Source organism: Poseidonocella pacifica, from assembly GCF_900111875.1.
GTDB classification, from domain to species: Bacteria; Pseudomonadota; Alphaproteobacteria; order Rhodobacterales; family Rhodobacteraceae; genus Poseidonocella; species Poseidonocella pacifica.
Genome location: NZ_FOJU01000005.1, coordinates 339,823 through 395,957 on the forward strand (window position 1 = coordinate 339,823; position 56,135 = coordinate 395,957).

Here is a 56,135-nt window from a genome sequence, read left to right on the forward strand (position 1 = left end):
CTTTGGCGTTCTTCCCCCGATCGCGCGGCTGAGCCCGGCGCAGGCGATGTATCACTTCCTCTCCGGCTTTACCGCCAAGGTCGCTGGCACCGAGCGGGGCCTGACGGAGCCTACGCCGACCTTCTCGACCTGCTTCGGTGCGCCGTTCATGCCACGTCGCCCGGAGGAGTACGGCGAGTTGCTGCGCGCCAAGATCGCGAAACATGGGGCGACCTGTTGGCTGGTAAACACAGGCTGGACGGGCGGAGCCCACGGTACGGGCTCGCGCATGCCGATCCACGCGACGCGAACATTGCTCACGGCGGCACTTGATGGCTCCCTCGCCGACGTGGAATTCCGCAAGGATCCCAATTTCGGGTTTGAAGTGCCTGTCGCAGTACCCGGAGTGGACTCATCCTTGCTCAATCCGCGTGAAACATGGGGCGATCCGTCCGCCTATGATGCGGCTGCCAAGAACCTCGTTCAGATGTTCGCCGACAACTTTGAGCAATACGTCCCTTACATCGACGACGACGTCAAAGCCGCCGCCATAGGCTGATCCCCTCGGTCAGATCTTTCAAAGCAAATACGATTGTTGCGCCCGCCCTTTGGCGGGCGTTTCGTTATTGCTCAACCGGTCCGTGTATGCCCGCTGACGCGACGTAGGGGCATCTTTTGACTGGAGCGCCCCGCGATTATCCGCCAATTTCCTGCAATCACCGTGTCTTCGCGCTTTTGTGCATTAGGTTGGCGCGTGTGAAAGTCAGCGCAGAAATCCGAACAATCCCATGGGAGGGACTATAATGAACCGGATCACGAAACCTCTTGTTGCTGCTCTGCTCGCCACTAGCGGCCTTACGAGCGCCGCGCTCGCGCAGCAGACCCATCCAGAAACAGGCGAAGCGCTCGCCGAGGATCAGACCTTCACCTACCGTGTGCTCGATGAGCACAGCAGCGTTGACCCGCAGGTGGTGGAAGATGTCACCGGCTCCGAACTGGTGCGCGACCTCTTCGAAGGTTTGATGAACCAGGACGAAGAAGGTAACCTCGTTCCCGGCGTCGCCACGGGGTATGAAACCAACGACGACAATACCGTCTACACCTTCACATTGCGTGAGGATGCCAAGTGGTCGAACGGCGAGCCCGTGACCGCAGCCGATTTTGTCTTTGCATGGCAACGTGCCGTGAACCCCGAGCTTTCGAGCCCCTATGCGTGGTTCATGGAATTGATGAGCATCGAAAACGCGGCGGCAATCATCGCCGGTGAGCGCCCCATCGAAGACCTTGGCGTCAAGGCGGTGGATGATCGGACCCTGGAGGTGACACTAAGCGAACCCCTTCCGTATTTCCCGCAGATGACCACCCACTCAACGACATTTCCCGCCCCCCAGAAGGTCGTGGAAGAGTTTGGCGATGAGTGGACACGCCCTGAAAACATCGTCTCGAACGGCGCCTATATCCTGACGGAGCACCTGCCGCAGGAGCGCTCGGTTCGAGAACGAAACGAGATGTACTGGGACAACGAGAACACGATCATCGACCGGACCATCGCGCTGGTGATCAACGATGAGAATGTGGCCCTGACCCGTTATCTTGCCGGTGAACTCGATCGTACCGAGATCCCCGCCGGGCAATACCCGCGCCTCAAGGAAGAACACCCCGAAGAGGCGGTCTCCTTCCCACGTCTTTGCAATTATTACTACACGTTCAACCTGTCCGAGAGCGGCCCCGAGGCGTTCAAGGATCCCAATGTCCGCAAGGCCCTCTCGCTTGCCGTAGATCGCAAGATCATCACCGAGAACATCATGGCGGGCGGGCAGCCCGAAGCCTATACCTTTACCCCGGCTGCGACCGCAGGGTTCGAGGTGCCGCAGGTTGATATCGCGTCCATGACGCAGCCCGAGCGAGACGAAAAGGCACGGGAACTGCTTGCCGAAGCTGGCTATGGTCCGGACAATCCGCTTGAATTCAGCATGATGTACAACACCTCCGACGACCATAAGAAGGTTGCGGTGGCGCTGAGCCAGATGTGGAAGCAGAAACTGGGCGTGCAGGCCGAGCTTGGCAACATGGAATGGAAGGTCTTCCTTGAAGAGCGCGGGAACCAGAATTTCGATCTGGCGCGGGGCGCATGGTGCGGCGACTACAACGAAGCTTCGACGTTCCTCGATCTGCTGACGACTATGTCGGGATACAACGACGGCAAGTATTCCAATGAGCGTGTCGATGAACTCATGGCACAGGCGAAGACGGCCGATGATACCGGCCCGCTTTATACCGAGGTCGAAGAGATCCTCGCCGACGAAACACCGGTAATTCCAATCTATCACTACGCCGGCGTCTACATGCTTGACAGCGATGTCGGCAATTGGCCGGTCAATAACGTTGAGCAGAACTGGTACTCCAAGAACCTCTACAAGATCGCAGAGTAACCGCATTCATTGACCAGTGCCGCGCCGCCTCCTTCACGGGGGCGGCGCGGGCTTTTCGCGGAGGCATAACATGCTGTCATATGTGCTGCGGCGCATCCTCGTCGCCATCCCCACGATCCTGCTTCTGATCGTGGCGTCCTTCTTCCTGATGCATCTGGCGCCCGGCGGCCCATTCACCTCAGAGCGCAAGTTGCCGCCCGAAGTGCTTGCCAATCTGGAGGCCGCCTACGGTCTCGATCAGCCACTTTGGAAGCAGCTGTGGGATTACCTGACCAACATCGTGCTGCATTTCGATTTCGGCCCGTCGTTCCGCTACAAGGACCGGGATGTGAATGACATCATCGCGCAGGGTTTCCCGATCTCGCTGACCTATGGGTCCCTGTCGTTTCTGGTTGCCTCTGTCGTCGGGATCTCACTGGGGATCACGGCGGCCATTCGGCACAATTCGTGGTGGGACTATTCGGCCGTTTCGCTGGGTATTGCTGCGCAGGCGCTTCCGAACTTCATCATGGGGCCGATCCTCATTCTGACCTTCACGCTCTGGCTTGGCTGGCTACCCGGGGGCGGCTGGAACGGGGGGCAGTGGGAATACCTCGTCATGCCGGTTATCGCGCTCTCTACATCCTACATCGGGTCCGTCGCGCGAATAACGCGCTCTTCGATGCTCGAGACGCTCAACTCCAACTTCATCCGCACGGCACGGGCCAAGGGGTTACCCGACCGGACTGTGATCTGGCGCCACGCGCTCAAACCTTCGCTTTTGCCGGTGATTTCCTATCTCGGACCGGTCTTCGTCTACGTGCTTACCGGATCGGTCTTTGTCGATCTTTACTTCTCCACCGGGGGCTTGGGGCAGTCCTACGTGAGTTCTGCACTGTCGCGCGACTACGCCGTTCTTCTTGGGGTCACGATCCTCTACGGGGGCCTTACGGTCATCGTGAACCTTATCACCGACCTCGCCTATGCGTGGTTCGATCCAAAAATTCGCTACTAAGGAGGCAGGCATGTTCGGAAGATCCCAAAAACGCATCGCGCTTGCCGAAGAGGTCAACGCCGTTGCCGCAGTTCGCGGGCGTTCGCTCTGGCGCGATGCCCGCGAGCGGTTCGTGCGTAACAAGGCGGCCATGGGCTGTGTCATCGTGCTCGGACTTGTCGTGCTGTTCTGCGCCATTGGTCCGTTCTTCGCGCAATGGAACAACGAAGATATCGACTGGACCGCGATGGGCGACGTTCGCGGGCTCGGCATGCCCTCGTTGGAGTCGGGCCACTACTTTGGCGTGGATGAGCTTGGGCGTGATCTCTATTCGCGCGTCATTCAGGCGACAACGACCTCGCTTCTCGTGGGGTTGATCGGGGCTGCGATGGCTCTGATCGTAGGCACGCTCTATGGGGTTGTCTCGGGCTATCTGGGGGGCAAGGTCGATACGATCATGATGCGGATCGTCGACATTCTCCTCGCGATCCCGCTCACGCTCGTGATCATCCTCATCCTAGTGATCGCAGGCCGTTCCTTTCTGATGCTCTTCATTGCTCTCGGCGCGGTCAGTTGGCTGTCGATGGCCCGGATTGTCAGGGGACAGACTCTCTCGCTCAAGACTCGTGAATACATCGAGGCAGCGCGGGCAGCAGGTGTGGGTGAATTCACCATCATGTATCGCCACATCTTGCCCAACCTCGCGGGGGTGGTGATCGTCTATGCGTCGCTCCTCGTCCCAGAAATGATCCTTGCGGAAAGTTTCATATCTTTCCTCGGCCTCGGCATATCCGAACCGAACACCTCGCTGGGCAGTCTCATCGCCGAGGGTGCGGGCACCATGGCCTATGGCACCATCTGGCAGTTGCTCGTTCCGCTTTTCTTTTATGTCACGATCATCATCACGATGTTCTTCATCGGCGATGGCCTGCGTGACGCGCTTGATCCGAAGGACCGCTGACATGTCTCTACTGAAAGTCCGTGACCTGAAAGTTCAATTCGAGACCTCCGACGGGATGGTCGACGCGGTGAAGGGCGTTTCCTTTGACATCGCGCCGGGTGAGTGTCTCGGGATCGTTGGAGAAAGTGGCTCGGGCAAGAGCCAGACATTCCTCGCCGCGATGGGCCTCCTGCCGCCAAACGGACGTGCGAGCGGTTCGGTCGAACTCGAAGGGCGGGAGATGCTCAACATCCCCGTGAAGGAAATAAACCGCATTCGGGGCAGCGATATCGGCATGATCTTTCAGGATCCGCTGACGGCGCTTACGCCGCATCTGCGGATCGGCGAGCAGATGCGCGAGGTTTTGCAGGTGCATCGTGGTTTGCGTGGGGCGCGCGCCCGCGCGATCTGTCTCGAATGGCTGGAAAAGGTCCGCATCCCCGAGGCGCGCCGGCGTCTCGACCAGTATCCCCATGAATTGTCAGGAGGCATGCGCCAGCGCGTGATGATCGCGATGGCCATGCTCTGCAATCCAAAGCTGCTGATTGCGGATGAGCCGACCACCGCGCTTGATGTGACGGTACAGGCTGACATTCTCGACCTCATGCACGGGCTTCAGACCGAAGAAGGCACGGCGATCGCGCTCATTACCCACGACATGGGGGTTGTGGCCCGTATGTGTGACCGGATGCAGGTGATGAAGCATGGCGAATACGTGGAGGCGGGGCCCGCGTCGCAGATCTTCAACGCGCCGAAGTCGGACTACACCCAGAGCCTTCTTGATGCGATGCCGCGGCTGAATGGCGCGGATATTCGCGACGATGTCGCCTCGGACGCCAAGACGCTCTTGGACGTGGACGACATCAAGGTGCATTTCCCGATCTCGCTCTCGGGCGGGTTGTTCGGGCGAACAGCGGATCTGCGCGCCGTGGATGGTGTGAGTTTTTCCGTACGGCAGGGGGAAACGCTCGGCGTCGTCGGCGAATCCGGGTGCGGCAAGAGCACGCTGGCCCGGGCGGTCCTGCAACTGATCGAACCTACCGATGGGCGCGTGACATGGCTTGGTGACAGTCTGGTAGGCCGGGACCGAGCCGACATGAAGCGGTTCCGCAAAGACCTCCAGATCGTGTTTCAGGATCCGCTCGCCAGCCTCGATCCGCGCATGACCATCGAAGCGTCAATCGCGGAGCCGCTCAAGACCTTCCGCCCCGATCTCTCGGCGCAGGAACGCCGCCGGGAAGTGGCATGGATGATGGAGCGGGTCGGGCTCGAACCCTCGATGGTCAATCGCTATCCGCATGAGTTGTCCGGGGGGCAGAACCAGCGCGTCGGGATCGCACGCGCGATGATCAACCGCCCCAAGCTCATCATCGCGGATGAGGCTGTCTCGGCGCTCGATGTGTCGATCCAGGCGCAGATCCTCAAGTTGCTGCGAGAGTTGCAGGACGAATTCGGGATCGCGATGATCTTCATCAGTCACGATCTTTCGGTGGTCCGGGCGGTCTCCAACCGGATCATGGTGCTCTATCTCGGGCGCGTGGTGGAAATGGCCGATCGCGACGCGATCTTCGATTCACCCAAGCATCCCTATACGCGGTCCCTCATCTCCGCCGTGCCGATCCCGGACCCGGAGCTTGAGCGAAACCGTCAACGCCTCAAGCTTCCCGGAGAGCTTCCGTCGCCGCTCGATCGCAGCGCGGCATTGAGGTTCCTGCCCTCGCGTCTGGAGCAAGGCGACATCGACTATGTGCCCCGTCTGCGTGAGGAGACGCCCGGCCATCTTGTCGCCGAACACGACCCGCTGGAGTTGATTCTGGGCCGGAGCAGGGCACAAGTCGCGGTGGAATGACACGGGTCCGGCGCTTTTCTTTGGCGGGTGGGCAAAGTCCCTTCAGATAGGGGTTGAACCCCCGCCAATCCCGCCGTAAATAGCGGCCCACCGTTGGGGTGTAGCCAAGTGGTAAGGCATCGGTTTTTGGTACCGTGTATCGTAGGTTCGAATCCTACCACCCCAGCCAATGACTTCAAAAATTCCATACTTCCCTATGGGATAGCCGTTGATCAAGCGGCCAGCCTCCCGTCTCCACGCGGTCGTGGTTCACAAACTGGTTCACATCGGCAGAAATCTCGCCGGTCCAACCAAGGCCGAAGATGGGGTCTTCACCTCGTCCGGAGGAATCATATTTTCTACTTCCGGCGCCGTTGGCCTCAACCCTTGCATGACGTTGGGGCACCTGAATTTCTCTCCGTCTCACTTCGAACCGAGATCCTTTCCGAAGCGGTGAAACAGTCGGCAGACCTGCTCACCCAGATCGAAACGGGAGAGCGGAAATTGACGGCTGAACTGACAAGAGCGCCCGGAAGCGAATGGCGCACGAAGGTTATGATCCGGGAAATGGTGCGCGAGAGCGTCGCGACGATGCTCGCCCGGCTCGAGGCCCCGTTCGATGCTGACGAAAGCCGCGCCTACGTGGCTGGCTGCGAGCAGAAAAGGCAGAGTGTAGATAACGCGCTTCGGACGCGGGACTGGCCGGTGGCAGCGGACCTGGGGTCCTCTGCCGCTGCACTTGCCGGGCTGGATGAAGACACCTTGGCGCTTCCGGCCATCGCGCGTGAAATCCTGATCAAGACACGCTCCCTGCTGGATGTCGCCCTTCGGGTCGAAGACAGCTGTGACGATCCACTGACACTGGGCGGGGCCGTTGCTTGAAAATGTCGGCCTTGCGCCCGAGCGGAAATCCCTTCTGCCGCCGATGACGCTGACACAAGCGATCGAGAAGGCCTCCGAGGAAGCCCCACCGGACGTCGAAACCAAGATCCGGGCCGTTGGAACGCTGGCCCTCTCGTTCTTCGGCGACGTGCCGGTTTCGATTCTGTCCCACGACCAATGCGTCGACTTCCTGGAGTTCGTCTGGGGCATGCCCAAGAACTGGGGACAGCTCCACGGGAAGAACCGCTTTGAAAGCGTTGGCAACGGATGCGATCCGCAACAGATCAAGCATGACGCCGACGAGAGCGACAAGGCCATCGTCGCCGACGTCGTGGCGGACATGACCCTTACCATTCCGGAAAAGAGGTTCCGGCTGGTTCAGGAACTGCGGCCCCGCCTGACCGATGGCTATCTTTTCGTCCAACGGGATATGTTCAATCGCATCGTCCGATCAGCATTGGGAGGTGCCGTCGCCGGCCGAGATGTCGATGACGAGAATCGGGTCGTCCCCTCTCACAAGCAGCTTCGCCGCAAGCTCAACAAGTGGCACAAGGAAGCGAAGACAGAATGCGGGCTTCCCACGCGCATTTCTCGCCCGAAACGCCGCCGGTCCTGGGCACTCGAGCACTTGGTGAAGCTGTTCCTGTCTCCCATCTACACAGGCACCAGCTCCCCCAAACAGCGGTGGCGCAAGGCCAAAGCTCAGAGGCGCCAGATTTTCCGAGACGCGCTCTATTGGGTGCCCCTATTCATGGTCAGTCTGGGCGTTCGTCCAGAGGAAATTCTTCAGCTTAAACTGAAGAACGTCAGGTTCCGCGACAAGGTGCTCTGCATTTTCCTTGGGGAGGATGAGGATGAACATATGAAAACAGAGCAATCCCGCCGTATTCTCCCTATTCCGCAACTCATTCTCGATTTGGGCTTTCGCGAATGGGTGGTCGGCAAGATCAAGTCAGGTGAAACTTGGGCATTTCCCGACGTAGATCCGAGCGAAGCGGATGGGCGGCGTTCGCACAATTTCGGCAAGCGCATGCGCACGCTCCTTGGGCATCTGGAACTGCGGTTCAACGACGAGGATGTGTATGCAATGCGCCGCACGCTGTCGTCCAAACTGCTGGCGCTGAAGGTCGAGACGGGCGTCCGTCAACGTATTCTTGGGCACCTCGAGGGCACGACAGTTGATCGCCACTACTCGGACGACGGGCTCCAGGATCTGAAGGACCTTCTTGATGCGGTGGATTACGGGCTGAAGGTTGGGCGGGTCCGGTTATTTGGCTTCCCGATTATTGTTGGGTGCTCCACCCCCGTCCTGCCGTCGATCGACGTCTTGATCTCTCTGACAGCTCATGGCGAAGTTTCAGCCCTTCGCCTGAACGATCCCGAAACCGACGAGAACATATTCGGTGCGCGCGTCGAGGGGAAACCGTTGCCAAAAGAACTGGAAGCCAAGCAGCTTCCAATCATGTCCGCCCAAGAAATCGCAACGCGTGTCCTGGCCCTCCAGATGGACTATTCCTTCACGCTTCCGACTTGCGAGGCATCGACAGCCAGCTTTGAACACCTGCTTATTCATGGAGACATGCCGGCGCACCGGCCGACCGAGAATGAGACCGCAGATTCAGAAGAAACAGATGGCAAAAAGACCGATGCGGAGGCCGAAGGTCATTCGCAACCGACTTGGGCGCGGATCGATCTGAACGAGACGATCGGTATTGATGGCAAATTTCGAATCGGCGACACGGCAATCTGCGCCTTCCCCCTCAAGCGTCGGAGTCAGGAGCTTACGAGCCCTCGCCCCGGACTCGTGGTCAGTGTTCGCCTGTTATCAGGACGTCGTTATCTGGACATTGCCCATGGGGCGCCTGCGGGCGACGGCCGACCAGCGCCTCACAAGTTCACCCTCACACAATCGGAGCAGCTCAACGCTGCGTTGCTGCGGCGCCCCACAGTCTTCGATCTGAAGCGCCGCATTCTGATAGCTGAGGATGATGCGAGGTTCTTGCACCGAAGGCTGGGCTCCCTCGCAGCTTCGGCTCGCAAACGCCTCGGGGAATCCATGCACTTTGTTGGCGACGTATCGCCGCAACCAGTCGCCGAGCAGAAAGCTGGACGCACGACGACGCAGGTTGTGCAGCGTGCCGGAAAAGTCATACGAAAGCCAACGCCCCTGTGACCTTCCCCCCGGTATCCGGGCCATTGCGAACTGGAATTTTCCACCTTTGAATGGACGAAGGAGGAAGACCCATGAAGCGGAAGCGTTTCACAGAGTTGGAATGGGACCGTGGCCCCAGCGGGGCCGCGTAAGCCCATGTAAACGAGATCATCGGCGTGCTGAAGGAGAGCGAGGCTGGCGCGAAGACGGACGACATCTGTCGGCGTCACGGCTTAAGCTCAGCGACGTTCTATAGCTGGCGCAAGAAGTACGGCGGTATGGAAGCTGGCGATGCCAAGCGTCTGAGAGCCTTGGAAGCGGAAAACGCCAAGCTGAAGCGGATCGTCGCGGACCAGATGCTCGACATGTCCGCGATGAAGGATCTGCTGCAAAAACATTGGTAAGCCCATGGCGAAGCGACGAGCTGTGGGCTTTCTGATGGCCGAGCGTGGGTTCAGCGAGCGGCGCGCCTGCCGGATCGTTGACCTGGCGCGGTCGGTGCAGCAATACCGACCGCAGCCGAAAGGCGACGAGGCCGCAATCAAACGCATGAAGGAGCTGGCGTCGGAGCACCGGCGCTATGGCTATCTGCGCCTGCACGCGATGCTGCGTCGGGAAGGTCTCGTTGTGAACCACAAGCGCACATATCGGCCTTACACCGAGCATGGCTTGCAGGTTCGCACCAAGAAGCACCGTAAACTGCCCAGGCGGGATCGCGTAGCACCGCAGGTGCCGGAGAGGCCCATGCAACGATGGTCCTTGGACTTTGTCAGCGATCAGTTGGCTGACTGCCGCCGGTTTCGTGTGTTGAACATCGTGGACGATCACAGCCGGTTCTGTTCCGGCCAGATCGTCGATGTGTCGATCCCCGGGGCTCGCGTTGCCCGGTTCCTCGATGACCTGGCTTTGCGCGTTGGGCTGACCATGCCGGTCGCTGCGAACCGGGCTACGCGTGTGCCGAAGAATGCTGTGCAAGGCGTGGCCCCGAGCAGGCTCAGGTTTAGCACTTGGTCGACATAGCGCCCGGCGCGCGCCCAGGCTGTCTTCGACTCGGCGCGCGCTCTGGGTCTTGCTGCATTCCGATCGGCGCCGGGACCGCCGGGTCAGGTTGTTCGTGGACTACCTATATGACGCAATGGTCGAGCGCCGATCCGACTTCATCGGGGCATAGAGCGAGATCGACGGCAGGCGATGCAACGCGTCGAACTTGGCCGTTCACGATTCGCAGAATAAGCTGATGGACATGGGTTACGTAACGTCGCTCTTTGCGCGCAAGATGGTGGCCGCGGCTGGAAACGGCGTCGATGCGGACGAGATGCTGACCTCGGTCGGGATCGATCCCGCGGGACCTTGGGAAACTGGACAGATGATCCCGGCAGAGCGCTACTATGACATGCTCGAACGCATGGCCGAACGGATCGACGTCACCGAACTTCCTGTGCGCACCGGCGCGTCGATGCGGCTCGACGAGTATGGCGCGCTCGGGCTGGCCTTCAAGGCGGCGACGACGCTTGGCATGTCCTATGCGCGGGTTGAACGCTACGCCCGGCTCTGGACCAGCGTCGTCGAATACGAGCTGCGGCCGGCCGAGGGAGGCACGCTCTTCATCCTGCATCGGGCGGGCGAACGGCGCCTCGGGATGCGGCTGTCGAACGAGGCGACTCTTGCGAGCGCCGTGTCGATTGCCCGGCAGGCCAGTTCGGTGCCGGTCAGGCCCGAGATGGTGCTGGTCCGACATGCCGCACCGCCGTCTATCGCGGCGCATGAGGACTGGTTCGGCTGCCCCGTCCGCTTCGACGCGGATCTCGACGCGCTTCTTTTCGCAAACGAGACGCTCGCCCGGCCGAACATCCTCGGCGACGAGGGAATTTCTCGCTACCTTACCTCACATCTCGACGTGGAGCTGTCGCGAGTCTCGGACGCCCCAGCGGTCGTGAGCCAGACGAAGGATGCCATCGCGCAGGCGCTCAGCGAGGGGACTCCGAAGATGGCGGAGATCGCACGCAGCCTGGGGTTCAGCGCGCGATCGTTCCACAGGCGCCTCTCCGAACACGGGATGAGCTTTCACGCCCTCACCGAGGAGACGCGCCGCGATCTCGCCGAGGGGCTTTTGCGCGACGACCGGCATTCCCTGGCCGAGATCGCCTTCCTGACCGGCTTTTCCGAGCAGAGCGCCTTTACTCGGGCCTTCAAGCGTTGGGTGGGAGTGACACCGGCGACATATCGTAAGGAGCGCGCGTTTCACTGAAGCCTGGCTTGGCAACCTCGGTCAAAACCATGGCAAGCGCGGTCAAGACGGGGCCGGGTTCGACCGGCTATCCCATTGGCTCTTACACCAAAGCCAAGGAGATCCCCCCATGCAGGACCGACCCATTCTTGTCATCGGCGCAACCGGCAAGACCGGCCGCCGCGTTGCCAGCCGCCTCGAGGCCCGAGGAATCGCCGTCCGTCGCGGCTCGCGCAATTCCACCATCCCGTTCGACTGGGAGGCGCCCGAAACCTGGGCGCCGGCCCTGACCGGCGTGCGCGCCGCCTACGTCACCTATTTCCCCGACCTCGCCTTTCCCGGCGCGGTGGAAAAGCTCGAGGCGCTTTGCGAGACGGCCCGCGATGTCGGACTGGAGCATCTCGTGCTCCTGTCCGGCCGGGGTGAATACCATGCCCGGCTGGGCGAGGACGTCGTCCGCGCCTCCGGCGTTGATTTCACCATCGTTCGCTCTGCCTGGTTCGCGCAGAATTTCTCGGAAGGCTACCTGCGCGATCCGATTCTCGCGGGCGTCCTGCCGATGCCGGGAGGTGACATTTTGGAGCCGATCATCGACATCGAAGACGTCGCCGACGTCGTTGTCGCCGCGCTGACCGGGGACGGCCACAAGGACGAGGTTTACGAGGTCACGGGCCCGCGCTTGATGACGTTCGCCGAGATGGCGGCAACGCTGTCGCAGGCCATGGGCCGCGAGATACAGCACCTACCGATCAGCTTCGAGGAGTTCCACGCGAACATCGCTCAGGCCGGTGGCGATTTCGTCGCCGATGTCTTCACTGCCATCGCGCGGGAGACGCTCGATGGACGAAACGCGCACACGACTGATGGCGTGATGCGGGCGCTCGGACACCCGCCCCGCGACTTCGCCGATTTCGCGCTGCGAGCGGTTCAGTCTGGCGCCTGGACCAGCGCCGCCTAACCGCCGCCCTTAGAAAGGATCACGACATGTCCACTACCCCCTTCGAGAAGATCGCACTCGGGGTATCCGGCCTCACCGCGCTCGCCATCGGCGGCTTCATCGTCAGCGCGCCGCACGCGTTCTACGCGAGCTACGGCATCGCGCTGGGACAGGATGCCTCTCTGCTCAGCGAGCTTCGCGCGCCCGGCGCGGCACTCGCCGGCTTCGGCATCCTCATGCCGCTCGGTATCTGGCGACGCGCGATCCTGCCGGCCTCGGTCGCAGTGGCCCTGACGGTCTTCCTTGCCTTCCCGATCGGGCGACTGGTCGGTCTGGTTCTCGACGGCCTGCCCTCCGGCAGCGTGATCGCCGCCCTCGTGGTCGAGATCGCCATCGCCGCGCTTCTGGTCGCCGCGTTCCGACGCCGGCTCAAGGGGCCAGCCCTCCAAGCCCACGCAGCACACCCCGTGCGCTGACCATGTATGCGGCGCGGCTCTTCTCGTCGCGCCGCCCCATCAGGCGAAGGAGTCCAGACCGATGTCGCCCCTCGTCTTCTACCTCGCTCACTTCGCCGTTCTCGCCTACGCACTGGTCGGTGGCGTCTTCCTCGCTTTTTCCGATTTCATCATGCGTTCCCTGTCGCTCACCAGCGGCCACGGCGGCGCCGAGGCCATGCAGGTGATCAATCGCGAGGTCTTCCGCTGGGTCTTCATGGCCCTCTTCCTCGGGCTGGCGGCGGTGTCGCTGGTGCTGTTCGCCCATGCCGCGCTTCGGCTTGACGGCCCTCCGGCAATGCTGATCGCCACGGCCGGTCTCGTTTATCTGCTCGGCTGCTTCGCCGTCACGGTGGTCTTTAACGTGCCGATGAACGAGGCGCTGGCCGGGATGGACCTGTCGCAGGCGTCCACCATAAGCTACTGGACCGGCACCTACCTGCCGCGCTGGACTTTCTGGAACACGGTCCGGACAATCGCCTGCGGACTGTCGGCGGCGCTTCTGCTTTTCGGATTGATGACGCTGTCCCAGACGCAGCCTGCGTAACACAAAGGGGATGATACATGACCGAGCAAACGACCCTTCACCTGCTCTGCGGTCGGATCGCTTCAGGCAAGTCCACGCTCGCGACCGAGCTCGGCCGCCGCCCCGGGACCGTGGTGATCCGCGAGGACCACTGGCTCTCGGGCCTTTACGGCAAGGAACTGAGGTCGATCGACGATTACGTCCGCTGCGCAGGTCTGTTGCGCGGCATCGTTGGCCCGCATGTCACGGACCTCCTGAACACGGGAGTCTCGGTGGTCCTCGACTTCCAAGCGAACACCACCGGGGCGCGGTCCTGGATGCGCGGTCTTTTGAACGGAACGGAGGCCGCGCATGTGCTCCATCTACTTGACGTGCCCGAAGAGGTCTGCCTCGCGCGGCTGCGGGCCCGGAACGACGCGGGCCTGCATCCCTTCGCCGTGACCGAGGCGCAGTTCCGGCAGGTCTCACGCCATTTCGTGCCACCTTCGCAGGAAGAGGGCCTCGCAGTTCAGGTCCACCCGGTATCGACCTGATGACCAGCCTGCCATTTCACAGGAAAGGCGTGTCCCCCGGCTCGGCAAAGGCCGGAGATACGGCCGAAGGCGAAGGTCAGGGTCCGAAGCGATGTCATGCGCTGGTCCCCTTACCAAACGTCGCTTGGCTGCCCCGCAAAAGCACGATTCCTACGGCAACGAACCATATGATGGCGCCAAGGCCGAAGACGGCGCCTGCGATATCTCCGAGCGGCGGCAGGATGGTCACGAGCCCGGCGAAGCCACTGATTGCGCCCATCCCGGCTGTGACGCGGCCGAGGAGGCCGCTCGCAAGCCCTGCGAGGCTGACCGCCAAGATCCATGCGCCGCCGGCGATCTCGTTGCCCCCGCCAAGGCCCAGTTCGACCGCGTGGAGCGTCTGCCAGAGGGATGCTGCGGCCTCCGGGTTCGCAGCGAGCGCATGTGTCCGTTCGACGGCGACATTCGCGATCATGCCGGCGCCGAGGACGAGGGTGGTCCAGACCAGGCCGATCGCCCCGGTCAGGGCGGCGGCGTCGGGCCGCGAATTGGCGATCTGGCGGCGGAGCGCAACGACGAGAACCGCGAGCGCCAGCGCGTTCACGACGTAGATCAGGCTGTTCCAGGCGATCAGCACGCCCGGGCGGTCAGCGATGAAGGCCACGACGGCGGCGACGTCGATCTCGTTCGTCCCGAAGCCCAGAGGGGCGAGTACGGTGACAAGCAGAGCGAAGCCCACGAGGTAGGTCGCGGCGCAGGTCAGGGCGGCGAAGCCGCCGGCTTTGCGCAGGGTCATGAGCGGAGTCCTTTCGGTTGGCAGGCCTTTTCTGCGGCGAGGGTTGCGAAGTGGTCGGTGAGGTGCCGCGTCCCGAAGCGGGGCGCGACCATGTCCATTCCGAGCGCGGTCAGGAAGAAACAAGCCGGACCGCTCACGCGGCGCGGCAGGAGCGGCAGGACGGCGAGCGCGGTCCGGCGCAGGGCGTCCGGCAGATAGGTGATGCGCGGCTCGGTCCCGAGGGCGTCGAAGGCGGCGCGGGCAACCTCGCCTTGGGTCATCACGTCGGGGCCGCCGATCTCGGCCCAGCCCCGGCCGGCTTCGGTCGCGTCGGCAATGGCCACCGCCAGATCGGCGCCATGAATGGGATTGAGGCGATGCGTCCCGTCCCCGAACAGCCAGACGCCGCCCTTGCGCGCCATCGCCAGAATCTCACCCATATCCGAGAAGTAGCCGGTAGACGCGATCACGGTCGTGGGCATGTCGGAGGCATGGAGCGCGTCCACGAAGGCGCTCTTGGCATCGACAAGCGGCACGCCCCTCATGGCGTTGGCATTCAGGACATGCACATAGGCGAAGCGTCCGACGCCAGAAGCCTCGGCCTCGCGCAGCAGGTTCAAGTTCGCCTGGAAGTCGACCTCCCGGTAGCCGAGCCCGTCGGCCTGCCGGGTGATGCCGAGCGACGAGACGACAAGGTCCACGCCGTTCATGATCCCCTTAAGCGTCTCGGGCCGGGTGGCCTCGGCCTCGATCGACAGATCGGCAAGATCCCCAGCCCGCGCGGAGTCGCGGACCAGCGCGCTCACGTAGTGGCCGCGCCGCAGGTATTCGGCGCAGAGAAAGCGCCCGAGATAGCCGGTCGCGCCGGCAACGAGAACGTTCATGGATCGCCTCCGGTGCTCATGACAGACCGACGCCAAGCGCAGTGGCGACCATGAGGAAGAGGACCGGCGTCCAGAGCAGGCGCTCTGGGCGCGAGGGGCTGGCGGCGTTCGCGGCGAGTGACAGCAGCGTGAGCGCGAGGGCGGGCCAGAACAGAGGCGCCAGCGGCGCCGCGCCGATGCCGGCCTTGGCGAGCACCGCCCCGGCCATGGTTGCGAGCAGCGCGACCTGGACCAGCGCCAGCGCCCGCCAGGCCGGCGGCAGGCGGCCGGGAAAGCGACCGCCGACCGTCAGGCGGCCGAGCGGGGCACCGGCGGCGGCGCCCAAGTGCATCAGCATGGGCAGCGCGGTCAGCCCGGTATAGGCGAAGGCGAGGATCTGGATCATGGACCGGACCCTCACCACCGTAGCAAGCGCGCCGGACGCGACCGCCGCGGACTGCGCGACCTCCCCTCGGGCAAGCCGAGATCACCCCACAGGTGCCGGGGCTGAGACGTGCGGCGCCCTGTCGGGTGGCCCGCCCCCCCGGTCAGTAGGTGGTGCAGGCCCTCCATTCGGGTGCGGACATCATGCATGGCTTCCTCCCTCAGTTCACGACCGCGTGGCCGCGGCCGCGCAGGCAGTTTAGGACGATGTCCTCGCGCGTGTCGGCTGCCTCGGACGCGCCCGCCGCGGCGCCCGCCAGCGCGCCGACGATCGCCCCGCCCAGTGCGTCGCCCTCTTCGTCGACCTTGCCCAACACGCCGCCGAGCCCGGCACCGATGGCCGCTGCCGCCATCGTTTCATGGTCCAGTTGCGACTGGTTTCGGGCAAGGCTTCGGCAGGCAGCGAGGTCGCTTTGGAACTGCGCGCGCGGCGCGCCGTCCAAGATCGGGTCCACATCCGCGCCTATGTCGGCGCAACCCGCCAGCAAGGCGGTCAGGCAGATGGGGGCGATTAATATCGGTTTCATGTCATGTCTCCTTCGACGACCGAGGGTGTCGAGAAAGAAATTATCTGACCGCGCCGCTCGACGGCATGACCGCAGGGATCATCGGCTTGACCTGCGGCATCAATCGCCGCGCCACGCGGTCGGGCTGGCGCCGGTCCAGCGCCGGAACGCCCGCACGAAGGCCGAGGCCTCCGAAAATCCCAGAAGGTATGCCGTCTCCCCGACCGAGACCTTGTCTGCGCTCAGGTAATCCATCGCCATTCGCCGACGCAGGTCGTCATGAACCTGCGCGAAGGTGACGCCCTCGTTCTTCAGTCGGCGGTAGAGCGTCTGTCGGCTTAGGCCGAGATCGCGCGCGATGCGATCCATCGAAAGCGTGCCCTCGTGCAGTTCCGCAAGCATCCGAGTCTCAACGGCAGAGCGCACGGTGTCATGCGTCGCAAGCTCGTCCAGTAGCGCGTCCGCATGGCGGGTGAAAATGCCGAAGACGTAGTCCTTGCCGCCATCGAACGCCTCGTCGAGCCAGACGGGATTGATGCGAAGCGCGTTGCGCGCCGCGCGGAACGTGACCGGCACACGGAAGAGCTCCGGGTAGCGATTGGCATGCGGCGGTGGGGCGTAGGTCACCTCCAGCGCCCGCTCGAACGGGTGTTCCGGCGCGGAACGGCGGAACTCGGAGATGAACCGTGCGAAGCTCGCCTCCGTGGCCATCCAGCTGCCGTCGCAGGGGCGGTGGTCCACCAGCCAGACCGCGTTCGTGTCCCGCACCAGTTCGAACCGGTCCCGTCCCCCGGGGATCGGCACGTCGGCCATGAGGCGCGAATAGCGGTTCAGCTGGTTCAGGCTGTGCGGGAAGGAGGAGGAGGCATGCACGATCTGGCCGACGATCGACATCATCTCCAGCCGGGTCTCCAGCACGTGTCGTAGGAGCAGCGAGGTGTCGCCTGTCGCCTCGATCCCGGTCGCGATGAGGGTCCGGTAGGAGGCGACCGGGATGCGGGTGTCCTGATCCGCCAGATCGTCCTCCGTCAGCTTCGACGCCGCCATCAAGCTGTCTCGATGCACTCCTTCGGCCACGGCATAGTCGAGGAACGCGGTCGCGAAACCGGCGGCCATGGTTTGATCGGACATGCGGCAGTCTCCTCGGGTCAGGATCTTGATGCGCCCGGTCATGCCGTCGGCGAACCGGCGCTGCCAGATTGTCCCGAGACCTGACGCAGGGACAACCCCCTTGCTGCACCTCATGATTGCACCGATCGCCTCACTCCTCGGTTGCTCCGCCTTGGCTTTCGCTGCCGAGCGGATCATTGAAGCAGAGGTCGAGGCAAGAACCGGCCTTGCGAAGGTCGCGCGTTCGCCGCCTGCGCGCGTGGAGGTCACCATGGACATGTCACTGCTGCGGCGCGCCTGCTGGGAGGGGCTGGCGCTCGACGTCCGCTAACGCGACCTCGGTGGGGGGCACTGAGTGCCAGGTCTGGCCCCTCGGCATCAGCTACTCGGGCGGCGCACTGAAGCTCTTGGTTTGGGCTGTCTCAAACAGGACTGGCGCGTCTTCCATGCATCCGGGATCGAGGACGCTTGACTTTGCGGCCGCGGCGCGTGTCCCTGCTGCGTGACTATGTGGCACGACGGGCCGAGTCCGGAGGAGCCGCGAAGGCATTGGCACACTTTCAGCGCGCGGCGGGCATGGGCCTGATGGTAGCCTCGGCTGCGCGGGCCGAGAGACCGTTGCGCCCGGTGATGGCCGGCGCCTCGCGGATCAGCGCCGGGTCGGTCAGCGCCACCACCATGAACAGCGCGAAATCGGTGCGCCGGGTCAGGTTGCTGGCGAGGATCGGGTCACCCACATGCCGGGCCCAGACCGGCAGGCCCTCGCTTGGGCCCTCCTCGAGATCCGAACCACGCACCACGGTCCAGTCGCGATCCGAGGCGAAGACAAGATTAGTCGCGCGGACCTGGTCGTCGAGATCGGCAACGCGCAGCGCCCTGAGGATCGGGGTGCCAAACCCGACGATCACACGGATCTTCCAACCGTAGCGGTCGCGGCTGTCGCGGCTGATGTGCCACCCGCAGGAGAACACCAGCCGCGCCTTCGGCGGGGCGAGGTCGAGCACGGCGCGGGCGGTGCCCGAGGCGTAGTCCTGTACGCCCCAGGGCGCGAGAACCACCAGCACGCCATCGCAGCCGCGCGTGGCCGCCTTGATCACCGCGCGGTCGTCGGTGCGGCCGGGATGCACGGTGATTCGGTCTGCGAACCGGGCGAGCTTGCCGACGCTCTCGGGGCGGCAGACGCCGGTGACCTCGTAGCCGCGCGCCAGCGCGTGCTCGATCATGTATTGCCCGAGCTTGCCCGAAATGCCGACGATGCAGATGCGTTTCATGGGGGAACTCCTTGCGATAAGGGGAGGATCAGGCCGCGGCGGGACGCGGCGCGGGGATACGCGGGCCGCGGGACACCAGCCAGAGCGCGAAGCCGATCTCGGCCAGCGTCACGACGAGCAGCAGCGCGATCTTCACCGCTTCGAGCGCGGCGGCGTCCGGCAGGGCGAACATCTGCACGCTGTCGACGAGGTAGCCCGTGCCGCCGAGGATCAGGCCGAGTCCGAGGAGCCGGGGGTAGAACCCCGAGCGCAGGACCAGCGTGCCCAACAGCATCAGGTGCAGCCAGAAGAAGACCTGCCAGATCCAGACGCCGGCATCGTGGACGTGCCGCATCAGGCCGGCCAGTTCGAACCGCTGCGCCGCGCTGAAGCTGTCGAGCGGCACCGTGCCGTCGGCCAGCGCCAGCGACGCGGCATGGAAGAACAGCATCGCCGCCATCACCGAGACCATCATCAGCCGCGCATAGGAAGCGGCGAGCGCGAGCGTCGCGTTCACCGGCCGGAACATTAAGTAGAGCATGACCGAAACGAGCACCTCGGCAATCATCATCACCACATCGCCCACGAGGCCCGCGTGGAATAGGCCGCGCCGCTCGGCGATGTTGGCGAAGGTGGCCGCCGGATCGCCGGCGACGTTCAGCACGCCCGGCACGTAGAGGATCGAAAAGCCTCCGGCAAAGGCGATGAGGAGATAGAGCGCCCCGGTCAGGCGGGCATAGGCGCGGGAGGAAGGGTCTCGAGGTAGATGCATCGCGGGCCTCCTTTCGGCGTGACGTTGCGGCATGCGAACCTTCTACGCCCTGTCGTCCCTGCGGGGAATTGACCGATCTTGCCGAACTGGTATGCAAATTCGCATGGATTGGCGAAGCGTCACCTTCGACTGGAACCGAGCTCGGGCCTTTCTCGTAACGGCCGAGGAAGGTTCTCTGTCGGCTGCCGCTCGCGCCCTGAAGCTGGCGCAACCGACGCTTGGCCGGCAGGTCGAGGCGCTGGAGACCGAGCTTGGGGTCGCGTTGTTTGAACGCTCAGGCCGCGGGCTGCGCCTGACGCCTTCCGGGCACGAATTGCTCGAGCATGCGCGGATCATGGGCGAAGGTGCCCGCGCCCTTCATCTTGCCGCCTGGGGCCAGACCGAAGCGCTGGAGGGCGAGGTGGCGATCTCTGCGTCAGACGCCTATGCCAGCTATCTTCTGCCGCCGATCCTCGCGCGGCTGCATCGGTCCGAACCGCGCATCCGTATCGAAGTGGTGGTGTCCAACGCCTTGTCGGATCTGTCGCGGCGCGAGGCGGATATCGCAGTGCGCAATGTCCGGCCGACCGAGCCCGATCTGATCGCGCGCCGGGTCTGCGACGCCTCGGCGCGGCTCTACGCGGCGCCCCGCTACCTGGACCGTCTGGGGCGGCCCGGCACGGCCGCGGGTTTTTCCTCGGCGGAGTTCATCGAGATCGAGGCCCCGGGCAATCTCATGAAGCTGCTCAATACCAAGGGCTTCGCCCTCGACGCGGGAAACTTTCCCTATAGGTGCCGCAGCTTCACGGTGATGTGGGAGATGGTGCGGCAGGGCATGGGGATCGGTATCCTCGACGACCGCATCGGCGATGCCGATCCGCTGGTCGAGCGTGCCGTGCCGGGCTTCGCGGCGATCTATTTCCCGGTCTGGATCGTTGCCCATCGCGACATCGCTCGGTCCCGCCGGTTGCGGGTGGTCTTTGACGCGTTGGTGGAAGGGTTTTCAACCTGAAGATCGCCTCGTCGCCCAGTCATGTGCGGGCCCCTGAAGGTCAGGATGCAACTTTTCTACGGCGAGACGCGGCACACCGTCCGAGGGGCGACCATGGCTCCGGCTTGCCCGGTTGAGACTGCGGCGACACGGCTGCGTCATTTCAAGAAACACTGCGGTCACACTGTATCAACCGGGCAATCAAGCGCGATATCGACTTGGCGATATCCGTCTGGTCTCAACAGAGCGACGATGAGCAGCTGAGAGTTCGCAACATGTTCGAGCGTGACAACTGAGCGAGGCTACCAGGTCAGTAAGGTCAATAATGGAAGCTTTCTGCCGTTCCATACCGTGGCTGCTCGCGGCCCAAAGAAGCCGTTGCCGACACAGTCAGATGCTGCATTGCAGCGACGCCAATCTGGCCATTCGCATACTATAGCACGGCTTTCAAAGCGGCCTTCTAAACGCGTGGGACAAGTCGGTGACGAACCGTTAAGATGCTAACCAAAATGAACAGCCTGAGGACATCCTATGACAATTACCCACGAAGATGAGCTCAATGGCCTTAAAGAAATTGGCCGGATCGTCGCAAACACTATGCACGGCATGGCCAGAGCGATGGAACCGGGCATGAAGACGCGAGAGCTTGACGACATCGGCCGCGCGCTCTTGGATCTTGAGGGGGCGGTGTCCGCGCCTGAACAGCTTTATGATTTTCCGGGTGCGACCTGCATTAGTGTGAATGAGGAGATCGCACATGGCATCCCGAGCGAGCGCGTTATCGGTGCCGGGGACTTAGTGAACATCGATGTCTCGGCGTCAAAGAATGGCTTCTTTGCCGACACCGGCGCGACCTTCCGTGTGGGCACGGTCAAACCATCGCTGGATCGCCTTTGCAAGGACGGGAAACGCGCGATGGAGATTGGGATCAGGCAAGTTGGCAGCAACAGGCCGCTTGCAGGCATTGGGAAAGCAGTAGGCAGATTTGCATCGGACCACGGCTATACACTTATCCAGAATCTGGCCAGTCATGGTGTCGGACGATCGTTGCACGAATACCCATCTGAAATCGCAACTTGGCCCACGCGGCGCGAAAAACGGCGCATGAACAAAGGGCTGGTGCTCACGGTCGAACCGTTCCTGTCCACAGGCGGCCTTTGGGCAGCGGAACGCGATGATGAATGGACACTCTATAGCGAACCCGCCGCGCCTGTCGTCCAATTTGAGCACACGGTCGTTACGACTGATCGCGTGCCGATTGTCGTGACGTTGCCTGATTGAACTGAATGCTCATTCAAAAGACCAACCATTTCGGCCCGAACCAGCCGTTCGCATGGTGCCGCGCCGCTGCAGTGCGGCTTCCAGGAAGCGGACATCTAAAAATATGTCGCTATCAAACTGACTGAGAATTACTTTTTGAGGCCACGCTTTGCTCGGGATCGTCATGCATGCTGACGGGCACTTGCATAACTTAGCCTCCATGAATGGTCCCCAACCAATCAAGAAAAACGCTCAAACGGCGTAGCCCTGAAACGCGGGTGAGGTAGAGCGCGGAGATATCCAGCGGGTCTGCATCAAGTCGACCCGGGAAAAGCTCAACCAAATGCCCGGCTTGGATGTCGTCTGCGATCATGAAATCGGAAAACCGCGCGATGCCCAGACCGCCTAATACCATCTGTCGCACGGCCTCTCCATTGCCCGCTGTCACGGCGGGGGGCACCGTCACGGGGGTGGACAAACCAGCAAAGCGCAGCGTGTTGATATGATCTGGCGCAGCGAAGCGCACTTGCTCCAGCTGTGCGAGGTCGGCTGGCGTCTTTGGCCAGCTGTTGCGATCGAGATATTCCGGCGTGGCCACCAATTTCCAAGCCGTGCGCCCCAAGGGGCGATGCAACATGTCGCTATCAGGCAAATTTCCAAGCCGGATTGCAACGTCGGAGTGACTGCCGATCAAGTCCACCAGCGTGTCTGTCATGTCGATAGACAACTGGATGCCGGGGTATTGCGCGTGAAACTCTGCCAGTCGCGGCGCGAGGACGTGTAGAACGTAAGGAACTGGTGCGTTCACCCGCAGAGGTCCGGCGGGGGCCCGGCTGCTGGTTGCGATTTCCTGCAGGGTTTCACTGCGGTCCAAGATCTCGCGTGCCTCGGCCAGAACGGCGGCGCCTTCGGGGGTGATTTCGATGGACCGCGTGGTCCGCCGCAGCAATGTGACTTTCAACTGCTCCTCCAGCCGAGTGACCGACCGGCTGAGCGTGGAGGCCGACACCCCCCTGCGCCGCGCGGATTCAGCAAAGCCGCCATCATCGACGATCCCGACAAAAGCAGCCAAATCCCCCATGCGCAGCAATTCGTGCAGTTTCTGCAATGATCCATTCCAAAGTTGCCTGTTCTCGCAATAGATAGCGACAGGCATATACGGCGTCGACATCAAATCTATTGGAGAAACCCGATGCCACTTGCCCTTTGGGCGCTGACCATCAGCGCTTTCGCCGTCGGAACGACCGAGTTCGTTATCGTCGGTCTGCTTCCCACCATCGCCGCCGATCTTGGCGTGTCCATCCCCTCCGCTGGCCTTCTGGTCAGCCTCTATGCGCTTGGCGTGACCATCGGCGCGCCGGTGCTGACGGCCATGGCGGATCGCGTGCCGCGCAAGACGCTGCTGCTGCTCTTGCTGGCACTGTTCACGCTCGGGAATGCTTATGCCGCCTTCGCGCCGGACTACGGCAGCCTTGTCGCTGCGCGCTTCATCACCGGCCTGGCGCATGGCGTGTTCTTCGCCATCGCCTCGACCATCGCCACCGATCTTGTGGAGCCTGAAAAGGAAAGCTCGGCCATCGCGCTGGTGTTCCTTGGCCTGACCGTCGCGTTGGTGACGGGGGTGCCTTTGGGGACCTTCATCGGCCAGAACTTCGGCTGGCAGTCGACCTTCCTTGGCGTCGTCGCATTGGGTGTCATCGGCTTTGTCGCCTCCGCCGTGCTGGTGCCCGCAAACCTGACCCGAACCGCCTCTGCCGGGATCAAGGCACAGTTGCAGGTGCTGACCTCGCCGCACCTTTTGCTGGTCTATCTGATCACCGCTGTCGGCTATGGCGGCAACTTCATCGCCTTCACCTTCCTTGCGCCGATGCTGAATGAAGTCACGGGTCTGTCTGCGGGGGCGGTCAGCCTTGTGCTGCTGCTCTACGGTGCATCTGTCGCCGTGGGGAATATCGCCGGCGGTAAGCTGGCCGACCGTATCGGGGCGGTAGCGTCCTTGACCGTGATCTTTACTGGCCTTGCGATATCACTGGTCGCACTCGGAGCGCTCCTCACCAGCCCGATTGCAGCCATCGCGGTTGCGGCCTTCTGGGGCGGCTTTGCCTTCGCCAACGTGCCACCGCTGCAGTCTTACGTCGTGCAAATCGCACGCGAAGTCTCACCGGGTGCGGTTGATGTGGCGTCTGGTTTGAACATCGGTGCGTTCAATCTTGGTATTGCCGGGGGTGCATGGGCCGGGGGGCTTGTGGTGGAAGGCATCGGCCTTGCCGCTGCGCCCTACATCGCTGCAGGAGTGGTGGGTGTCGGGATCGTTCTGGTGCGCCTGTCAGGCAGGCTGAACGCGACAATGCCCCAAGCTGTTGCTGCCGAATAACCTTGCTTGCCTCGCCCTATCTTGGTGCGGCGAGGCAAGCCAATGAACTGGAGCTGCGTATCATGTCTGCCCTGAACCTGATTTACAAAGACCGCATGACCTTTGGCATCGAATTGCCACTGGACCGCGACTGGTCAGAAGCCGGGCAACGCCGTGCCCGTATCGAGGGGCGCCCCTTTGGTGTGCCCGACACCTCAAACCCCGCCAAGGGCGTGGAGCTGGCCGAGAACCATGGCTTCGATGCGGTCTGGCTGCGGGACGTGCCGGTTCACGATCCCAGCTTCGGAGATGCGGGACAGGTCTTCGATCCGTTCCCCTATCTCGGCTTTCTTGCCGGCCGCACGCGGCGCATTGCACTTGGCACTGCGGGTATCGTCCTGCCGCTGCGGGATCCGATCCTCCTGGCCAAAATGACGGCCAGCCTGCACCATCTTTCGGGCGGGCGATTTATCCTTGGCATCGCGTCCGGCGACCGACCGGTGGAATACCCGCTGATGGGGCTGGACTATGAAACCCGCGGAGCCACCTTGCGCGATCGCGTCGACCAGATGCGAAACCTCTGGTCAGGTGATGCGCTGCAAGGGCCGCAAGGTCCCGTCACCGTGCGCCCCTTTGTGCCAGAAGGTATCCCGATGGTCATGGCCGGGATGGGCCAGCAAAGCCTGCAATGGATCGCCCGCACATTGGACGGCTGGTTCACCTATCCCGGCCCCCCTGATCAGGCCGAGCGCCGCCTGTCGATGTGGCGTCAGGCGCGCAACGATGCTGGCCTGCCCGACGCGCCAGTCCTGACCGCCATGCACCTAGATCTTGACCCTGATCCCGATGCGCCCTTCCGGCCGATCCAGTTCGGGGGCCGTATCGGTCGCAATGCGCTCATTAGACATGTTCAATCCCTGCACGCTGCAGGGGTCGCCCACATCGCCTTCAACCTGCGCCAATCGCAACGCGAAATCCAGGACGTTCTGGCCGAGTTGGCCGAGCACGTCATGCCTGAGTTCGCGCAAGAAGTTACTATGGAGACAGCACAATGAGTATCACCCTGATCGGCCCCGCCCAAATTCCGTCCATGGGTTTCGGCACCTTTCAACTTGAGCAAGATACGGTAGCCAATATGGTGGCCGCGGCGCTTTCCGAAGGGTTCCGCCATATTGATACGGCGCAGGCCTATGAGAACGAAGAGCAAGTCGGCGAAGGTTTGCGCCGCGCCGATGTCCGCCGCGATGACGTGTTCCTCACCACCAAAATCCTGCCCGAGCACTTCTCGCCAGAAGCCTTCACCGCTGCCGCCGATGCGTCTTTGAAACGGCTGGGGACCGACTATGTCGACCTGCTACTCCTGCACTGGCCCTCAAAAGATGTGCCGATTGCTGACACCATTGGCGCGCTGAACGATCTGATTGCTGCGGGCAAAGTCCGTCATGGGGGCGTGTCGAATTTCACCATGGATATGGTCGACCAAGCACAGGCGGCGTTGAACACACCACTGGCCGCCAACCAGATCGAACTGCATCCGCTGAACGACCAAACCCGGATGATCGCTCACCTCGCGAGCAAGGGCATTCCGGTTGAGGCCTACTCGCCGCTGGCCCAAGGCAAGGTCATGGAGAACGCCACGTTGCTCGATATAGCCGCCGCGCATCATGTAAGCCCGGCCCAGATTGCCCTGGCCTGGGTTCTGACGCGCCCAATGAGCATCGCGTTGCCTCGGACCGGTAACAAGAACCGACTGGCCGACAATCTCCGTGCAGCGGAAATCAAGCTGAGCGCAGAGGAGATCGCCCGAATTGATGCCCTTGGCACAGCCGAGGGTCGATTGGTAAGCCCAGAGACACTTGCCCCAGCTTGGGATTGATCATTCACTGGTCCTGCAGAAACACTGCAGGACCTATACCCGTCGACTTCAGCCTTCGGCCCAAATGTATGTACTGGCTGCTGTTCGCAAATGATTTCTGGCATGTTCTCGGAAGTCGCTCATATGTACTTGATCTTCCCCCGGTCGCGCAATCATTGGTTCGAAAGCCCCTTTGTTGGCCAGAGCTTCCTATGGCGTTGAGCACCTCAAAACTGAAATTTTCATTTCTCACTGTGGGCGAAAGGCAACTTCCCACACCTCCAGGCCGATGGCGGCATAGCTTGGCTCCATGGGGTGACTGAAGGTCGTTTTCGTTAGTGTAAGCCCGAAATTTGCAACTGCAGCGAAGGGCAGCTCCCCGCCAAATCTGTGGAAAAACACCCGTTCGCGAGCGCAGAATATCGACGGCTGAACGTGGTGCGAGCGCCTATCCCGTCAGGCGTTCCGCGGTCGCTGCGGTGCAGGAAGTATCTTGGCCAGTTTCCTGAGGTTCTGCGCGGTGGCGGCGAGGAGAAATTCGTCGTTGGCGCCGCATGGTCCGCGCAATCGGAGCCTTCCGAGGCCGAGGATGCGCTTGAGGTGCGCGAAGAGCATCTCGACCTTCTTTCGGAGCTTCATCGAGATGTCGTATTGCTTGGTTTTGGCGATGTCGCGCGCGACCTGGCGGGCGTCTTCGTGTTCCTCGCGGGTGATGGTTCTGGCATCGGCGTTCGGGCAGCATTTCTGTTTCGACGGGCAGGCCTGACAGGTCAGCTTCAGGGCACGGTATTTGGCTCGGCCTCCACTGGTTGGCCCGCGGTTCGGGTCGGAATAGTTCCGGCGGAACGGCTTCAGTGTCTGGCCCTCGGGGCAGACGTTTTGGTCGTGCTCGGCGTCCCACTCAAAGTCCGCCCGGCTCCAGGTGCCATCGCTGCGGCCAGACTTGTCAAAGACCGGAGTGTGCGGGGCGATCTTGCGCTCGACCAGCCAGCCCAGCATCGGCCCGGTGCCATATGCGGTGTCGGCGATCAGGCGTTCGGGATGCAGGTCAAACCTGGTCTTCGCCCGATCCAGCATGGTCTTGGTCGAGCCGACCTCTGCCTGCCGGATCGATCTTGTCGCCTCGACATCAATGATGACGCCGCTATCCGTGTCTATCAGGTAGTTGTCGGAATAGCTGAAGAATGCCGGTCCCTTGCGTGCCGCCGTCCACTGGCTGGCCGGGTCGGAATGCGACGTGAACTTGGGTGTGACCTCGCTGGCTGCCCCAAAGGCGGCCTCATCCAGCGTATCGAGACACTCGCGAACTGCGCGGGGGGCATCGGCCAGACGTCTCGCAATCATTCTTCATGCCATCATGAGAGACCAAACCAATTACAAAGCGGCCTGAAATTGCAAAGATCAAAGCGAGGATTCCAAACACCAGTTCCCAACGGGAACGATGCCCGAGGGAGGGCGTAGGACACGGGTGTATTCTGTAGCAGTGGCTTCGGCCAGATTGCGGTTTCAACCTTGCCGACCTACCTCCAACCAACCCCATCCTGAGCCCCGGAGCTCGAAGAGAACGAAGGCAACCTCAGACATCGACAGCAATTGGAAAAGCGCATTGACAGATTAGAGAACAGAATACGCCCATTACGCTGTTGGCTTCGCCAGCCGAAGTTGGCCCTATCTCGCGAAACCGGAGCTCTTCCCGTCCTCGTTCCAGCGGGAGTCCTATACTCCCGTTCAGCGCTGCCTCACCTAACACTCGGGAGCTTTCAGTGCGACTTGATGGGAGGTTAACCCAGTTCAATCCATGAGGCACAAACAGGGGCACACCAATTGTTTTGCGCGCCGCGCGATTGACACCATATCCCCAGATAAAGTATTAAATAATTATATATCAATAACTTAGCTTAGAATTCTGCCACCCCAGTCATATTTCTCGAAAATCACACGCGATTGGTTGATGCGCTCGTCCAGCTCGGATGGCACGCACGCACTTGATTTGCGTCGTACACCTGTGCCCCATGACGGCGAACGATCCCCCGGCGCGGTGCGTAGAGTGGGTACGGACCCCCGGGGCGCAGGAAATATTCCTCGCTTTTTAGTGCAACCTCGCTGATGTTTAAACTTTTAACGATGTGCGTGCCCAACGGGTGCTCGGCATCTATTGCCGAATTTATCAGGGAAGATCGTTTCATGAGAAGATTCATTGCAAACGCGATGCTACCGGCCGTCTCCATATGTTTCGCCCAAGGGGCCACGGCCGCTACGTTCACGGAAACCAAGCTGGCCGCCGATGAGGGAGTATCGTATGACTAATTCGGCATATCCGTCGCTATATCAGGCACCACCGCAATCGTAGGCGCATATGGGAACGACGACCATGGCACTTAGAGCGGCTCAGCCTAACTGTACGATGCAATAACAGGCACCCTGATCACCAAGCTGACCGCCGGTGATGGGCGCGAAACTCAGAATTTCGGCTCATCCGTCTCGATCTCCGGCACCACCGTGATCGTGGGGGCAGAAGGAGTGGGCAACCGTCACGGTGCGGCGTATCTTTATTCTCATGTGCCTACTGTCGCCGTCTCCCCGATCCCGCTGCCTGCCGGTGTCTGGCTTTTGGGCTCTGCCCTTGGCCTGATCGCGCTGAAGCGGCGCCGCGTCTGATGTAGCGTTTTGCATATGCGTTGTTGGTGGGGCTGATCGCCAGCGCGGCGAGCGCCGAGACTGCACGGCGCTGCGCCATCCTCGGCCAGATGGCAGTATCGTCGTGGTTGGAAATGGTGGGCGCGCTTGGCAATCCCAAAACCGAAACGCTGGATCCAATCTTGGCCCGGCTGAGCGATCTGAGCAGCGCGTATGCCGGTCTGGCACCGCCACTTCCCGCGATCTGGCCCGTACCTGCATGTCTGAGGCCGGGCTGACCATCGCCGAATAGTTAGACAGTTGGTCCGCCCCCTATTCCGCGGCGTCCTGACCCGTGTCGAACGCCCGTTCGGACTTCGGTAGCGGGACGAGGGTTGGCAAAGTTTGGCCGGGGATCGACACGAGACGACAGCGGATGCCAAAGACGCGTTCAATCGTAATCTCCGTCATCACCTCCCGCGTCGCGCCCTGCGCGGCGATCCGGCCCTTGTCGAACAGGACTACGTGATCCGCGTACCGCATCGCCATGTTGAGGTCGTGCAGCACGACGACGATCCCCCGCGCCTCGCTCCTGTTGAGCCACCGCAGGAGGTCCAGCACCTCGAAGGCATGCGCGATGTCCAGGTGGTTCGTCGGCTCATCGAGGAAGATCCGCGGCGCGTCCTGGGCCAATGTCATGGCAATCCAAGCCCGCTGAAGCTGCCCCCCCGACAGCTGACCAATGGGGCGATCGCGGAGTGCTTCCAGTTCGGTCACTGCCAGGGCACGGTCCCTGGCCTGAGTATCGCTTTTGGAGACGCCGCCGAACCGGCCCCGGTGGGCGAACCGCCCCAACAAGACCAGATCCGATACGCTCAATTCCCCGGGTGCCTCGGGCGATTGCGACAACATGGCAATCTGGAGCGCTAGGTCTCGTGCAGTCCAGTCGGAAATGGGCCGGCCCGCAACCTCGACCTGTCCGGCAGCAGGGGCATGAAGGCCGCGCATCACGCGCAGTGCGGTGGACTTGCCGCTGCCGTTCGGCCCGCAAAGTGCGATGATCCGCCCCTCGGGCAGATCGATATCGACCGCGTTCAGAGCCACATTGGCGTCGTAGCACGCGCTTGCGCCGCGCAACTGGGCGAGGGGGTCAGGCATGGACGGCGCGTCCTTTCATCAAGAGCCACAGGAAAAGCGGTGCGCCAACAAGGGCGGTCAACGCGCCCGCTGGCAGTTCCAGCGGGGGGGCCACGGTGCGCGCCAACGTGTCCGCCCCAAGCAAAAGCGCCCCGCCGATGAGCGCGGTAGACGCCAGATATCCCGGAGTGAATTGGCCATGCAGGAGGCGCGCTGCATGAGGGGCGATCAGGCCGATAAAGCCGACCGCGCCGACTTGTGAAACGGCCAGAGCCGTCAGAAGAACCGAGAGGGCGAGGAACGCCGCTTGCGAGCGTCCGGTCGAAAGGCCTGACGAGAAGGCACTCTCTGGATCGAGCGAAAGCTGACGCAGATCGTGGCGCATCAGCCACAGAACCGGCACGCAAAGCAACAGGCCAGCGGCAAGGATCATGACATCGCTCCAATGTGCGGCGCCAACCGATCCCGTGATCCATGTCAGCGCCTGACTGGCCCGGTAGACAGGCCCCAAGATCATCATCAGCGTCACCATCGCTTTGGCCAATGCTGCCAGCGCCACCCCGTAGAGGATCATCCGCAAGGGTCCCTTGCCGGCCGGGTCGAGCCGCACCATCACAGCCACGATCCCGGCGAAGGCAAAGGCGCCGAGGGCCGCGGCCATCGGTTGCCAGTGGATCGACACTGTCAGAGAATTCCCGGCGTCGGAGAAGACCCAGAGGAAGGCGACGACTCCAAATGCCGCGCCATCGGTGACGCCCAGAATGGAGGGCGCAGCCATGGGATTGCGCGTGACCCGTTGCAGCAGAGCGCCGGCCAGCGCCAGAGCCATCCCGCACAGAACCGCAAGGCAAATGCGTGGCAAGCGCAGGGTCCAGACGATCACCTCGTCCATCCGCGTCCCTTCGCCCAAGAGGGCAGCGATAACGCGCAAGGGGGGCATTGCGCTCGATCCATGCCCCGTGGCAACGACCAGCAATACCAGAAGCCCGATCCCCGTAAGGGTCAACCGAGAGGCAGCGAGGGGGGTCATAGCGCGACCTCCGCGCGTTTTCGGAGGAGCGCGACCAGAACGGGTACGCCGATAAGCGCCAGCACCGCGCCGATCGGGGCCTCGCCCGGTGCGACGATCAACCGGGCGACGATATCGGCCAAGACCGCGAGGGTCGCACCGAGCAGGCAAGCCAGCAGAGCATGTGATGCGACGGAGGGCGTGGGGCCACAAATGCGCCGTGCGAGATGCGGCGCCACCAGCCCGAGAAACACAACCGGGCCGGCCATGGCCACCGCACCAGCGGCAAGCAGTGCGCCAAGGCCAAGCGCGGCAAGTCGCGTTGCGGCAACGTGGACCCCGATGCTGCGCGCGCTGTCATCGTCCAGCCTTAGTGCATCAAGCGCCGGAGCAAGTAGCAGCGTTCCCGCCAATCCCAGAGTCAGAACAGGAACGCCGATCCAAAGCGGGCCGATACCGCGATCGGCAAAGCCGCCCATCAGCCAGAACAGCAAGCTTTCCATTGCGGTTTCATCAATCAAGAGCATGACCTGCGTCAGTGATCCCAGCATGGCAGCGACGGTGACGCCCGCCAACAGGGTGTTGGCCGGTGCGGCCGCCGGACCGACGCTCAGCGCGATGCCAAAGACGAGCGCCGTGGCAGCAACCGCTCCGCAAAGCGCCAGAAGGCCAATGGCGAACAGGCCAGACATGCCAAACAGTGTGACACCAATCGTCACTGCAAAGGCGGCGCCCGCGTTGATCCCCAGCAATCCCGGTTCGGCCAGCGGATTGCGGGTCACGGTTTGCATCAACAGACCAGACAGGGCCAAGGCCGCACCGGTCGTCATGGCGATCAGCGTGCGCGGAACGCGCAGGGTGGCGATGATGAGGGACGCCTCGGTTTCGTCCCCGCCGCGCAATGCGCCCAGCACCGTCGCAGGGTCATAGACAGTCAGCCCCAGATGAAGGCTTGCCGCCGCCGAAATCGCGAGCGTCAGGAACAGCCAGAGCAAGTGAGCGGGCAAGGGGTGCGTCATCGTCGGACGATTGACATTTCCGATGGTTTTAGTCAACAACTTGGCATCTTGCATGCCGTTTCGCACAACTTTCAGGAATCCCCCCATGATCCTTCACCGACGCTTTTGCCTTGCTATGCCGCTGGTGGCTCTCGCTCTCTCTACCTCGGCAAGCGCCGGACAGGTCACTGACGCAATGGGCACGGTTGAAGTACCTGATGATCCCCAGCGGGTGGTGGTTCTGACCAATGAGGGCACTGAGGCATTGCTCGCTCTCGGGGTCACCCCGGTGGGCGCGGTAAATTCGTGGAACGGAGATCCTTGGTGGGATCACATCGAGGCACAGATGGGCGAGGCGGTGCCGCTGGGCAAGGAAAGCGCAGTGAACCTCGAGTTGATTGCCGCGCTGGAGCCGGACCTGATCCTCGGCAACAAGCAGCGCCACGAGGAGATACACGCCCAATTGAGCGCCATTGCCCCCACGGTCATGTCGAAGGAACTTCGCGGCGACTGGAAAGAAAATCTCAGCCTTTATGCAGAGGCACTCGGGCGGGCCGAGGAGGGCGAGGCTGCGATTGCGGATTACGATCAACAAGTGGCTGCGCTCGCCGCCGACCTCGGCGACCACCTGAAGGAAAAGGTTTCGGTGATCCGCTTCCTGCCGGGGCAGATCCGCATCTATCAACTCGACAGTTTCTCAGGCGTTCTGCTGCGCGATGTCGGGTTCGACCGGCCCGACAACCAGAATGTGGAAGAATTTGCGATCCGCACCGGCAAGGAGAGCATTCCAGACATGGATGGCGACCGGATCTTCTGGTTCACGTGGGAGACAGGTAACGGTGAAGGCAACGCCGCAGCGCAGGACGTGCTTTCCGATCCGCTCTGGCAATCTCTCTCAGCGGTGAAATCAGGTAAGGTGCATGAGGTCAGCGATGCGATCTGGAACACCGCTGGCGGCATCTTGGCGGCTCGCTTGATGCTGGACGACATCCGGGAAATCTACGCCGAGGAATGATCGCGTCGTCCCGTGGCGAAGCGCGGCAAACGCGCTTCTGCCCGCACGAGCAGCGACGCAACCTTCGGTTTTCGCGGCCCGCCTGCCAGCGTTAGGGAAGCCCCGGTGTCGAGGCGGTTCGGGGGTCAAGGTGGCCATCGGTATCACCGGCCTGCGACAGCACCGGATGCGGGAGGCTCGCGCCGGACGGCGGGCCTCCCGATTGCATTCGCGGACTGGCCGCTTACGTTGCAAGATCAGGCGCGCGCTTTGACTCCGGGCAAAACGCAGAGCATCTCGAACAGGATATTTGCTGCTAGAACTGCCGTCGCGCCGGTGTGATCATAGGGCGGTGAGACCTCGACGAGGTCGCAGCCGACGATGTTCAGGCCTGACAGCCCCCGGATCAATTCGATGCCTTGATGGGAGGTGAGCCCGCCGGGTTCGGCGGTTCCGGTGCCGGGCGCGTAGGCAGGATCGAAGCTGTCGATATCGAAGGTCACATAGACCGGCCCGGTGCCCATCTGGGCGCGTACTTCTTCCATCAGCGGCGCGAGCGACTTGTACCAGATTTCCTCGGCCTGAACCACGCGCCAGCCTTGCTCGCGCGGCCAGTCAAAGTCCCCGGCTTCGTATCCGGTCGCGCGCAATCCAATCTGACAGACGCGCGCGGGGTCGATCAACTGATCCTCGTGCGAGCGGCGAAAAGGCGTGCCATGGGCGATCTTTTCGCCAAACATCAGGTCATTGATATCGGCATGGGCATCCACATGCACCAAGCCCACCGGCCCGTGCTTCTTGGCGATGGCCTTCAATACCGGATAGCTGAGCGTGTGGTCCCCGCCGAGCGTCAGGGGGATCACATCATGCCGGAGGATGCCGTCGTAGGCCTCTTCGATGATCTGCACCGACCGCTTCAGATCGAACGTGTCGATGGCGATATCGCCGATGTCCGCGATCTGGAGGGAATCGAACGGCGAGACCTTGGTCCACATGTTGTATGGGCGGATCATGGCGCTTTCGGCCCGAATATGGCGCGGCCCGAAACGTGTCCCGGACCGGTGCGAGGTTCCGATATCCATAGGAATACCAACGAAGCAGGCGTCCAACCCTTCGGCCGTTTCCTGATATGGCAGCCGCATCATCGTATTTAGCCCACCGAAACGTGGCATTTCGTTGCCGCCGAGCGGTTGATTGAAAGCCATGACGACCTCCCTGTTATGTCATTCGATTGCTGCGCCGATGCCTTCATCGGCCCTTTGGGGGAGGCGTAATATGTCTTCGCTGCCGCGTCGACGGGAATAGCCTGAGAAACCGGGGGAAACGCCCCATATCATCTGGCCTATGCTAGAAACTCAGCGATGGGGCTGCCCGTTTCGAAACCTCCTCGTTGTGCGCCCCTTTACCAGACAGCGTCGAGTTGTCCGAAGAGCGCGGAGATTACCGGGCTGTCCTTCCTCTCCGCCAACGTCAGCGCGACGAGACAGGCCGGGATGCGCAGGGTTTCGCATATGGCAAGCCCAAAAGACTGTCTCTGATGCAGGGCGATCGACTCCCGGCAAAGGCTCAATCCGACCCCGGCGCGGACCATCTCCAGCATCGACGCTTCCTGATCGACGAGGGCAACGATCCTTTGGGTACATCCTTGGTCACTGAAGACCTTCGCCAATAGCCTGTGATGGACCGAAGCCTCCGGCGTTCCGATCCAAGGCATGGCCGCCAGATCGGCCCAGTCCGCCGTGGCGATCCGGGCTTCCCACCCGCGCGGGGCAATGACCCGATAGTCAAAATCGGCGAGCTTCTTTGCATGGAGCGGCAATCCGCACGGGATTGCGCCTATTTCATCCGGTGCGGCCAAGTAATATCCCGCGTCTATCTGGCGGCGCCTGAGCTTGTCCAGGATCTCTCCACTCACCCCATGTACCAATTCGGCGCTTATATTTGGATGCGCCTTTCCCAACGCGCTGAGCAGGGGCCCCAGACGTATGAACTCTGGGTCGACGATCGTGCCGATCCGCAAGGTACCAGATACCTGTCCCGTTTGTTTGCGCGCCCTGCGGCGAAACTCAGCCAAAGCGCTCAGAACCTGTTGTGCTTCGGGCAGGATCGCGGCGCCATCGGGTGTCAGGGTGAGCCCCCTTGAGGTGCGCGTAAAAAGAGCAATGCCGGTCTCTTCAGTCAACCGCTTGATCTGATGGGTCACTGCGGGCTGCGTGAGGTTGAGCACCTCCGCCGCTTTGGAGACGCTGCCCTCTCGCGCCACGGTCACGAAAGCCAGTATGCTGTTCACGTTCTGCAATCTCTGCATATTACGATCTTTAATATCGCGGCGAGAAATTTGTCATTAGGAAACTGCGCCCCGCGTTCCTACACCCTTGTCGAGGAAGCGGCACGAGGAGGCCGCGTGAGGAGGCTTGGATCTCGCTGGCGAGAGGCGGGCCCACGGGGCCGAGGTGGCCGGCAGCGGGCGATCCTCCTCGTGCGCCGCACGGTAAGGTAAAGGGGTGGGCAACATGGCGGATACCGAAACGCAGTTCGACTATATCATCGTCGGGGCGGGCTCTGCGGGATGTTTGCTGGCCAACCGGCTCAGCGCGGATAGGGGCAACAGGGTGCTGTTGCTGGAGGCGGGCAAATCCGACAATTATCCGTGGATCCATATTCCGGTGGGCTACCTCTATTGCATTGGCAACCCGCGCACCGATTGGATGTACAACACCGAAGCGGACAAGGGCCTGAACGGGCGGACCCTGCGGTACCCGCGAGGCAAGGCGCTCGGGGGCTGTTCGTCGATCAATGGAATGATCTACATGCGCGGGCAGGCGCGCGATTACGACAATTGGGCAGAGCTGAGCGGAGAGGCCGACTGGGGTTGGGAACGATCTCTGAACGACTTCAAGCTCCACGAGGATCACTACAAGCTGGACGAGGGCGCTGATCCAGAGACCGGCGGTAACAGCCGCTTCTCCGATCTGCACGGCCACGGGGGCGAATGGCGTGTGGAAAAGCAGCGGTTACGCTGGGACGTGCTCGACAGCTTTGCCGACGCGGCGGAGCAGGCGGGAATCGAGAAGACCGACGATTTCAATAGCGGAGACAACGCCGGCGTCGGCTATTTTGATGTCAATCAGCGGTCGGGCTGGCGGTGGAATACCTCCAAGGCCTTCTTGCGCCCTGCCAAGGGACGCCGGAACCTGACGGTCTGGACCGAAGCGCAAGTCGAGAAGCTGACCTTCCACACCGATGCCGATGGGGTGCTGCGATGTACTGGCGCGCAGGTGAATCACAAAGGGCAGGTGATGACGGTGACCGCGCGGCGCGAAACGGTGCTTTCCGCAGGAGCGATCAACTCGCCGCAGATTCTGCAACTGTCGGGGATCGGCCCTGCGTCGTTGCTGCAATCGCATGGGATCGGGGTGCTGCGCGATGCCCCTGTGGGGGAAAACCTGCAGGACCACCTGCAAATCCGGGCAGTCTACAAGGTTGCGGGCACACGTACCCTGAATACGGTGGCAGCCAACCTGTTGGGAAAGGCAATGATCGGGGCGGAGTACCTGTTGAAGCGCTCGGGGCCGATGAGCATGTCACCCAGCCAACTCGGGGCCTTCACACGGTCCGACCCGTCGCGAAGTCATGCCAACCTAGAATATCACGTGCAGCCGCTTAGCCTCGATGCCTTCGGAGAGCCGCTGCATGCCTTCCCGGCGATGACTGTCAGCGTTTGCAACCTCAACCCATCGAGTCGCGGCCATGTGCGCATCCGATCGGCCAACTTTCGGGATGCGCCGATGATCTCTCCCAACTATCTCGCCACGGAAGATGACCGCAAGGTTGCCGCCGATAGCCTGCGACAGGTGCGCCAAGTCATGTCGCAGCCAGCGATGCAGCCCTACCAACCAGAGGAATTCAAACCCGGCCCTCAGTTCCAAAGCGACGAAGACCTTGCCAAACTGGCCGGTGACATCGCGAACACGATCTTTCATCCCGTGGGCACCGTGAAGATGGGGCGCGCGGACGATGAAAGCGCCGTGCTTGATCCCCACCTGCGGCTCAAGGGGGTGGCCGGACTTCGTGTGGTGGACGCCAGTATCATGCCCGAAATTACCAGCGGAAACACCAATTCCCCGACATTGATGATCGCGGAAAAGGCGGCCCGCTGGATCCTCGCCGGCGAATAGCCCTGCAGCACCTTGTCCTTTGGAGGAAACATGCGCTCATCGTTTTCAAAGCTGCCCCTCACCGGGGTCAAGGTGGTCGATTTTGGGCAGTACATTGCAGGCCCTGCCGTAGCGATGCTGCTTGGTGATCTGGGCGCGACGGTGGTGCATATCGACCCGCCGGGCGGCCCGATGTGGGACAGCCCCGCCAATGCCGCGCTGATGCGGAACAAGCTGATCGTGACGCTTGATCTGAAAACCGAAGACGGGTTGGCACACGCGCAATCGCTCTGCGCCGAGGCGGATATCATCGTGGAGAATTTCCGCCCCGGTAAGCTGGCTGCGCTGGGGATCGATTTCGCCGCCATGCGGGAGGATCGGCCCGAGTTAATCACGGTCTCGCTGCCCGGCTTTGCCTCGAACGATGCGGAGCGCCGAGAGTTGCGCGCTTTCGAGAGTGTCGTTGCCGCCAGTTCGGGTGTCTTTACCGACATGGGGCTCAATCGGGTGCTGATGGGCCTGAACCCGTCGTTCTCGCCCTTGCCACTGTCATCCGCCTATGCATCGCAGATCGCGGCCTCGGCCACGGTTCTGGCGCTGCAATCGCGGCAGGTGACGGGCCTCGGAGATCAGATCGAAGTCCCACTTGCCGCAGCGGTCATGGAGGGGCTCTGCTACAATTCCATCAAGGTGTCGGACATGCCCGCCCGCTATCTTACCCAGCGCGAGATTGAGATCGAACGGCGCCGGGTGGAGGGCCTGCCGATGAACGTTTCCTACGAGGATCTTCAGGAACTGCTCGATCCCTTCTTCCGCAGCTACATGTGCAAGGATGGGCGGATGTTTTACGTGGTGTGTCCGAGCCACAAACATCATGCACGCCGCTGTCTCGAAGTGCTGGGCCTCTATGATGAGATGATCGAAGAGGGGCTTCAGGAGGAGGACGATACCTACAAACCCCAGTCGGAGTGGGAGACGGGCACATCGCTTGGCGTCTATCCGATGCCTAAGCACTGGGCTGACAAGATCGCTGCGCGGATGAAAGAGGTCTTCATGACCCGCACCTCGCACGAGTGGAAGCGCATGTTCGGCCGAGCGGGGATCCCGGGCGCACCGCAGCGCTGGCTACAGGAATGGATCAACGACGAATACGCCGAAGCATCGGGCCTGATGATCGATGTCTGGGATCCGGAATACGGCGAGATGACCCAGCCCGGACCGGTGGTCTGGATGGAGGAAAGCGGCGAAGAGGCGCTGAGCCCCGAACCGCGCCGGTGGGTGGAATTCGACGAGGCGTTGAAAGTACTGCGCAAGTTGCGAACGGAAATTCCCGGCCCCGAGGAGGCGATCGAACAGGACGGATGGCTGTCAGGTGTCCGCGTTCTGGATTTGTGCAACGTAATCGCGGGGCCCCATGCCGCCAGCTATCTGGCGCGGTTCGGGGCCGAGGTTATCAAGCTCGACCCCGCAAAACCGCTCTACGACAGTTGGAACACAGTGATCTATGGCCTCAGTCAGGGTCGGGGCAAAACGTCGATCCTCGCGGATGTGAAATCCGAACATGGTCGCAAGGTCTTTGAGGATCTGGTGAAATCGGTCGATGTGATTTTTTGGAATGCGCCGGATAGCCAGATCAAACGGATGGGATTGGATGCCGAAAGTCTGCGCAAGCTGAACCCGGAGGCGATCTTCTGCAAACTTGATTGCTTCAGCGGTGTGCGGCGCGGCGTGCGGACCGACTACATCGGCTACGATGATCTGGTGCAGGCGACGACAGGCATCATGCTGCGTTTCGGCGGTGCGATGGACCGACCCGAGGAACACGCCCATGTCGGTACGATCGACGTGATGTGCGGCTTTGGCGGCGCGTTGGCGGTGGCTGCTGCGTTGTACCAGAAGCATCGGTTCGGCCGGATCGGTCGCGGGCGCACATCGCTCAGCGCCAATAGCGGGCTGCTGCAAATACCTTTCGCATATGATTATCGCGGAAGGGGGCTGTTCGACGAACCTTCCGGCCCCGAGGTGAACGGGTATGACCCGCTCAGCCGGTTCTACAGCACCGCATCGGGGGTCTATATCCTGCTCAGCGCCTATGAGGCGGACCTACCGAGGTTCGGCAAGGTCGAAGGCCTCGAAGACCTGCCCGATGTTCCCGTTGACGACCGTGCAGCCTTTCTCGCAGGGGTGTTTCAAATGCATCCGGCGACCGAGTGGGTGGCGCGCTTGCGGGCCGCCGATATTGGCTGCGCGATCTGTAACAACATCGACGCGCTGCGCTCCGAGAACCTGTCCGAGCCTGACGGCGCTCCGGGGACGACGCGGGGCAGTTATTCCTTTACGCACTACGCCGATCACCCCAGCGGGCACGAGGTCATCCAGCTCGACCCCTATGCAGTCCGCTCCATACGCGGGCGGGTATTTGTGCTGCCGCCAACCGAAAAGTTCGGCGCCTCGACGCGAAAAATCCTTGGCGATCTGGGCTATTCGGAGGCGGCCATCGAGCGCATGTTGAAGTCCGGCCAGTTGAGCGAAGGGTGGAGCGGCGAATACTTGCCCAGTTGAGCCATCGCACCGCGCATCCTAGCTGGTCCATTCCGTGCGATTGCCCAAATGTTCGATCAGAAAATCCATGAAAATTCGGGTCTTGGGTGTCAGGACGTTTGATCGTGGATAGACAAGCCAAAGCACCGATCGGTCGTTCATTACCCAGTCTGGCAGAAGACGGATGAGCCGTCCGGTGGCGATCTCATGCGCCACGTTCCAGAGCGAATTCATCGAGAGGCCGGCCCCTGCGATGGTCGCTTCGCGCTGTGCGTCGCCGTCATCCAGAATGGTCCGGCATGTCATATTGGCGGGGCTGAGAATGGCAATATTCCCAGTTGAATTGATCAGTTCCCGAGGCTCAAGGCTGCTCCAGGCGATCAGGTGATGGCCCACCAAGTCGGACGGTGCCGCAGGTATGCCGTGGGTTTCCAGATAGGCCGGGGAGGCGCATAGAACACGCGTATCATCCGCCAGTTTGCGTCCCTTCAGGCTGCTGTCCGTCAGCGGGGCACTGCGCAGCGCCAGATCAAAGCTGCCCTCGATCGCGTCGAAGCGCGTATCCGAAAGCCGCAGATCCAGCGTCAGATCGGGGTATTGCGCGTGAAACTGCGGCAGCAAGGGCATGATGTGCAGTTGTGCGAAACTGCTGGGTGCTGCGAAGCGCAACGTTCCCTTGGCACCGGCGTCCGGACCGCCAAGAACGGCCTTCGCCGCATCGGCTTGCGCCAGAATTTCACGGGCATAGGGGAGGAAATCCGATCCTTCGATCGACAACGACACCTTGCGGGTGGTGCGCCGCAGAAGTTCGGCCCCAACCTCATATTCCAGTTTTGCCAAACGGGCGCTCGCGACCGCCGGGGCAAGGCCGAGTTCTCGTCCCGCCGCTGAGATATTCAGTCGTTCGGCCGCCAGGACAAAGAGGCGGAGATTGTCCGTATCCATCCGATTATATCCCATATCGAAAAACTGAACTCCGATCTCTCCTGTTTCTTGCGATTCAGGCAAGGGATAACTGATGAACACCGGCGCCAAGCCCGGCTGAAGGATCGCGTGGTGCGGTTGCGACAAAGGAAATCGACATGACTCATTACTCAATTCTCGAAGTATCACCCACAAGCGAAGACTGGATCGGAGGCTACCTTCCCGCTGCCAACCGCTTGGTCGCGCAGCACGGCGGCAAGTATCTGGCGCGGACAACCAGCCATGAGCAGGTTGAGGGCCCTGAGCGGTCGGCGACCCTTCGCATCGTCATCGAATGGCCCTCAAAGCAGGCGGCGGAGAACTTCATGAGCGATCCGAGCTATGTTCCGCACAGAGAAGCACGCCAAGCCGGATCGACCAGCTTTCACTGGTTGATCGAGGGAAAGGATGACCTTGATTCATAACTCAGGCTCGCCATGACCAGATCGTGTCATGGCGCCTGACGCGGATGTGAAGCACGGGTTTGCCCGGTGATGAGAGGACAAACAAAATGCGGGACGAGACGAATGCCGGGAGTTTTCAAGCTCTCAACCAAGCCTTTGGTCGGGTCTTTAGGCCGGGGCAGTTGAGTATCGGGCTCGTATCGCCGCTGGAGGCGCATGGCCATAACCCCGTACCGGACATGGCGCGTCATATAGAGCGCGCCCAACTGGCGGATTCTCTGGGGTTTTCCGCTCTTTGGCTGCGCGATGTGCCCTTCAACGTTCCATCCTTTGGTGATGCAGGGCAGGTTTTCGATCCCTTCGTTTATCTGGGCGTGCTTGCCTCCGTGACGCGGGATATCGCGTTGGGAGTGGCGAGCATCGTGTTGCCGCTGCGCCATCCGGCGCATGTGGCCAAGGCTGCGGCCTCGGCCGATATGCTCTCGGGAGGGCGTTTGTTGCTCGGTGTCGCATCGGGGGACCGGCCCGATGAATACCCGGCGTTGAACATGAGCTTCGACGATCGGGGCGCACGGTTCCGCGACAGCGTCGACTACATTCGTGCAATGGCGGAGACGTATCCGCAGCATGCCTCGGCGCAGGGCACGCTCTCTGGCGGTATCGACATGCTGCCCAAGCCTGAGGGCGGTCAGTTGCCGTTACTCATCACCGGCGGCAGCCAGCAATCGCCCGGCTGGGTCGCGCGCAACGGTGACGGCTGGATGACCTATCCGCGCGATGCGGCGGCGCAAGAGCGGGTGGTGACCGCATACCGACGCGAGATCCATGAGGCGGGCTTGCCCGACAAACCCGTGATGCAATCGCTCTATATCGACCTTGTCGATCGGGCGGATGCGCCACCCAGACCCATCCATTTGGGTTTTCAATCGGGCACAGAGTACCTCCGGCGCTATCTGAGTGAGTTGCGGCGGCTTGGGATCAATCATGTCGCGCTGAATCTGCGGTTCAACGGGGCCGAGGTCGAGACGACCATGCAACGGCTGGCGGCGGAGATCCTGCCCGAATTCACAAGCTAGGAAAAGCACAATGTCTAAAACCATCCTCATCACCGGCGCGACCGACGGCATTGGCCTTCTGACTGCCAAGACGCTTGCCAGCGAAGGCCACGAGGTGCTGCTCCATGGACGCAGCGCTGATAAACTGGAGGCGGCGGCGAACGAGCTGGGCGGCACGCCGGAAACCTACCTTGCCGACCTCTCACGTTTGGAAGAGGTGGAGAAAATGGCGGCGGATATTATCGCCAACCATTCTCGGATAGACGTTCTGATCAACAACGCCGGTGTTCTCAAGGCGCCCCAGAGCCGCACGCTTGAGGGGTTGGATTTGCGTTTTGTCGTCAACACCATCGCGCCGTATCTGCTTACCCAACGGCTGCTGGTGGTCATTCCACCCGAGGGCCGCGTGGTCAACCTGTCCTCGGCGGCACAGGCCCCGGTGGATGTGCAGGCGCTTCGCGGCAAACGAGAACTTGACGATATGGGCGCCTATGCGCAGAGCAAGCTTGCACTCACGATCTGGACGCAGGAAATGGCCAAATCCCTTCCCAGAGGGCCAGTCTTCGTAGCCGTGAACCCCGGGTCCCTTCTGGCGTCGAAGATGGTGAAGGAAGGCTTTGGCGTAGCGGGCAGCGACCTGGGACAAGGCGCCGATATCTTGCGCCGTGCCGCGCTGTCGGAGGAGTTTGCCCAAGCGACGGGCCGCTATTTCGACAATGATCGAGGAGACTTCGGGCAGCCAAACCCCGCGGCCCGCGACGGCGCTCACGTCGCCGAGGTGATGACAGCAATCCGCGACATCACCGGATAGGGATCAAGGGCCCGGGCATTGCGATGGAAGGGGTGGCCAAATCATCCAGCCGCCACTCGCAGTGCGCGGGCAATCCGGGATTGCACAAACGTATTTGGCGACCGAATGAGTGTTTAGGTCTCTGGAACCGCGCTGGAATCAGATTGGGGCGTCATTCATGGGATCTCATAGCCGAGGAACGTGGACGACGTATCGCGCCGTACCGCAACTTGGGTGCTCCGGGCGCGCCGTGAATCTGTGATCTAGCGGAAAGGAATAGATACCACTGAGCCGGCTGGATCAAGATCCGAGTGAGCATCATGAAGTGGGCTTCACGGTATGAGACAGCAAATTGGGGTGATTTGGTGCCCAGGAGAGGACTCGAACCTCCACGGCCTTGCGGCCACTGGCACCTGAAGCCAGCGCGTCTACCATTCCGCCACCTGGGCAGGTGTCGTGAGGACGCCATTTAGTTGGGGAGCATGCCGCTGTCAATGCGATTTTGGGGGTATTCTCGTGCCTTGTCTCAGGTCTGCAGCGGGGCTATGACCAGAAGGGAAAACCTCGCGCGGGAGAATGTAGCCATGTCCAAGCTAGTCACGATATTCGGCGGGTCCGGCTTTGTCGGGCGCCACATCGCTCGGCGTATGGCCAAGGAAGGCTGGCGCGTTCGCGTCGCGGTGCGCCGTCCCAACGAAGCGATGTTCGTACGGCCCTATGGTGTCGTGGGACAGGTTGAACCGGTTTTCTGCAATATCCGCGATGATCAAAGCGTGGCCGAGGCAACCCGCGGCGCGGATGCGGTGGTCAATTGTGTGGGTGTACTTGCAGAGAGCGGCAAGAACACGTTCGAGTCGGTTCAGGCCGAAGGCGCTGAGCGGATCGCACGTGTAGCAGCCGCGCATGGGATTGCGCGCATGGTCCACATCTCTGCAATTGGTGCGGACGCAGACAGTGAGAGCGCCTATGCGCGCACCAAGGCAGAGGGCGAGGCCGCAGTGCTCCGCCATATGCCCGATGCCGTTATCCTGCGCCCCTCGATCATCTTCGGGCCGGAAGATTCCTTCTTCAACCGTTTCGCTTCCATGTCCCGCCTCGGGCCGGTGCTGCCGGTTGTCGGGGCCGAAACCAAATTTCAGCCGGTCTATGTCGACGATGTCGCGCACGCAGCGGTTCTCGGCGTTCTTGGGAAGGCTGGGCCGGGGGTCTTTGAACTTGGCGGCCCGGATGTGAATACCTTCCGCGAGTTGATGCAGCAGATGCTCAAGGTGATCCGTCGGCGCAGGTTCATCGCCGATATTCCCTTCGGCCTTGCCAATATCATAGCTGGTGGCTTGGGCTTTGCCCAGTCTCTCACCGGGGGGCTTTTCACCGCTCCGATCACGCGTGATCAGGTCGCCAACCTGCGGAACGATAACGTGGTTTCCGAAGGCGCTCGGGGCTTTGCGGAGCTTGGGATCGTGCCGACAGCCTCTGAAGCAGTGCTGGAATCCTATCTCTGGCGGTTCCGTCCCTCGGGGCAATACGATGCGATCAAGGAAAGCGCGCGGAACCTGCGGACCTGAATTCTATCTGCGTTCCCGATTGAGCATGGCGAGGCGTATCATCGCCCGCTCAACCAACTCCGCTGCTGGGGCCGTTTGAGCGGCCGAGCGTAGCTTGAGATCAAGATCCGTCAGCGTTTCGAGTGCGTCTTGCAGTTTGAATGCCCCCCAACTGGAGGCCTGCTGGGCCATCCGGTTCCGGCGCGGTCCGTTGACGGGAGGGCGCACCTTGCCGATCCCGACCGAGGCGCCGCCGGGATCCGACGCAGCGGCGTAGAGGGTCTTGAAATGGCGCATTCCCGCAATGCAGATCGACGTCGGGTTGATACCTTGGGCGCGCAGCCGTGACATGACCGAGGCAAGCTCCCCGATCCGGGCTTCGGCAACAACGTGCAGCAGGTCATCGACAGCAGCTTCGGTAGAGACCGGGGCGCAGGCAGCAATATCCTCGGGCGAAAGCGGCGCTTCATCCCCTATCTTGTAAAGAGAGATTTTCTCCAGCGTTTGCCGAAAATCGCCCGGATCGAGGGCCCGGGACAAGCCCACGAGGTCGGCCATCGCGTCGCTGGAAATGTCATTCAATCCGGCGGTGCGAAGGGAGGCTTCGATTTCCTCCCGCGAGGGCGGATCGTCATAGATCCCGACAGCATAGGCGTTGCGATGCCCTTCGAAGAATTTGCGGAGCTTCGACGTGGGCTTGAGTTGCCCGGCGGTGACGATGACCTGAGCATCGCCCGGCCCCCAATCCTGCAACGCGGGGAGGATCTTGGGCGCAAGCTGTTCGGTGGCCTCTTCGAGGAAGGCGACACGCGGCCCCGGGAAGAAACTCTGCGCCTTGATCGCATCGGACAGGGCGGCCGGATCCTTGCGCAGATCGCTCGCCTGTAGGCGGGTGAGGCGCATTTCCTCTTCGCCTTTCGGACCGATCAGCGCGGCGATAACCTCCTGCCGGCGCAGCGCGACCCGCATTGCATCGCCGCCATAGATCAGCAACCCGGCTCGCTCCGGCTCTGGCCGTGCGAAATAGCGCAGAGCATCCCGCGTCGTGAGTTTCATTCCGGCAAGGCAATCAGGCGGGCGACGATCGCATCGGCCAGGATTGTCATGAGACGGGCTTTGGCGTCTCTCTCGGAGGAAAGGGTCGCAACCGTGCTGCCAGTGGTGGAATATCCGGTGAAGTTCCGCACACGCCCGGATGTGAGAATCTCGCCGCTGGCGAGATCTCGGAGGGAGAAAATGATTTCTCCCTCAATCTGGTAGCGGGTTGTGGATTGATCGCTCGTGACCGCAACGCCGTCGGAGGAGAGGGTCAGATCGTAGCTGAGGCCGTACAGCGCATCAGTTGCTGGACCCAAACGGTTTTCAAGCCGCGCCCTGAGCAGGAACTCATCCCGGTCGGTGGGCGTGTCGATGGCAACTGTACCGGTGAGGCGACCGGCGTTGCCACCCGGCCCGTAGACCGGGCGAAACCCACAGGCAGAAAGACCGCCCGCGCCCAGCAACGCCAGAAAGCTGCGTCGATCATGCCACAACATTCACGATCCGCCCGGGCACAACGATGACCTTCTTCGGCGCGGCCCCGTCCAGAGTGCGCATGACAGCGGGATGAGACAGGACGAGCTTTTCGATCTCATCCTTGGCCATGTCCTTCGGCACCTCAAGCTCCCCACGGCGTTTGCCGTTCACCTGAATCGGGAGCGTAACGGTATCTTCGACCAGCATGGCCTCATCGAATGCGGGCCACGGGGCGTCGACAACCAAACCGTCGCCGCCCAGCATCGTCCAAAGTTCTTCGGACAGGTGCGGGGTCATCGGTGCCATCAACTGCGCAAGGGTTCGCGCCGCCTGACGTTTGGCATCGGTTCCTGCGCCCGATTTCGAGAGCGCGTTGGTAAAGGCATAGAGTCGCGCGATCGCCGCGTTGAAACCAAAGCTTTCGATATCGCCGGTGACGTCGAAGATCGCCTTGTGCGTCTCGCGGATCAGCGTCTGATCCTCATCATTCGCGGCGGTATCGGTTCCGATGATCTCCGTGACGATGCGGTATACCCGCGACAGGTGCTTGTGCGCCGCTTCAGCGCCGGCAGCCGTCCATTCAACATCCCGCTCCGGCGGGCTGTCGGACAGAACGAACCAGCGCGCCGTATCCGCGCCGAAGGCCGACACGATGTTGACCGGGTCGACGACATTCTTCTTCGACTTCGACATCTTGGCCGAGGGGATGATCTCTACCTCGGTGCCGTCGCTCAGCTTTCCGTCAGTCACATCCTCGGGCAGGTGATAGACCGGCCGCCCCTCGGCATCCTTCGTCTGGTAAATCTCGTGCGTGACCATGCCTTGGGTGAAAAGCGCGTTGAACGGCTCGGCGCATTTTGCGGGCAGATGTCCGGTCTGGATCATGGCGCGTACGAAAAAGCGCGAATAAAGCAAGTGAAGGATCGCATGCTCGATTCCGCCGATATACTGGTCCACATTCATCCAGTATTCGGCCTCGGCCATGTCCGCGGGGGTATCGGCATGCGGGGCGGTGAAGCGGGCGAAATACCACGAACTGTCAACGAACGTGTCCATCGTATCCGTTTCACGGCGCGCGGGGCTTCCGCATTTCGGACAGGTGCAATCGCGCCATGTCGGGTGCCGATCCAGCGGATTGCCGGGCACGTCAAAGCTGACATCGTCGGGCAATTTGACGGGCAGATTTTCCTTGGCCTCGGGCACCACTCCGCAGGTTTCGCAATGCACGACCGGGATCGGGCAACCCCAGTAGCGTTGGCGCGAAAGCCCCCAGTCCCGCAGGCGGTATTTCGTCACCCCCTGACCGACACCATTTGCCTCGCAAAAATCGACAGCGGCCTCCACAGCGTCGTCGCCGGTCTGCGTCTCGCCACCTGCAATGGGGCGGGTGTAGCGGACCGTTTCGCTCTTTGGAGGAACGAATGGCTCTGCTTGAATATCGTACTCCCCTTCGAGCGGGAGGAAGGTATCCACGATGGGCAGATCGTATTTCACGCAGAAATCATGGTCGCGCTGGTCATGCGCAGGGCAGCCAAAGATCGCCCCGGTGCCGTAGTCCATCAGGATGAAGTTGGCGATATAGACGGGCAGCTCCCAATCGTTGTCGAACGGGTGCATGACCTTCAGGCCGGTATCAAAACCCTTTTTCTCCGCCGTTTCCATCGCCTCGGCGGTGGTGCCACCCTTGCGGCAATCGGCGCAGAAGGCCGCGATCTCCGGGTTCTCACGTTCGAGTTGCTTTGCAAGCGGATGGTCGGGGGAGATCCCGACAAAAGACGCACCCATCAGCGTATCGGGCCGGGTGGTGTAGACTTCGACCCGGTCCATGCCATGCGGGCCGTCGATCAGGCTGAAACTGAATTGCAGCCCGCGCGACTTGCCGATCCAGTTGGCCTGCATCAGCTTGACCTTCGCGGGCCAGTCGTCCAGCCCGTCGAGGGCGTCCAGCAGTTCCTCCGACATATCGGAAATCTTGAAGAACCACTGTGTCAGCTCACGGCGTTCCACATCCGCGCCAGAGCGCCAACCCTTGCCGTCGATAACCTGCTCGTTGGCGAGCACGGTCATGTCCACCGGATCCCAGTTGACCACCGCGTTCTTGCGATACACCAGTCCGGCGTCGAGAAAGTCGATAAAGAGCGCCTGTTGCTGGCCGTAGTATTCCGGATCACAGGTGGCCAATTCGCGGGACCAGTCGAGCGACCAGCCCATCGGCTTCATCTGGGCGCGCATGTCGGCGATGTTGTCATAGGTCCAGTCTTTGGGGTGCCCGCCGATGGCCATGGCGGCATTTTCCGCCGGCATCCCGAAAGCGTCCCACCCCATGGGGTGCAGGACATTGTGGCCCGTGCTCTTCTTGTAGCGCGCGATGACGTCGCCCATCGTGTAGTTGCGCACATGACCCATGTGGATGCGCCCCGACGGATAGGGGAACATCTCCAGCACATAGTATTTGGGTTTGTCCCCTTCGCGGGTGGCCGTGAATGTGCCAGCCTCATCCCAGGCCTGCTGCCACTTGGCTTCGATTTCGGCAGCGGAATAGCGCGACATTGGGCGTCCCTCTTCTCACACGTCTGTCTTTGGGCGGTGATAGTGCGCCCGCGCGCGGTGGTCCAGCCCGCGCGGTATCAGAGACGTCCGTCTTGTACCCGCAATTGCCGCGCACGGGTCAGGATGGCATCCTCAACAGCGCGGGCGGTTGCCGCGCTCACAGGTCCCGAACTGGTTTGCAGGGCAACTGAGAGGGCGCGCGCATCAAGGGCCGGATCGCTGATATGTACGGTGGCGCGATAGGCGCGGCCCCCGCCCGGAGGCGTGCCGTAGCCCGTGGAGATGACGCCCGTATAGGGATCGATCGCGCTGATGGGCAGGAAATCAAGTACATCAAGGGAGGCCGCCCAGAGATACCGGTTGACCGCCACGACCTCGCCGCCGCGGACGCGCGTCGCCTCCTGCGTGGCATTTGGCGCGCTGCCCCCGAGCCCGAGGCTTCCGATGCCGCCACAGGCCGCCAGTAAAAGGGGCAGGGCAGCCATAACAAGGCGTCTGGGCATTGCGGTCACGTCAGTTCTCCCCCGTCTTGGAACGACCCATCTGTAGCGAAGCGGTCTGGGTCGAACAAGGAGAATTGGCCCACAGAAACCGCGAAGCCTTTGCGCCGCTTTGCGAAACGGCGAAAACGAAAAAGGAGCGGCCCCGAAGGACCGCTCCCTAAGATCGTACAACCGGTATGGCTTAGAACGCGAGGTTCAGAGCCAGAGTGGTGCCGTGGTAGTATTCCTGCGGACCGATCTCGTCGTTCTCTTCATCGTCTTCGTCTTCTGCATAGGAGACGAGGAAGGATGCGCCGCCGCCGAGGTCGTACTCACCTGCAACGTACTGGCCGTCGTCGTCGGAGTAGCCAGCGTAGAGCATCAGGCCGTTGCCAACGTCGTAGCCGAGGTGGATGCCAGCATCTTCGTCGCCGCCGCCGTGGAAGAATGCGTCAACGGAGAAGGGGCCGTCAGCATACGCAACGATGAGGCCGTAGTTGTCTTCGCCATCTTCGTCAACGTCGTCGTCGGTGCCTTCGTCGCGGGATTCAGCAACGTAGAACGCTGTGACCGATACGGGGCCGACAGGCATGGTTGCTTCGACACCGATCGAATCTTCGTCGTCTTCGGAAGCGTAAGCGAACAGAACGTCTGCGCCGCTGATCGTCGTGCCAACAGATACACCCCAAACTTCGGTGGTGTAGAAGTCGCCGTTGAAGTCCGCGTCATACGCTTCGTCGGCTTCTTCCTGGTAGGCAACGCTGAAGGACACGCCGGAGAAGTCACCGGTTGCGCCGAAGGACAGCTGGTCGAGCTCACCGGTGCCGTTGCCGCCGTCGGCGACTTCGTCGGTGTGAACGATGTAGGAAACACCTGCGGTGATGGTGTTGTACATAACTTCGCCGCGGATGACGAATTCGCCATCAGCTTCGGAGAAGTTGTCTTCTTCCATGTTCGTCACGCCGTTCCAGTAGTTCTCGGCAGCGAACGTGGTGTCGCCAACGACCATGGAAGCCATTTCGGACGTCAGGGAGAGCGTTACGTTGTCGTCGGTGGAGTAGTTGTCACCGTCGAGATCGTTCGGGCCGTCGCTGTCTTCAAGCTCGAAACCGTAGGTCAACGTCGCGGTAACGCCGTTGTCGAGTTCCTGAGAAGCGGACAGGTCGATGTCGATGTCGGCATAGACGCCGTCTTCGAGATCGTCATTGAAGCCCAGTTCGGCAGCGCCGGACCAGGAGATGTCGGCTGCCGCGGCGCCTGCGAAGGCGACCAGGGCGGTCGAGGTAAGGAGGATGCGTTTCATTAGTATCCCTCGTGTTGCATTCTCTTGAAATGCCAGTTTGCCCCGGCATTGACCAAGTGTTTGCGCCCAACGGATACTCGGGGTCAACGATTTGCCGCCCCGTGGAAATCCACCCTCGACCAGATGATGCAGATCGGACACACACTGCTTCACCGCTGGCGATTGGCCATTCCGGCACCAAAGGCTAGTCTTCAAGCGGCAGACGTCAATGAAATAGGGGAGCTTTCATGTCCTTGGATAGCGTTCGAGAGTCGATATCGGAGGAGGAGCGTGCCGCAGGGCGTGCCGCAGGTTCGGTCACGCTCATTGCAGTCTCGAAGGTACAACCTGTCGAGCGTGTTGTTGCAACTCTGCAACAGGGGCACCGGGTCTATGGTGAGAATCGTGTTCAGGAGGCTGCGGAGAAGTGGCCGTCGCTCCGAGAACAATTCGATGGGGTCGAATTGCACCTGCTGGGACCGTTGCAGAGCAACAAGACCCGGCAGGCCATGGAGCTTTTCGATGTGATCCACACGGTGGACCGCCCAAAGATCGCCCGGACCATCGCCCGCATCGCGGATGAAATCGGGCGTTGCCCCGAACTCTTCGTTCAAGTGAACACAGGCGAAGAGCCGCAGAAGGCAGGGGTGACACCGGATGATGTGGGTGCGCTGATCTCGGAATGCCGCGATCTGGGCCTTCCCGTGATCGGGTTGATGTGCATCCCGCCGGTCGAGGAGGAGGCCGCACTTCATTTCGCGCTGCTCAAGAAGCTGGCGCAGCGCAACGGGCTGGAAGGGCTGTCGATGGGGATGAGTGGCGACTACGGCAAGGCAATTCGCCAAGGCGCGACCCATGTGCGCGTGGGCTCGGCGATCTTCGGCGAACGCGAGCCGCAGGGTTAAGAGCGGGGGCCGCCAAGTCTGCGCGGCCCCCACCCATTACGTTTACATGTGAATTGCACCGTCGCCGCAGGCAAGCGCCGCCTCTCGGACGGCTTCGGAATAAGTCGGGTGCGCGTGACAGGTCAGCGCGACATCCTCGGCAGAGGCTCCGAATTCCATAGCAACACAGATCTCATGGATCAGATCACCCGCACTCGGGCCGATGATGTGGCACCCGAGAATCCGGTCGGTGTCCTTGTCGACGAGGATCTTTACGAACCCGTCCGCCGCGAAATTCGCCTTGGCCCGGCCATTCCCCATGAAGGAGAACTTGCCCGCCTTAAAGGCGCGGCCTTCGTCCTTCAGCTCGGCTTCGGTCTTGCCGACAGAGGCGACCTCGGGGTGTGTGTAGATCACGCTGGGGATCACGCCATAGTTCACATGGCCGGCCTTTCCGGCAATAACCTCGGCGGCGGCCATGCCTTCATCCTCGGCCTTGTGGGCCAGCATGGGGCCGGCGATCGCGTCGCCGATGGCGTAGATGCCCTCGATATTGGTGCGCCAGTGATCGTCGGTCTTGATCATGCCCCGGTCGGTCAATTCGACGCCAAGCGCTTCAAGCCCGACCCCGTCGGTGTAGGGTTTGCGCCCCGTTGCGACGAGGACGACATCGGCGTCTTCGACATGCTCGCTGTCATCCTTGCGCAGTTTGTAGGTGACCTTGGCCTTGCCGCCGGAAGTTTCGACCCCCTGCACCGCGGCCCCGAGAACGAAGGCAAGCCCTTGCTTTTCAAGAATCTTCTTGAAGCTCTTTTGAACCTCTGCGTCCATGGTCGGGGTAATGGTGTCGAGAAACTCGATCACTTTCACCTCGGCGCCCAACCGGGAATAGACGGACCCGAGTTCCAGCCCGATGACACCGGCGCCGATGACGACCATCTTCCGAGGGATCTTGCCAAGCTTGAGCGCCCCTTCGGAGGTCACGACGATCTTCTCATCGACCTCAACGCCGGGCAGGGCGGTGGGAACGGAGCCGGTCGCCACGATGATGTTCTTGGCGTCGTGCACCTCATCTCCGACCTTGACCTTGCCCTTCTCAGGGATGGATCCCCAGCCTTTTATCCAGTCTATCTTGTTCTTCTTGAACAGAAATTCAATACCCTTGGTGTTCTGGCCGATCACGTCATCCTTGTAGGAGAGCATCTGTTTCCAGTCGACCGAAGGGCTTTTGCCCTTGAGGCCCATCTTGGCGAAGTTGTGCTCCGCCTCATGCAGTTGATGGCTGGCATGCAGCAGGGCCTTGGACGGGATGCAGCCGATGTTGAGACAGGTCCCCCCAAGCGTTTCGCGCCCCTCCACGCAGGCGGTCTTGAGGCCAAGCTGCGCGGCCCGGATCGCGGCAACATAGCCGCCGGGGCCTGAGCCGATTACGATCACGTCATAGGATGCCATAGGGTGCTCCTTGCTGTATTGCGGGTGTGTGATTTGCGTATGACAAGTGTATGACTCTTGTATGCCGCGAAATGTCGGTGTGGGACATGCTCATACCAGCGCCGCGAAAAGCATGATCACCGTGGCGAGGAAACCCGCGGCCCAGATATAACTGCGCCACGGGGTCCAGCCAAAGGCATAGGCCGGGACATACAGCACGCGGGCGATCAGATAGATCCAGGCGCAGGCCGCCGTCACCGGAGTGGATTGCCCGCTGATCGCGATGACGCCGCAGGCGATGCCAAAGAGGATCAGCCCCTCGAAATGATTGTCCAGCGCGCGGTATAGCCGCCCGGTCCGGACGCTGACCTGCGCGCGCAGATCCCCGACACGCTCCGGGTCGCGCGGGCCGAGTGTCTTGCCGGGGCCCAGCTCCAGATTGGCCGGGACGGCCATCAGGGTGAACTGGACCACCTGCAACAGGGCGGCGAGGGTCAGGGCGGTAAGTTCGGGGGTCATGCGCGTGGGATCATCCTTGGGTCAGGCGGTCTTGAGGAAATGTGCCTCGGCGATCTGGCCATCGGAAAGCCGCGCTGGCCCGTCGAGCCATTTCTGCGCCTTGCCCCGGTCATTCACCGCGAACAGAACCCAGATCGCCGATCCGGTATCCGCCCCGGTCCAGATCTGAAGCTGCGAGAGGCCCGCGTTGCCGCGTTCCTCGGATTTCTCATCATAGGCCGATTGCCACGAGGCCGCATTTCCGGCTTCGAAACGACAGAGCAGTTGCAGGGACATGGGGCTTCTCCTTTGGGTTGGTGGATCAACCTAATGATGTGGCGTGGAGGGCGACAGGCAACTGGGGGCCTGCATGCTGAACGGTTTAGAGGCGCTTGGGAATGTCATGGCTCCTCACGATCAATGGCGAGTACGTCAACCGACTGCGGCAGTTTGTATGCGGTGAACCCGAGGGTGTTGAGCCATTTGCGCGCTTCGGTCGAATTGAAGTCAGTCCGTCCGGTAGCCGCGCGGTAGGCATCTTTGACGCCTACCACCCAATGCACGTCACCCGGCTTGAGTCCCGTGTCGCCGGCCATCCTTACAGATCCATCAGCAGCCGCCGTGGATCCTCCAGAGCCTCTTTCACCCGCACGAGGAAGGTCACGGCGCCTTTGCCGTCGACGATGCGGTGGTCGTAGCTGAGGGCGAGGTACATCATCGGGCGGATGACGATTTCGCCGTTCACCACAACGGGGCGTTCCTGGATCTTGTGCATCCCGAGGATACCCGATTGCGGCGGGTTCAGGATGGGCGAGGACATGAGCGAGCCATAGACGCCGCCATTGGAGATAGTGAAGGTGCCGCCCTGCATCTCTGCCATGGAAAGCTTGCCGTCGCGGGCGCGCTTGCCCTTTTCGGCAATCGCCTTTTCGATCTCGGCGAAGGACATGGCATCCACGTCGCGGATCACCGGAACCACGAGGCCCGTGGGCGTGCCGGCGGCGATGCCCATATGCACGAAGTTCTTGTAGACGATATCGGTGCCGTCGATCTCCGCGTTGACTTCGGGGACCTCCTTGAGCGCGTGGGAGCAGGCCTTGGTGAAGAACGACATGAAGCCGAGGCGCACGCCGTGCTTCTTCTCGAACTCGTCCTTGTAGGTCGAGCGCAACTCCATCACGCCGGACATGTCGACCTCGTTATAGGTCGTCAGCATGGCGGCGTTGTTCTGGGCGTCTTTCAGGCGCTTGGCGATGGTCTGGCGCAGGCGGGTCATCTTGACGCGCTCTTCGCGGTTTTCGTCATCGGCGGAGACGGGCGCACGTGCCGCCGGGGCGGCGGGTTTGGGTGCTGCTGCGCTGCCTGCCTTGGCGACATCTTCCTTCATCACGCGGCCATCGCGCCCTGTTCCGGTCACGGCGTCGCGGGAAATGCCCTTTTCGGCCATCGCCTTCTTGGCGGAGGGCGCATCCTCGATGTCACGCTGCGGACCGGCGTTGCCAGCTTCGGGGCGGTCGTATTGCGTCTGGCCCTCAGGGGCGGGCGCTTCGAAAGCCGCGCCGCCGGAGGAGGAGATTGCGCCGAGCTTGGCGTTCGCTTCGACGGTATCGCCTTCGTTGGCGACGATCTCGGTCAGGACACCGGCCGCAGGGGCGGGCACCTCGACGGAGACCTTGTCGGTTTCCAACTCGCAGAGCATCTCATCGGCTTCGACCTTGTCGCCGACCTTCTTGAACCATGTGGAGACGGTGGCTTCGCTCACGCTCTCGCCCAAGGTCGGGACCATGACATCGACGCTGTCGCTCGCGTTTGCTGCCGGGGCGGGCGCCGCCGCCTCTTCCTTTTTGGCGGAAGGCCGTTCCTCGACCGTCTCCGCGCCAGCCTCGCCCGCTTCGGCGATGTTGGCCAGCAGGGCGTCGACGCCGACGGTTTCCCCCTCCGGCGCCACGATATCGGCCAGCTTGCCCGCAACCGGGGAGGGCACCTCGACCGTCACCTTGTCGGTCTCAAGCTCGCAGAGCATTTCGTCGGCCATGACGCTGTCGCCGGGTTTCTTGAACCAGGTCGCCACGGTCGCTTCGGTGACGGATTCGCCGAGTGTGGGTACGCGTACTTCAGTGGTCATCGGATCACTTCCCTTCGATCGTCAGCGCCTCGTCGACGAGCGCTTGTTGTTGTGCCTTGTGGGTGGAGGCGAGGCCCGTGGCGGGCGATGCCGCCGTGGCTCGCCCGACATAGCGCGGGCGGGCGTGGTCGGCCTTGATCCGGCCCAGCACCCATTCGATGTTTGGCTCAATGAAGGACCAGGCGCCCTGGTTCTTGGGCTCTTCCTGACACCAGACCATATCCGCCTGTTTGAAACGCTCCAGCTCCTTCACCAGACTGATCGCCGGGAAGGGATAGAACTGTTCGATCCGCATGAGATAGACATCGTCGATCCCGCGCGCGTCACGCTCTTCGAGCAGATCGTAATAGACCTTGCCCGAGCACATCACCACCCGCTTGATCTTGTCATCCGGCGCGAGCGTCGTGTCCGAGTTCCCCTTTTCGGCATCGTCCCACAGCACGCGGTGGAAGGAGGAACCCTTGAGGAAATCTTCGGACTCGGACACGGCGAGCTTGTGCCGCAGGAGCGACTTGGGCGTCATGAGCATCAGCGGCTTGCGGAAGCTGCGGTGCAACTGACGGCGCAGGATGTGGAAATAGTTGGCCGGCGTGGTGCAGTTGGCCACGATCCAGTTGTCCTGACCGCAAAGTTGCAGGAAGCGTTCGAGGCGCGCGGAGGAATGCTCCGGTCCTTGACCTTCGAAACCGTGCGGCATCAGGCAGACCAGCCCCGACATGCGCAGCCATTTGCTTTCACCGCTGGAGATGAACTGGTCGAACATGATCTGGCCGCCGTTGGCGAAATCCCCGAACTGGGCCTCCCACAGGGTCAGCGCGTTGGGCTCTGCCAGCGAATAGCCGTATTCGAAGCCGAGCACCGCGTATTCCGACAGCATCGAGTCGATGACATCGAAATGCGCCTGTCCGGCACGGATGTTGTTGAGCGGATAGTACCGCTCCTCGGTATCTTGATTGATCAGGGCGGAGTGACGCTGAGAAAAGGTGCCGCGCGTGCTGTCCTGACCGGAAAGGCGAATGGGATAGCCTTCGGTCAGCAACGAGCCAAAGGCGAGCGCCTCGGCCGTGGCCCAATCGAACCCCTTGCCGGTTTCGAACATCTTGGCCTTGGTATCCAGCAG

General features: G+C 62.0%; 56 protein-coding genes, 2 tRNA genes and 1 pseudogene (2 of these 59 only partly in view). 32 read left to right on the top strand and 27 right to left on the bottom strand.

Annotation, left to right across the window (positions count from 1 at the left end):
• The 15 genes from BM234_RS15410 to BM234_RS15485 all read left to right on the top strand — a co-directional run.
• Nucleotides 1–538, top strand: the final stretch of a protein-coding gene (locus BM234_RS15410) for a phosphoenolpyruvate carboxykinase (protein WP_092066563.1). The gene continues 1,061 nt to the left of window position 1, outside the view; the window shows 538 of its 1,599 coding nt (coding positions 1,062–1,599); its start codon lies beyond the left edge, outside the window; it ends in the stop codon at nt 536–538.
• Nucleotides 539–782: 244 nt separating this feature from the next.
• Complete coding sequence (locus BM234_RS15415; RefSeq protein WP_092066565.1) at nt 783–2,411, top strand: peptide ABC transporter substrate-binding protein; 1,629 nt, start codon at nt 783–785, stop codon at nt 2,409–2,411.
• A gap of 70 nt (nt 2,412–2,481) precedes the next feature.
• A complete protein-coding gene (oppB, locus tag BM234_RS15420) occupies nt 2,482–3,405 on the top strand; it encodes an oligopeptide ABC transporter permease OppB (protein WP_092066567.1) in 924 nt (307 codons plus the stop codon).
• A gap of 10 nt (nt 3,406–3,415) precedes the next feature.
• Entirely contained in the window at nt 3,416–4,345 is a 930-nt protein-coding gene (locus BM234_RS15425; protein ID WP_092066569.1) for an ABC transporter permease subunit, read from the top strand.
• A 1-nt stretch (nt 4,346) separates the two neighbouring features.
• Nucleotides 4,347–6,173 (top strand): ABC transporter ATP-binding protein, encoded by a 1,827-nt coding sequence (locus BM234_RS15430; RefSeq protein ID WP_092066571.1) that lies wholly within the window; start codon nt 4,347–4,349, stop codon nt 6,171–6,173.
• A gap of 94 nt (nt 6,174–6,267) precedes the next feature.
• Nucleotides 6,268–6,342, top strand: a tRNA-Gln gene (locus BM234_RS15435).
• Complete coding sequence (locus BM234_RS15440) at nt 6,300–7,034, top strand: DUF6538 domain-containing protein (RefSeq protein ID WP_342714734.1); 735 nt, start codon at nt 6,300–6,302, stop codon at nt 7,032–7,034. Before BM234_RS15435 ends, BM234_RS15440 begins: the two co-directional genes overlap by 43 nt.
• Entirely contained in the window at nt 7,027–9,207 is a 2,181-nt protein-coding gene (locus BM234_RS15445) for a tyrosine-type recombinase/integrase (protein WP_092066575.1), read from the top strand. Before BM234_RS15440 ends, BM234_RS15445 begins: the two co-directional genes overlap by 8 nt.
• A gap of 155 nt (nt 9,208–9,362) precedes the next feature.
• Nucleotides 9,363–9,590: a transposase gene (locus tag BM234_RS15450; RefSeq protein ID WP_175501292.1), complete on the top strand. Its 228-nt coding sequence runs from the start codon at nt 9,363–9,365 to the stop codon at nt 9,588–9,590.
• 4 nt (nt 9,591–9,594) lie between these two features.
• Complete coding sequence (locus BM234_RS15455) at nt 9,595–10,206, top strand: IS3 family transposase (protein WP_092066579.1); 612 nt, start codon at nt 9,595–9,597, stop codon at nt 10,204–10,206.
• Nucleotides 10,207–10,423: 217 nt separating this feature from the next.
• Nucleotides 10,424–11,434 carry an AraC family transcriptional regulator gene (locus BM234_RS15465; protein ID WP_245752683.1) on the top strand — a complete coding sequence of 337 codons (1,011 nt, stop codon included), beginning with the start codon at nt 10,424–10,426 and terminating at the stop codon, nt 11,432–11,434.
• Between the two features lie 109 nt (nt 11,435–11,543).
• Nucleotides 11,544–12,371: an NAD(P)H-binding protein gene (locus BM234_RS15470; RefSeq protein ID WP_092066583.1), complete on the top strand. Its 828-nt coding sequence runs from the start codon at nt 11,544–11,546 to the stop codon at nt 12,369–12,371.
• 26 nt (nt 12,372–12,397) lie between these two features.
• On the top strand, nt 12,398–12,826 hold the full coding sequence (locus BM234_RS15475) for a DUF4345 domain-containing protein (RefSeq protein ID WP_092066585.1): 429 nt from the start codon (nt 12,398–12,400) through the stop codon (nt 12,824–12,826).
• A 61-nt stretch (nt 12,827–12,887) separates the two neighbouring features.
• On the top strand, nt 12,888–13,391 hold the full coding sequence (locus tag BM234_RS15480; RefSeq protein ID WP_092066587.1) for an anthrone oxygenase family protein: 504 nt from the start codon (nt 12,888–12,890) through the stop codon (nt 13,389–13,391).
• A 17-nt stretch (nt 13,392–13,408) separates the two neighbouring features.
• Entirely contained in the window at nt 13,409–13,903 is a 495-nt protein-coding gene (locus BM234_RS15485; protein WP_092066589.1) for a P-loop nucleotide/nucleoside kinase family protein, read from the top strand.
• A gap of 94 nt (nt 13,904–13,997) precedes the next feature.
• Here the strand turns inward: BM234_RS15485 and BM234_RS15490 are convergent, their stop codons facing one another.
• The 5 genes from BM234_RS15490 to BM234_RS15510 all read right to left on the bottom strand — a co-directional run bounded on the left by BM234_RS15490 (nt 13,998) and on the right by BM234_RS15510 (nt 17,601).
• Entirely contained in the window at nt 13,998–14,678 is a 681-nt protein-coding gene (locus BM234_RS15490) for a hypothetical protein (protein ID WP_092066591.1), read from the bottom strand.
• Nucleotides 14,675–15,541: an SDR family oxidoreductase gene (locus BM234_RS15495; protein ID WP_092066593.1), complete on the bottom strand. Its 867-nt coding sequence runs from the start codon at nt 15,539–15,541 to the stop codon at nt 14,675–14,677. The genes BM234_RS15490 and BM234_RS15495 overlap by 4 nt, the downstream gene beginning before the upstream one ends.
• Before the next feature lie 16 nt (nt 15,542–15,557).
• The gene (locus tag BM234_RS15500) at nt 15,558–15,926 is read right to left on the bottom strand and encodes a hypothetical protein (protein WP_092066595.1); all 369 of its coding nucleotides are present in this window, start codon (nt 15,924–15,926) and stop codon (nt 15,558–15,560) included.
• Between the two features lie 199 nt (nt 15,927–16,125).
• The gene (locus BM234_RS15505) at nt 16,126–16,491 is read right to left on the bottom strand and encodes a glycine zipper family protein (RefSeq protein ID WP_092066597.1); all 366 of its coding nucleotides are present in this window, start codon (nt 16,489–16,491) and stop codon (nt 16,126–16,128) included.
• 99 nt (nt 16,492–16,590) lie between these two features.
• Complete coding sequence (locus BM234_RS15510) at nt 16,591–17,601, bottom strand: AraC family transcriptional regulator (protein WP_092066727.1); 1,011 nt, start codon at nt 17,599–17,601, stop codon at nt 16,591–16,593.
• Nucleotides 17,602–17,701: 100 nt separating this feature from the next.
• Between BM234_RS15510 and BM234_RS15515 the strand changes: the two genes are divergently transcribed.
• A complete protein-coding gene (locus BM234_RS15515) occupies nt 17,702–17,911 on the top strand; it encodes a hypothetical protein (RefSeq protein WP_139226813.1) in 210 nt (69 codons plus the stop codon).
• A 229-nt stretch (nt 17,912–18,140) separates the two neighbouring features.
• On the opposite strand, the gene BM234_RS15520 is transcribed toward BM234_RS15515, so the two are convergent.
• A complete protein-coding gene (locus BM234_RS15520; protein WP_092066601.1) occupies nt 18,141–18,851 on the bottom strand; it encodes an NAD(P)-dependent oxidoreductase in 711 nt (236 codons plus the stop codon).
• Between the two features lie 28 nt (nt 18,852–18,879).
• The gene (locus BM234_RS15525; RefSeq protein ID WP_245752685.1) at nt 18,880–19,635 is read right to left on the bottom strand and encodes a DUF4386 domain-containing protein; all 756 of its coding nucleotides are present in this window, start codon (nt 19,633–19,635) and stop codon (nt 18,880–18,882) included.
• 70 nt (nt 19,636–19,705) lie between these two features.
• Here BM234_RS15525 and BM234_RS15530 point away from each other — a divergent pair, with 70 nt between their 5' ends.
• Nucleotides 19,706–20,593 (top strand): LysR family transcriptional regulator, encoded by an 888-nt coding sequence (locus BM234_RS15530; RefSeq protein ID WP_245752686.1) that lies wholly within the window; start codon nt 19,706–19,708, stop codon nt 20,591–20,593.
• A gap of 510 nt (nt 20,594–21,103) precedes the next feature.
• The gene (map, locus tag BM234_RS15535; protein WP_092066607.1) at nt 21,104–21,853 is read left to right on the top strand and encodes a type I methionyl aminopeptidase; all 750 of its coding nucleotides are present in this window, start codon (nt 21,104–21,106) and stop codon (nt 21,851–21,853) included.
• A gap of 190 nt (nt 21,854–22,043) precedes the next feature.
• Here the strand turns inward: map and BM234_RS15540 are convergent, their stop codons facing one another.
• On the bottom strand, nt 22,044–22,940 hold the full coding sequence (locus BM234_RS15540) for a LysR family transcriptional regulator (RefSeq protein WP_092066729.1): 897 nt from the start codon (nt 22,938–22,940) through the stop codon (nt 22,044–22,046).
• Nucleotides 22,941–23,024: 84 nt separating this feature from the next.
• On the opposite strand from BM234_RS15540, the gene BM234_RS15545 reads away from it, so the two are divergent.
• From BM234_RS15545 to BM234_RS15555, 3 genes are all read left to right on the top strand, one after another.
• Nucleotides 23,025–24,206, top strand: a complete 1,182-nt coding sequence (locus tag BM234_RS15545; RefSeq protein ID WP_092066609.1) for an MFS transporter — start codon at nt 23,025–23,027, stop codon at nt 24,204–24,206.
• Between the two features lie 62 nt (nt 24,207–24,268).
• Complete coding sequence (locus tag BM234_RS15550; protein WP_092066731.1) at nt 24,269–25,240, top strand: TIGR03571 family LLM class oxidoreductase; 972 nt, start codon at nt 24,269–24,271, stop codon at nt 25,238–25,240.
• Nucleotides 25,237–26,061 carry an aldo/keto reductase gene (locus tag BM234_RS15555; protein ID WP_092066611.1) on the top strand — a complete coding sequence of 275 codons (825 nt, stop codon included), beginning with the start codon at nt 25,237–25,239 and terminating at the stop codon, nt 26,059–26,061. The genes BM234_RS15550 and BM234_RS15555 overlap by 4 nt, the downstream gene beginning before the upstream one ends.
• A gap of 435 nt (nt 26,062–26,496) precedes the next feature.
• On the opposite strand, the pseudogene BM234_RS15560 reads toward BM234_RS15555, so the two are convergent.
• Nucleotides 26,497–27,360, bottom strand: a pseudogene (locus BM234_RS15560) (transposase); the annotation flags it as partial.
• 993 nt (nt 27,361–28,353) lie between these two features.
• On the opposite strand from BM234_RS15560, the gene BM234_RS17860 reads away from it, so the two are divergent.
• The 3 genes from BM234_RS17860 to BM234_RS15580 are packed head-to-tail and all read left to right on the top strand — an operon-like array spanning nt 28,354 to nt 28,955.
• A complete protein-coding gene (locus tag BM234_RS17860) occupies nt 28,354–28,422 on the top strand; it encodes a hypothetical protein (protein ID WP_092066733.1) in 69 nt (22 codons plus the stop codon).
• A gap of 51 nt (nt 28,423–28,473) precedes the next feature.
• Nucleotides 28,474–28,698: an FG-GAP repeat protein gene (locus tag BM234_RS17765; RefSeq protein WP_281247981.1), complete on the top strand. Its 225-nt coding sequence runs from the start codon at nt 28,474–28,476 to the stop codon at nt 28,696–28,698.
• A gap of 26 nt (nt 28,699–28,724) precedes the next feature.
• Entirely contained in the window at nt 28,725–28,955 is a 231-nt protein-coding gene (locus BM234_RS15580; protein WP_092066617.1) for a hypothetical protein, read from the top strand.
• A 34-nt stretch (nt 28,956–28,989) separates the two neighbouring features.
• On the opposite strand, the gene BM234_RS15585 is transcribed toward BM234_RS15580, so the two are convergent.
• The 3 genes from BM234_RS15585 to BM234_RS15595 are packed head-to-tail and all read right to left on the bottom strand — an operon-like array spanning nt 28,990 to nt 31,860.
• A complete protein-coding gene (locus BM234_RS15585; protein ID WP_092066619.1) occupies nt 28,990–29,814 on the bottom strand; it encodes an ABC transporter ATP-binding protein in 825 nt (274 codons plus the stop codon).
• Nucleotides 29,807–30,823 (bottom strand): FecCD family ABC transporter permease, encoded by a 1,017-nt coding sequence (locus tag BM234_RS15590; RefSeq protein WP_092066621.1) that lies wholly within the window; start codon nt 30,821–30,823, stop codon nt 29,807–29,809. The genes BM234_RS15585 and BM234_RS15590 overlap by 8 nt, the downstream gene beginning before the upstream one ends.
• Complete coding sequence (locus tag BM234_RS15595; protein WP_245752689.1) at nt 30,820–31,860, bottom strand: FecCD family ABC transporter permease; 1,041 nt, start codon at nt 31,858–31,860, stop codon at nt 30,820–30,822. The genes BM234_RS15590 and BM234_RS15595 overlap by 4 nt, the downstream gene beginning before the upstream one ends.
• A 46-nt stretch (nt 31,861–31,906) precedes the next feature.
• Between BM234_RS15595 and BM234_RS15600 the strand changes: the two genes are divergently transcribed.
• Entirely contained in the window at nt 31,907–32,815 is a 909-nt protein-coding gene (locus tag BM234_RS15600; protein WP_217645987.1) for an ABC transporter substrate-binding protein, read from the top strand.
• Nucleotides 32,816–33,051: 236 nt separating this feature from the next.
• Here BM234_RS15600 and speB read toward each other — a convergent pair whose 3' ends face one another.
• Together speB and BM234_RS15610 are read right to left on the bottom strand one after the other, a co-directional pair.
• Entirely contained in the window at nt 33,052–33,999 is a 948-nt protein-coding gene (gene speB / locus BM234_RS15605) for an agmatinase (RefSeq protein WP_092066623.1), read from the bottom strand.
• A gap of 197 nt (nt 34,000–34,196) precedes the next feature.
• The gene (locus BM234_RS15610; RefSeq protein ID WP_092066625.1) at nt 34,197–35,102 is read right to left on the bottom strand and encodes a LysR family transcriptional regulator; all 906 of its coding nucleotides are present in this window, start codon (nt 35,100–35,102) and stop codon (nt 34,197–34,199) included.
• Between the two features lie 205 nt (nt 35,103–35,307).
• On the opposite strand from BM234_RS15610, the gene BM234_RS15615 reads away from it, so the two are divergent.
• A complete protein-coding gene (locus tag BM234_RS15615) occupies nt 35,308–36,972 on the top strand; it encodes a GMC family oxidoreductase (RefSeq protein WP_092066627.1) in 1,665 nt (554 codons plus the stop codon).
• A gap of 30 nt (nt 36,973–37,002) precedes the next feature.
• Nucleotides 37,003–39,513: a CoA transferase gene (locus tag BM234_RS15620; RefSeq protein WP_092066629.1), complete on the top strand. Its 2,511-nt coding sequence runs from the start codon at nt 37,003–37,005 to the stop codon at nt 39,511–39,513.
• A gap of 18 nt (nt 39,514–39,531) precedes the next feature.
• On the opposite strand, the gene BM234_RS15625 is transcribed toward BM234_RS15620, so the two are convergent.
• Nucleotides 39,532–40,437 carry a LysR family transcriptional regulator gene (locus BM234_RS15625; RefSeq protein WP_092066739.1) on the bottom strand — a complete coding sequence of 302 codons (906 nt, stop codon included), beginning with the start codon at nt 40,435–40,437 and terminating at the stop codon, nt 39,532–39,534.
• A gap of 137 nt (nt 40,438–40,574) precedes the next feature.
• Between BM234_RS15625 and BM234_RS15630 the strand changes: the two genes are divergently transcribed.
• The 3 genes from BM234_RS15630 to BM234_RS15640 all read left to right on the top strand — a co-directional run bounded on the left by BM234_RS15630 (nt 40,575) and on the right by BM234_RS15640 (nt 42,725).
• A complete protein-coding gene (locus tag BM234_RS15630) occupies nt 40,575–40,880 on the top strand; it encodes a DUF1330 domain-containing protein (protein WP_092066631.1) in 306 nt (101 codons plus the stop codon).
• An 86-nt stretch (nt 40,881–40,966) separates the two neighbouring features.
• Nucleotides 40,967–41,935, top strand: a complete 969-nt coding sequence (locus tag BM234_RS15635) for an LLM class oxidoreductase (RefSeq protein ID WP_092066633.1) — start codon at nt 40,967–40,969, stop codon at nt 41,933–41,935.
• Nucleotides 41,936–41,945: 10 nt separating this feature from the next.
• Nucleotides 41,946–42,725, top strand: a complete 780-nt coding sequence (locus BM234_RS15640; RefSeq protein WP_092066635.1) for an SDR family NAD(P)-dependent oxidoreductase — start codon at nt 41,946–41,948, stop codon at nt 42,723–42,725.
• A gap of 342 nt (nt 42,726–43,067) precedes the next feature.
• Here the strand turns inward: BM234_RS15640 and BM234_RS15645 are convergent.
• Nucleotides 43,068–43,153 (bottom strand) — tRNA-Leu (locus tag BM234_RS15645).
• Nucleotides 43,154–43,288: 135 nt separating this feature from the next.
• Here BM234_RS15645 and BM234_RS15650 point away from each other — a divergent pair.
• Nucleotides 43,289–44,269 carry a complex I NDUFA9 subunit family protein gene (locus BM234_RS15650; protein ID WP_092066637.1) on the top strand — a complete coding sequence of 327 codons (981 nt, stop codon included), beginning with the start codon at nt 43,289–43,291 and terminating at the stop codon, nt 44,267–44,269.
• A gap of 3 nt (nt 44,270–44,272) precedes the next feature.
• Here BM234_RS15650 and holA read toward each other — a convergent pair whose 3' ends face one another.
• The 5 genes from holA to BM234_RS15675 form a co-directional block, all read right to left on the bottom strand.
• Complete coding sequence (gene holA, locus BM234_RS15655) at nt 44,273–45,304, bottom strand: DNA polymerase III subunit delta (RefSeq protein WP_092066639.1); 1,032 nt, start codon at nt 45,302–45,304, stop codon at nt 44,273–44,275.
• Nucleotides 45,301–45,783: an LPS assembly lipoprotein LptE gene (gene lptE / locus BM234_RS15660; protein WP_092066641.1), complete on the bottom strand. Its 483-nt coding sequence runs from the start codon at nt 45,781–45,783 to the stop codon at nt 45,301–45,303. Before lptE ends, holA begins: the two co-directional genes overlap by 4 nt.
• Complete coding sequence (leuS, locus tag BM234_RS15665) at nt 45,770–48,313, bottom strand: leucine--tRNA ligase (RefSeq protein WP_092066643.1); 2,544 nt, start codon at nt 48,311–48,313, stop codon at nt 45,770–45,772. The genes lptE and leuS overlap by 14 nt, the downstream gene beginning before the upstream one ends.
• Before the next feature lie 77 nt (nt 48,314–48,390).
• Nucleotides 48,391–48,816, bottom strand: a complete 426-nt coding sequence (locus tag BM234_RS15670; RefSeq protein ID WP_092066645.1) for a DUF3576 domain-containing protein — start codon at nt 48,814–48,816, stop codon at nt 48,391–48,393.
• A 181-nt stretch (nt 48,817–48,997) separates the two neighbouring features.
• On the bottom strand, nt 48,998–50,098 hold the full coding sequence (locus BM234_RS15675) for a porin (RefSeq protein WP_092066647.1): 1,101 nt from the start codon (nt 50,096–50,098) through the stop codon (nt 48,998–49,000).
• 227 nt (nt 50,099–50,325) lie between these two features.
• On the opposite strand from BM234_RS15675, the gene BM234_RS15680 reads away from it, so the two are divergent.
• Complete coding sequence (locus BM234_RS15680; RefSeq protein ID WP_092066649.1) at nt 50,326–50,982, top strand: YggS family pyridoxal phosphate-dependent enzyme; 657 nt, start codon at nt 50,326–50,328, stop codon at nt 50,980–50,982.
• Between the two features lie 42 nt (nt 50,983–51,024).
• Here the strand turns inward: BM234_RS15680 and lpdA are convergent, their stop codons facing one another.
• From lpdA to BM234_RS15710, 6 genes are all read right to left on the bottom strand, one after another.
• Nucleotides 51,025–52,413: a dihydrolipoyl dehydrogenase gene (lpdA, locus tag BM234_RS15685; RefSeq protein WP_092066650.1), complete on the bottom strand. Its 1,389-nt coding sequence runs from the start codon at nt 52,411–52,413 to the stop codon at nt 51,025–51,027.
• Between the two features lie 90 nt (nt 52,414–52,503).
• The gene (locus BM234_RS15690) at nt 52,504–52,911 is read right to left on the bottom strand and encodes an MAPEG family protein (RefSeq protein WP_092066652.1); all 408 of its coding nucleotides are present in this window, start codon (nt 52,909–52,911) and stop codon (nt 52,504–52,506) included.
• A gap of 21 nt (nt 52,912–52,932) precedes the next feature.
• On the bottom strand, nt 52,933–53,187 hold the full coding sequence (locus BM234_RS15695; RefSeq protein WP_092066654.1) for a hypothetical protein: 255 nt from the start codon (nt 53,185–53,187) through the stop codon (nt 52,933–52,935).
• A gap of 104 nt (nt 53,188–53,291) precedes the next feature.
• On the bottom strand, nt 53,292–53,486 hold the full coding sequence (locus BM234_RS15700; RefSeq protein ID WP_092066655.1) for a hypothetical protein: 195 nt from the start codon (nt 53,484–53,486) through the stop codon (nt 53,292–53,294).
• 2 nt (nt 53,487–53,488) lie between these two features.
• On the bottom strand, nt 53,489–55,015 hold the full coding sequence (gene odhB, locus BM234_RS15705; RefSeq protein WP_092066657.1) for a 2-oxoglutarate dehydrogenase complex dihydrolipoyllysine-residue succinyltransferase: 1,527 nt from the start codon (nt 55,013–55,015) through the stop codon (nt 53,489–53,491).
• Between the two features lie 4 nt (nt 55,016–55,019).
• Nucleotides 55,020–56,135, bottom strand: partial view of a 2-oxoglutarate dehydrogenase E1 component gene (locus BM234_RS15710; RefSeq protein ID WP_092066659.1) — the end only. Its footprint extends 1,845 nt past the window's final position; only the last 1,116 of its 2,961 coding nucleotides appear in the window; its start codon lies off the right edge, out of view — the gene reads right to left on this strand; it ends in the stop codon at nt 55,020–55,022.

Excerpts from the sequence above, each read along its gene's own strand:
- BM234_RS15555 (WP_092066611.1), top strand. The coding sequence starts at position 25,237 with ATGAGTATCACCCTGATCGGCCCCGCCCAAATTCCGTCCATGGGTTTC.
- leuS (WP_092066643.1), bottom strand. The coding sequence starts at position 48,313 with ATGTCGCGCTATTCCGCTGCCGAAATCGAAGCCAAGTGGCAGCAGGCC.
- BM234_RS15505 (WP_092066597.1), bottom strand. The coding sequence starts at position 16,491 with ATGAAACCGATATTAATCGCCCCCATCTGCCTGACCGCCTTGCTGGCG.
- BM234_RS15585 (WP_092066619.1), bottom strand. The coding sequence starts at position 29,814 with ATGCCTGACCCCCTCGCCCAGTTGCGCGGCGCAAGCGCGTGCTACGAC.
- BM234_RS15590 (WP_092066621.1), bottom strand. The coding sequence starts at position 30,823 with ATGACCCCCCTCGCTGCCTCTCGGTTGACCCTTACGGGGATCGGGCTT.
- oppB (WP_092066567.1), top strand. The coding sequence starts at position 2,482 with ATGCTGTCATATGTGCTGCGGCGCATCCTCGTCGCCATCCCCACGATC.
- BM234_RS15530 (WP_245752686.1), top strand. The coding sequence starts at position 19,706 with ATGGATTGGCGAAGCGTCACCTTCGACTGGAACCGAGCTCGGGCCTTT.
- BM234_RS15620 (WP_092066629.1), top strand. The coding sequence starts at position 37,003 with ATGCGCTCATCGTTTTCAAAGCTGCCCCTCACCGGGGTCAAGGTGGTC.
- BM234_RS15650 (WP_092066637.1), top strand. The coding sequence starts at position 43,289 with ATGTCCAAGCTAGTCACGATATTCGGCGGGTCCGGCTTTGTCGGGCGC.
- BM234_RS15610 (WP_092066625.1), bottom strand. The coding sequence starts at position 35,102 with ATGCAGAGATTGCAGAACGTGAACAGCATACTGGCTTTCGTGACCGTG.
- BM234_RS15480 (WP_092066587.1), top strand. The coding sequence starts at position 12,888 with ATGTCGCCCCTCGTCTTCTACCTCGCTCACTTCGCCGTTCTCGCCTAC.
- BM234_RS15510 (WP_092066727.1), bottom strand. The coding sequence starts at position 17,601 with ATGTCCGATCAAACCATGGCCGCCGGTTTCGCGACCGCGTTCCTCGAC.
- holA (WP_092066639.1), bottom strand. The coding sequence starts at position 45,304 with ATGAAACTCACGACGCGGGATGCTCTGCGCTATTTCGCACGGCCAGAG.
- BM234_RS15550 (WP_092066731.1), top strand. The coding sequence starts at position 24,269 with ATGTCTGCCCTGAACCTGATTTACAAAGACCGCATGACCTTTGGCATC.
- BM234_RS15700 (WP_092066655.1), bottom strand. The coding sequence starts at position 53,486 with ATGGCCGGCGACACGGGACTCAAGCCGGGTGACGTGCATTGGGTGGTA.
- BM234_RS15630 (WP_092066631.1), top strand. The coding sequence starts at position 40,575 with ATGACTCATTACTCAATTCTCGAAGTATCACCCACAAGCGAAGACTGG.
- map (WP_092066607.1), top strand. The coding sequence starts at position 21,104 with ATGACAATTACCCACGAAGATGAGCTCAATGGCCTTAAAGAAATTGGC.
- BM234_RS15485 (WP_092066589.1), top strand. The coding sequence starts at position 13,409 with ATGACCGAGCAAACGACCCTTCACCTGCTCTGCGGTCGGATCGCTTCA.
- BM234_RS15600 (WP_217645987.1), top strand. The coding sequence starts at position 31,907 with ATGATCCTTCACCGACGCTTTTGCCTTGCTATGCCGCTGGTGGCTCTC.
- BM234_RS15500 (WP_092066595.1), bottom strand. The coding sequence starts at position 15,926 with ATGATCCAGATCCTCGCCTTCGCCTATACCGGGCTGACCGCGCTGCCC.
- BM234_RS15615 (WP_092066627.1), top strand. The coding sequence starts at position 35,308 with ATGGCGGATACCGAAACGCAGTTCGACTATATCATCGTCGGGGCGGGC.
- BM234_RS15545 (WP_092066609.1), top strand. The coding sequence starts at position 23,025 with ATGCCACTTGCCCTTTGGGCGCTGACCATCAGCGCTTTCGCCGTCGGA.
- lpdA (WP_092066650.1), bottom strand. The coding sequence starts at position 52,413 with ATGGCATCCTATGACGTGATCGTAATCGGCTCAGGCCCCGGCGGCTAT.
- BM234_RS15690 (WP_092066652.1), bottom strand. The coding sequence starts at position 52,911 with ATGACCCCCGAACTTACCGCCCTGACCCTCGCCGCCCTGTTGCAGGTG.
- BM234_RS15490 (WP_092066591.1), bottom strand. The coding sequence starts at position 14,678 with ATGACCCTGCGCAAAGCCGGCGGCTTCGCCGCCCTGACCTGCGCCGCG.
- BM234_RS15680 (WP_092066649.1), top strand. The coding sequence starts at position 50,326 with ATGTCCTTGGATAGCGTTCGAGAGTCGATATCGGAGGAGGAGCGTGCC.
- BM234_RS15455 (WP_092066579.1), top strand. The coding sequence starts at position 9,595 with ATGGCGAAGCGACGAGCTGTGGGCTTTCTGATGGCCGAGCGTGGGTTC.
- BM234_RS15525 (WP_245752685.1), bottom strand. The coding sequence starts at position 19,635 with ATGCCGCAACGTCACGCCGAAAGGAGGCCCGCGATGCATCTACCTCGA.
- BM234_RS15430 (WP_092066571.1), top strand. The coding sequence starts at position 4,347 with ATGTCTCTACTGAAAGTCCGTGACCTGAAAGTTCAATTCGAGACCTCC.
- BM234_RS15415 (WP_092066565.1), top strand. The coding sequence starts at position 783 with ATGAACCGGATCACGAAACCTCTTGTTGCTGCTCTGCTCGCCACTAGC.
- odhB (WP_092066657.1), bottom strand. The coding sequence starts at position 55,015 with ATGACCACTGAAGTACGCGTACCCACACTCGGCGAATCCGTCACCGAA.
- BM234_RS15475 (WP_092066585.1), top strand. The coding sequence starts at position 12,398 with ATGTCCACTACCCCCTTCGAGAAGATCGCACTCGGGGTATCCGGCCTC.
- BM234_RS15625 (WP_092066739.1), bottom strand. The coding sequence starts at position 40,437 with ATGGATACGGACAATCTCCGCCTCTTTGTCCTGGCGGCCGAACGACTG.
- BM234_RS15635 (WP_092066633.1), top strand. The coding sequence starts at position 40,967 with ATGCGGGACGAGACGAATGCCGGGAGTTTTCAAGCTCTCAACCAAGCC.
- BM234_RS15470 (WP_092066583.1), top strand. The coding sequence starts at position 11,544 with ATGCAGGACCGACCCATTCTTGTCATCGGCGCAACCGGCAAGACCGGC.
- speB (WP_092066623.1), bottom strand. The coding sequence starts at position 33,999 with ATGGCTTTCAATCAACCGCTCGGCGGCAACGAAATGCCACGTTTCGGT.
- BM234_RS15425 (WP_092066569.1), top strand. The coding sequence starts at position 3,416 with ATGTTCGGAAGATCCCAAAAACGCATCGCGCTTGCCGAAGAGGTCAAC.
- BM234_RS15675 (WP_092066647.1), bottom strand. The coding sequence starts at position 50,098 with ATGAAACGCATCCTCCTTACCTCGACCGCCCTGGTCGCCTTCGCAGGC.
- BM234_RS15520 (WP_092066601.1), bottom strand. The coding sequence starts at position 18,851 with ATGAAACGCATCTGCATCGTCGGCATTTCGGGCAAGCTCGGGCAATAC.
- BM234_RS15640 (WP_092066635.1), top strand. The coding sequence starts at position 41,946 with ATGTCTAAAACCATCCTCATCACCGGCGCGACCGACGGCATTGGCCTT.
- BM234_RS15670 (WP_092066645.1), bottom strand. The coding sequence starts at position 48,816 with ATGCCCAGACGCCTTGTTATGGCTGCCCTGCCCCTTTTACTGGCGGCC.
- lptE (WP_092066641.1), bottom strand. The coding sequence starts at position 45,783 with ATGTTGTGGCATGATCGACGCAGCTTTCTGGCGTTGCTGGGCGCGGGC.
- BM234_RS15465 (WP_245752683.1), top strand. The coding sequence starts at position 10,424 with ATGGACATGGGTTACGTAACGTCGCTCTTTGCGCGCAAGATGGTGGCC.
- BM234_RS15495 (WP_092066593.1), bottom strand. The coding sequence starts at position 15,541 with ATGAACGTTCTCGTTGCCGGCGCGACCGGCTATCTCGGGCGCTTTCTC.
- BM234_RS15695 (WP_092066654.1), bottom strand. The coding sequence starts at position 53,187 with ATGTCCCTGCAACTGCTCTGTCGTTTCGAAGCCGGAAATGCGGCCTCG.